At 69.1% G+C, this 47566-nt stretch carries 46 protein-coding genes and 1 pseudogene; 15 read left to right on the forward strand and 32 right to left on the reverse strand.

Annotation, left to right across the window (positions count from 1 at the left end; genetic code table 11):
- Window positions 1-78: 78 nt before the first annotated feature.
- From ACE5C1_RS00140 to ACE5C1_RS00230, 19 genes are all read right to left on the reverse strand, one after another.
- Window positions 79-501 carry a 23S rRNA (pseudouridine(1915)-N(3))-methyltransferase RlmH gene (locus ACE5C1_RS00140; RefSeq protein WP_374942036.1) on the reverse strand — a complete coding sequence of 141 codons (423 nt, stop codon included), beginning with the start codon at window positions 499-501 and terminating at the stop codon, window positions 79-81.
- Between the two features lie 12 nt (window positions 502-513).
- Entirely contained in the window at window positions 514-843 is a 330-nt protein-coding gene (gene rsfS, locus ACE5C1_RS00145) for a ribosome silencing factor (RefSeq protein ID WP_374942080.1), read from the reverse strand.
- 70 nt (window positions 844-913) lie between these two features.
- The gene (locus tag ACE5C1_RS00150; protein WP_374942081.1) at window positions 914-1531 is read right to left on the reverse strand and encodes a nicotinate-nucleotide adenylyltransferase; all 618 of its coding nucleotides are present in this window, start codon (window positions 1529-1531) and stop codon (window positions 914-916) included.
- On the reverse strand, window positions 1531-1821 hold the full coding sequence (locus tag ACE5C1_RS00155; RefSeq protein WP_374942037.1) for a type II toxin-antitoxin system RelE/ParE family toxin: 291 nt from the start codon (window positions 1819-1821) through the stop codon (window positions 1531-1533). The genes ACE5C1_RS00150 and ACE5C1_RS00155 overlap by 1 nt, the downstream gene beginning before the upstream one ends.
- Window positions 1818-2072, reverse strand: coding sequence for a CopG family ribbon-helix-helix protein (locus ACE5C1_RS00160; protein ID WP_374942038.1), 255 nt, complete (start codon window positions 2070-2072; stop codon window positions 1818-1820). Before ACE5C1_RS00160 ends, ACE5C1_RS00155 begins: the two co-directional genes overlap by 4 nt.
- A gap of 31 nt (window positions 2073-2103) precedes the next feature.
- Entirely contained in the window at window positions 2104-3360 is a 1257-nt protein-coding gene (locus ACE5C1_RS00165) for a glutamate-5-semialdehyde dehydrogenase (RefSeq protein WP_374942039.1), read from the reverse strand.
- Between the two features lie 74 nt (window positions 3361-3434).
- Window positions 3435-3809 carry a hypothetical protein gene (locus ACE5C1_RS00170; RefSeq protein WP_374942040.1) on the reverse strand — a complete coding sequence of 125 codons (375 nt, stop codon included), beginning with the start codon at window positions 3807-3809 and terminating at the stop codon, window positions 3435-3437.
- Window positions 3810-3870: 61 nt separating this feature from the next.
- The gene (gene ftsH, locus ACE5C1_RS00175) at window positions 3871-5838 is read right to left on the reverse strand and encodes an ATP-dependent zinc metalloprotease FtsH (protein ID WP_374942041.1); all 1968 of its coding nucleotides are present in this window, start codon (window positions 5836-5838) and stop codon (window positions 3871-3873) included.
- A 109-nt stretch (window positions 5839-5947) separates the two neighbouring features.
- Window positions 5948-6916 carry a tRNA lysidine(34) synthetase TilS gene (tilS, locus tag ACE5C1_RS00180; RefSeq protein ID WP_374942042.1) on the reverse strand — a complete coding sequence of 323 codons (969 nt, stop codon included), beginning with the start codon at window positions 6914-6916 and terminating at the stop codon, window positions 5948-5950.
- A 102-nt stretch (window positions 6917-7018) separates the two neighbouring features.
- Window positions 7019-7957 carry a hypothetical protein gene (locus ACE5C1_RS00185; RefSeq protein WP_374942043.1) on the reverse strand — a complete coding sequence of 313 codons (939 nt, stop codon included), beginning with the start codon at window positions 7955-7957 and terminating at the stop codon, window positions 7019-7021.
- A 75-nt stretch (window positions 7958-8032) separates the two neighbouring features.
- Window positions 8033-9010: a helix-turn-helix domain-containing protein gene (locus ACE5C1_RS00190; RefSeq protein WP_374942044.1), complete on the reverse strand. Its 978-nt coding sequence runs from the start codon at window positions 9008-9010 to the stop codon at window positions 8033-8035.
- Window positions 9011-9121: 111 nt separating this feature from the next.
- Window positions 9122-11392 (reverse strand): phosphoenolpyruvate--protein phosphotransferase, encoded by a 2271-nt coding sequence (gene ptsP, locus ACE5C1_RS00195; RefSeq protein ID WP_374942045.1) that lies wholly within the window; start codon window positions 11390-11392, stop codon window positions 9122-9124.
- A gap of 54 nt (window positions 11393-11446) precedes the next feature.
- On the reverse strand, window positions 11447-11947 hold the full coding sequence (locus ACE5C1_RS00200; protein ID WP_374942046.1) for a homogentisate 1,2-dioxygenase: 501 nt from the start codon (window positions 11945-11947) through the stop codon (window positions 11447-11449).
- 11 nt (window positions 11948-11958) lie between these two features.
- Window positions 11959-12744, reverse strand: a complete 786-nt coding sequence (locus ACE5C1_RS00205) for a TOBE domain-containing protein (protein WP_374942047.1) — start codon at window positions 12742-12744, stop codon at window positions 11959-11961.
- 13 nt (window positions 12745-12757) lie between these two features.
- A complete protein-coding gene (locus tag ACE5C1_RS00210; protein ID WP_374942048.1) occupies window positions 12758-15142 on the reverse strand; it encodes a TonB-dependent receptor in 2385 nt (794 codons plus the stop codon).
- 54 nt (window positions 15143-15196) lie between these two features.
- A complete protein-coding gene (locus tag ACE5C1_RS00215) occupies window positions 15197-16063 on the reverse strand; it encodes an NAD(P)H-hydrate dehydratase (protein ID WP_374942049.1) in 867 nt (288 codons plus the stop codon).
- A complete protein-coding gene (locus ACE5C1_RS00220) occupies window positions 16060-16821 on the reverse strand; it encodes a histidine phosphatase family protein (RefSeq protein WP_374942050.1) in 762 nt (253 codons plus the stop codon). The genes ACE5C1_RS00215 and ACE5C1_RS00220 overlap by 4 nt, the downstream gene beginning before the upstream one ends.
- 48 nt (window positions 16822-16869) lie before the next feature.
- Window positions 16870-17709, reverse strand: a complete 840-nt coding sequence (locus tag ACE5C1_RS00225) for an HpcH/HpaI aldolase/citrate lyase family protein (protein ID WP_374942051.1) — start codon at window positions 17707-17709, stop codon at window positions 16870-16872.
- Window positions 17706-18836, reverse strand: a complete 1131-nt coding sequence (locus ACE5C1_RS00230; RefSeq protein ID WP_374942052.1) for a CaiB/BaiF CoA transferase family protein — start codon at window positions 18834-18836, stop codon at window positions 17706-17708. The genes ACE5C1_RS00225 and ACE5C1_RS00230 overlap by 4 nt, the downstream gene beginning before the upstream one ends.
- Window positions 18837-18929: 93 nt before the next feature.
- Here ACE5C1_RS00230 and ACE5C1_RS00235 point away from each other — a divergent pair, with 93 nt between their 5' ends.
- The 5 genes from ACE5C1_RS00235 (at window position 18930) to ACE5C1_RS00255 (ending at window position 24489) form a co-directional block, all read left to right on the forward strand.
- On the forward strand, window positions 18930-20111 hold the full coding sequence (locus tag ACE5C1_RS00235) for an acyl-CoA dehydrogenase family protein (RefSeq protein ID WP_374942053.1): 1182 nt from the start codon (window positions 18930-18932) through the stop codon (window positions 20109-20111).
- Window positions 20108-21160 (forward strand): acyl-CoA dehydrogenase family protein, encoded by a 1053-nt coding sequence (locus tag ACE5C1_RS00240; RefSeq protein ID WP_374942054.1) that lies wholly within the window; start codon window positions 20108-20110, stop codon window positions 21158-21160. Before ACE5C1_RS00235 ends, ACE5C1_RS00240 begins: the two co-directional genes overlap by 4 nt.
- 239 nt (window positions 21161-21399) lie before the next feature.
- Window positions 21400-22998: a sodium/solute symporter gene (locus ACE5C1_RS00245; protein ID WP_374942055.1), complete on the forward strand. Its 1599-nt coding sequence runs from the start codon at window positions 21400-21402 to the stop codon at window positions 22996-22998.
- A 4-nt stretch (window positions 22999-23002) separates the two neighbouring features.
- Entirely contained in the window at window positions 23003-23860 is an 858-nt protein-coding gene (locus ACE5C1_RS00250) for a 2-dehydro-3-deoxygalactonokinase (protein WP_374942056.1), read from the forward strand.
- Entirely contained in the window at window positions 23857-24489 is a 633-nt protein-coding gene (locus ACE5C1_RS00255) for a 2-dehydro-3-deoxy-6-phosphogalactonate aldolase (RefSeq protein WP_374942057.1), read from the forward strand. Before ACE5C1_RS00250 ends, ACE5C1_RS00255 begins: the two co-directional genes overlap by 4 nt.
- A 147-nt stretch (window positions 24490-24636) precedes the next feature.
- On the opposite strand, the gene ACE5C1_RS00260 is transcribed toward ACE5C1_RS00255, so the two are convergent.
- The gene (locus ACE5C1_RS00260) at window positions 24637-25269 is read right to left on the reverse strand and encodes a TetR/AcrR family transcriptional regulator (protein WP_374942058.1); all 633 of its coding nucleotides are present in this window, start codon (window positions 25267-25269) and stop codon (window positions 24637-24639) included.
- A 199-nt stretch (window positions 25270-25468) separates the two neighbouring features.
- Here ACE5C1_RS00260 and ACE5C1_RS00265 point away from each other — a divergent pair, with 199 nt between their 5' ends.
- The 6 genes from ACE5C1_RS00265 to ACE5C1_RS00290 are packed head-to-tail and all read left to right on the forward strand — an operon-like array spanning window position 25469 to window position 34056.
- The gene (locus tag ACE5C1_RS00265; RefSeq protein ID WP_374942059.1) at window positions 25469-28039 is read left to right on the forward strand and encodes a TonB-dependent receptor; all 2571 of its coding nucleotides are present in this window, start codon (window positions 25469-25471) and stop codon (window positions 28037-28039) included.
- An 8-nt stretch (window positions 28040-28047) separates the two neighbouring features.
- Window positions 28048-29532: an MFS transporter gene (locus tag ACE5C1_RS00270; protein ID WP_374942060.1), complete on the forward strand. Its 1485-nt coding sequence runs from the start codon at window positions 28048-28050 to the stop codon at window positions 29530-29532.
- Complete coding sequence (locus ACE5C1_RS00275; protein WP_374942061.1) at window positions 29529-31340, forward strand: flavin-containing monooxygenase; 1812 nt, start codon at window positions 29529-29531, stop codon at window positions 31338-31340. The genes ACE5C1_RS00270 and ACE5C1_RS00275 overlap by 4 nt, the downstream gene beginning before the upstream one ends.
- Complete coding sequence (locus ACE5C1_RS00280; protein ID WP_374942062.1) at window positions 31337-32134, forward strand: SDR family oxidoreductase; 798 nt, start codon at window positions 31337-31339, stop codon at window positions 32132-32134. The genes ACE5C1_RS00275 and ACE5C1_RS00280 overlap by 4 nt, the downstream gene beginning before the upstream one ends.
- A gap of 11 nt (window positions 32135-32145) precedes the next feature.
- Entirely contained in the window at window positions 32146-33603 is a 1458-nt protein-coding gene (locus ACE5C1_RS00285; RefSeq protein ID WP_374942063.1) for an aldehyde dehydrogenase family protein, read from the forward strand.
- 60 nt (window positions 33604-33663) lie between these two features.
- Window positions 33664-34056 (forward strand): hypothetical protein, encoded by a 393-nt coding sequence (locus ACE5C1_RS00290; RefSeq protein ID WP_374942064.1) that lies wholly within the window; start codon window positions 33664-33666, stop codon window positions 34054-34056.
- A gap of 199 nt (window positions 34057-34255) precedes the next feature.
- Here ACE5C1_RS00290 and ACE5C1_RS00295 read toward each other — a convergent pair whose 3' ends face one another.
- The 5 genes from ACE5C1_RS00295 to ACE5C1_RS00315 form a co-directional block, all read right to left on the reverse strand.
- On the reverse strand, window positions 34256-36589 hold the full coding sequence (locus ACE5C1_RS00295) for a xanthine dehydrogenase family protein molybdopterin-binding subunit (protein ID WP_374942065.1): 2334 nt from the start codon (window positions 36587-36589) through the stop codon (window positions 34256-34258).
- On the reverse strand, window positions 36586-37569 hold the full coding sequence (locus ACE5C1_RS00300) for an FAD binding domain-containing protein (protein WP_374942066.1): 984 nt from the start codon (window positions 37567-37569) through the stop codon (window positions 36586-36588). Before ACE5C1_RS00300 ends, ACE5C1_RS00295 begins: the two co-directional genes overlap by 4 nt.
- On the reverse strand, window positions 37566-38087 hold the full coding sequence (locus tag ACE5C1_RS00305; protein ID WP_374942067.1) for a 2Fe-2S iron-sulfur cluster-binding protein: 522 nt from the start codon (window positions 38085-38087) through the stop codon (window positions 37566-37568). Before ACE5C1_RS00305 ends, ACE5C1_RS00300 begins: the two co-directional genes overlap by 4 nt.
- Before the next feature lie 104 nt (window positions 38088-38191).
- Window positions 38192-39118 (reverse strand): cation diffusion facilitator family transporter, encoded by a 927-nt coding sequence (locus ACE5C1_RS00310; protein ID WP_374942068.1) that lies wholly within the window; start codon window positions 39116-39118, stop codon window positions 38192-38194.
- 22 nt (window positions 39119-39140) lie between these two features.
- Window positions 39141-39449 (reverse strand): hypothetical protein, encoded by a 309-nt coding sequence (locus tag ACE5C1_RS00315; RefSeq protein WP_374942069.1) that lies wholly within the window; start codon window positions 39447-39449, stop codon window positions 39141-39143.
- Window positions 39450-39600: 151 nt separating this feature from the next.
- On the opposite strand from ACE5C1_RS00315, the gene ACE5C1_RS00320 reads away from it, so the two are divergent.
- Window positions 39601-40404: a ferredoxin--NADP reductase gene (locus ACE5C1_RS00320; protein ID WP_374942070.1), complete on the forward strand. Its 804-nt coding sequence runs from the start codon at window positions 39601-39603 to the stop codon at window positions 40402-40404.
- A gap of 158 nt (window positions 40405-40562) precedes the next feature.
- Here ACE5C1_RS00320 and ACE5C1_RS00325 read toward each other — a convergent pair whose 3' ends face one another.
- Together ACE5C1_RS00325 and ACE5C1_RS00330 are read right to left on the reverse strand one after the other, a co-directional pair.
- Window positions 40563-41222, reverse strand: a complete 660-nt coding sequence (locus ACE5C1_RS00325) for a thymidylate kinase (RefSeq protein WP_374942071.1) — start codon at window positions 41220-41222, stop codon at window positions 40563-40565.
- Entirely contained in the window at window positions 41219-41509 is a 291-nt protein-coding gene (locus tag ACE5C1_RS00330; protein WP_374942072.1) for a chorismate mutase, read from the reverse strand. Before ACE5C1_RS00330 ends, ACE5C1_RS00325 begins: the two co-directional genes overlap by 4 nt.
- Window positions 41510-41613: 104 nt before the next feature.
- Between ACE5C1_RS00330 and ACE5C1_RS00335 the strand changes: the two genes are divergently transcribed.
- Window positions 41614-42627 carry a polyprenyl synthetase family protein gene (locus tag ACE5C1_RS00335; RefSeq protein WP_374942073.1) on the forward strand — a complete coding sequence of 338 codons (1014 nt, stop codon included), beginning with the start codon at window positions 41614-41616 and terminating at the stop codon, window positions 42625-42627.
- A 94-nt stretch (window positions 42628-42721) separates the two neighbouring features.
- On the opposite strand, the gene egtD is transcribed toward ACE5C1_RS00335, so the two are convergent.
- The 5 genes from egtD to gluQRS are packed head-to-tail and all read right to left on the reverse strand — an operon-like array spanning window position 42722 to window position 46712.
- Window positions 42722-43699, reverse strand: a complete 978-nt coding sequence (egtD, locus tag ACE5C1_RS00340) for an L-histidine N(alpha)-methyltransferase (RefSeq protein WP_374942074.1) — start codon at window positions 43697-43699, stop codon at window positions 42722-42724.
- Window positions 43699-44997, reverse strand: coding sequence for an ergothioneine biosynthesis protein EgtB (gene egtB, locus ACE5C1_RS00345; RefSeq protein WP_374942075.1), 1299 nt, complete (start codon window positions 44995-44997; stop codon window positions 43699-43701). The genes egtD and egtB overlap by 1 nt, the downstream gene beginning before the upstream one ends.
- A 21-nt stretch (window positions 44998-45018) precedes the next feature.
- A complete protein-coding gene (locus tag ACE5C1_RS00350; protein WP_374942076.1) occupies window positions 45019-45585 on the reverse strand; it encodes a cob(I)yrinic acid a,c-diamide adenosyltransferase in 567 nt (188 codons plus the stop codon).
- Window positions 45586-45602: 17 nt separating this feature from the next.
- Window positions 45603-45833, reverse strand: a complete 231-nt coding sequence (locus ACE5C1_RS00355) for a twin transmembrane helix small protein (protein ID WP_374942077.1) — start codon at window positions 45831-45833, stop codon at window positions 45603-45605.
- Window positions 45834-45842: 9 nt separating this feature from the next.
- Window positions 45843-46712 (reverse strand): tRNA glutamyl-Q(34) synthetase GluQRS, encoded by an 870-nt coding sequence (gluQRS, locus tag ACE5C1_RS00360; protein ID WP_374942078.1) that lies wholly within the window; start codon window positions 46710-46712, stop codon window positions 45843-45845.
- A gap of 62 nt (window positions 46713-46774) precedes the next feature.
- On the opposite strand from gluQRS, the gene ACE5C1_RS00365 reads away from it, so the two are divergent.
- Both ACE5C1_RS00365 and ACE5C1_RS00370 read left to right on the forward strand, forming a co-directional pair.
- Complete coding sequence (locus tag ACE5C1_RS00365) at window positions 46775-47341, forward strand: HNH endonuclease (protein ID WP_374942079.1); 567 nt, start codon at window positions 46775-46777, stop codon at window positions 47339-47341.
- A gap of 26 nt (window positions 47342-47367) precedes the next feature.
- Window positions 47368-47566, forward strand: a pseudogene (locus tag ACE5C1_RS00370) (hypothetical protein); the annotation flags it as partial.

The raw sequence follows: 47566 nt of genomic DNA on the forward strand, positions 1-47566 counted from the left end.
CGATCGGCGAGCGCTGGGCGGTACCGGGAGCCGTGAGCAGCATGCAGGCGGCGAGCGCCGCGACGCCCCGGGCGCGCATCATCCCTCCCGGTGATACGGATGGTTGGCGAGGATGCTGACCGCGCGGAAGAGCTGTTCGGCGAGCATCGCGCGTGCCAGCAGGTGCGGCCAGGTGGCGCGGCCGAAGGACAGCAGCAGGTCCGCGCCTGCGCGCTCCGCGGCGGCGAAACCGTCCGCCGCACCGATCTCGAACCGCGCCTCGCGCACCCCGTCGTCGCGCCAGCGCGCGAGCGTTTGCGCGAACGCCATCGACGACAGCATCTCGCCCGTCTCGTCGAGCAGCACGCGGCGCGATTGCGCGGGGAGGTCTGGTATCTTGCCGCCCGCGTCGGGGAGTTCGCTGACCCGCGTCGGCCAGGTGATCCGCTTCAGATAGCGGTCGAGCAGTTCCGCTTCCGGAGACCGGCCGATCCGCCCGCGCGCGACGATGTGGAGCAACACGCGGGTGGGCGCTCAGGCGTCGCCCGGCATCGCAGGAGGAGCGGGCGCATCGCCGAACGACCACATGCGTTCGAGGTTGTAGAAGCTGCGGACCTCGGGGCGGAACAGGTGAACGATCACGTCGCCCGCGTCGATCAGCACCCAGTCGGCGGTCGGCAGCCCCTCGATCCGGGTCGGACGGCCGGTCTCGGCCTTGATCCGCTCGGCAAGCTTGGCCGCCATCGATGCGACCTGCCGGGTCGAACGGCCGCTGGCGATCACCATATGATCGGCGATCGACGATTTGCCCGCCAGGGGAATCGAGATCGCGTCGACCGCTTGGTCGTCGTCGAGGCTGGCCATCACGAGCGCACGCAGCGCCTCCACTTCCTGCGGGTCCGATGGGCGGGGGGCGATCTTCGGGATGGCCAATTCAGCTCCTTGGTTGGTGTGCCGACAGGCGCACGTGCCAGTCGGGATCGGCCGCGCGGACGGCGGTGGCGGATGTCGGATCGGGCCGGAACGTCAAGCGCACGAGCGCCGGCAAACTCCACGTCGTCCAGGCCTTCGCCCCGGTCATCCCAGCGCCCGCCCGCCGTTCGTAGCGCCGCAGCCACGCCATCGCGCGACCCGTGACGGCGGCGCCATCATATCCCGGACGCGCGATCACCGCAATCGGCATCGCGCGGGCGATCTCGCGCCAATCCTTCCACCGGTGGAATTGCCCCAGATTGTCGGCGCCCATCAGCCAGATGAAACGGATCTTCGGATGGCGCCGCCGGAGCTTGGCGATCGTATCGACGGTGTAGCGCGTGCCGAGCCGCGTCTCGATCGCGGTGGCGCGGATCGGCGCCCGCCTCGCCATCGCGCGCGCCGATGCCAGCCGCGCGGCGAGCGGCGCCATGTCGCGCGCCGCGGCTTTCAGCGGATTGCCGGGCGAGACCAGCCACCAGACCTCGTCCAGCGCCAGCGCGCGGATCGCGTTCAGGGTGACGCGGCGGTGGCCGCGGTGCGCGGGGTTGAAGCTGCCGCCGAAGAGGCCGATGCGGATCAATCCGGGACAAGCCGCCAGTTGCTTCGATCATGTCGAAGGCGGCCAATCTCGATGCCGGTCTCGATCGGTCGGTAGATCACCAAATAGCGGGTGCGCTTGATGCGCCACTTGCGCCAACCTGCGGCACCTAGTCGTTCGCCTGCCCCCGGCACTTCAAGCAAAAAACGCCCCGATGCGATCGCGCGCACGACGAGATCGCGTCCGATGCTGGGGTGATATTTTGACAATTCGGCCGCGGCGTTGGTCAGATCACGATCGGCCGCCCTCGACCAACGAACCTGCTTCATGCCGCGTGTCGATCATCCCGGCTCACGCCAAACCGCTCCTCGATCTGCTCCTGCGTATAGAAGCGCCCCGCAGCCAGATCCGCTTCTCCTTCGGCAATCGAATCGAGCAAGTCGACCTCTTCAGCTAGATATCTCTCGAGCGCGCGAACTATGACCCATGCCTTGGGCCGATCGTAATCTGTCGCGACCCTATCCAGCTGGCTGCCAAGCTCCGCGGGAATGCGAGCGGTTACGACGACGGTCTCGACCATGTCACAACTGTATACAAGGCTCTCGCAACCATCAACCCCGCACCTGCCCAGCGCCCTTCCCCACCCATTTGTACGTCGTCAGCCCCTCCAGCGCGACCGGGCCGCGGGCGTGGAGGCGGCCGGTGGCGATGCCGATCTCGGCGCCCAGGCCGAATTCGCCGCCATCGGCGAATTGGGTCGAGGCGTTCCACAGGACGATGGCGGAATCAACTTCGGCCAGGAAGCGTTCGGCGACGCCCGCATCCTCGGCGACGATCGCGTCGGTGTGGTGCGAGCCGTGGCGCGCGATATGCGCGATCGCGCCGGCGACCCCGCCCACGAGCGCGACCGAGGCGATGGCGTCGAGATATTCGGTGTCCCAGTCGGCTTCGGTTGCGGGAAGGATGGCGGGGTCGAGCGCGAGGACGGCAGCGTCGCCGCGGACTTCGCAACCGGTCGCGCGCAACGCCGCTACCAATGCGCGCGCGGCCGGGTAGGCGCGGTCGATCAGCAACGTCTCCATCGCGCCGCACACCCCGGTGCGGCGCATCTTGGCGTCGCGCACGATGGCGGCGGCCATCGCCGGCTCCGCCGAGGCATCGACGTAGACGTGGTTGATCCCGTCGAGGTGCGCCAGCACCGGGATGCGTGCCTCCGCCTGCACCCGCGCGACCAGCCCCTTGCCGCCGCGCGGGATCACCAGGTCGATCACCCCTTCCGCGCTCAGCATCGCGCCGACCGCAGCGCGGTCGGTGGTGGCGACGAGCTGCACCGAGTCGTGCGGCAATCCTCCGGCGGCGAGCCCGGCGGCGAGGCCAGCGTGGATCGCGGCGTTGCTGCGGCGGGCTTCGGAGCCGCCGCGCAGGATGGCGGCGTTGCCGCTGCCGATGCACAGCGCCGCGGCGTCGGCGGTGACGTTGGGGCGGCTTTCGTAGACGATGCCGATCACCCCGATCGGCACGCGCACCCGCGCGAGCGCCAGGCCGTTGGGACGAACGGTCTCGTCGATGATCGCGCCGACCGGATCGGCGAGCCCTGCGACCGCCGCCACCCCGTCCGCCATTGCCGCGATTCGCGAAGGATCGAGCCGAAGGCGATCGAGCATCGCCGGGGACAGGCCCGCGGCGGTCGCCTGCGCCATATCCGCGGCATTCGCTTCGAGAATCGCGGGTTGCGCCACCCGCAACGCTTCGGCGGCCTCGGCTATCGCATGCTGCTTGACGGCCGTCGGCGTGGCCGCGAGCACGCGCGCGGCGGCGCGCGCGCGCGCGCCCATCGCTGCGATCATTGCGTCAGGGGTGCCGTCCATGGCGCGGCGCTACCATGAGCGCGCGCGCGATCAAACTCCGGCGTCGGGCGAAATCGCGTTCGATGGCAAGCGGCTCAGCGGCAGGGGTACATTCGCGCCATGACGCGGACGATGCCGTCCTTCAGCGACAGGGTGCTTTGCTGACGTTCGGGAATGTCGTTCAGGCCGTCGACCATGTCCTCGACCGACGGATCGGGCTCGTCGGCGGACTTGCAGTAGAGCGGCGATCGTCGCGCGGCGCGGCGCGCATCTTCGTCGGCGTGCATCTGCCGGATCGCGGCCTTCGCCTGTGCGCGCAACTCGGGCACGTCGGGGGACAGCATGCCGAGCACGCCCTGGTCGCGGATCGGGTTGGCGCGGTCGAGGAAAGCGGCGACGGTCGGGCCCGCAGCCGCTGCGGGCACGGCGGCAAAGGTCACCATCATCGCGCATAGAAGGGTAGAACGCATGGGCCGTCCTTTACGAAGTTTGGCGGCCCATGCCCTTGTTTTCATTGCGCTTTGCTGAACGTCAGGCCCCGACGGGCGTCGGTGAGCCGAACGGGCCGGGTCCGCGCCGCGTCTTGGGGATCGAGGTGCCCGCACGCGGCACCGACGGCGACTTCGGCCCCGAATCGCGGCCGATCTCGTCGCCCGCGATCAGCGCCTTGATCTCGTCGCCCGACAGCGTCTCGTATTCGAGCAGCGCGCCGGCCAGCAGGTGGAGCTGGTCGACATGGTCGGTCAGCAATTGCTTGGCGCGATCGAGTCCGCCCTGGACGATGCCCTTGATCTCGTCGTCGATCAGCTGCGCGGTCGCGTTGGACATGCGGACCGGCTGCGACGACGAATAGCCGAGGAACGATTCGCCCTCGGGCTGCGCATATTCCACGGGCCCGACCTTGTCCGACATGCCCCATTTGGTGACCATGTCGCGCGCGAGGCCGGTCGCGTACTGGATGTCCGAAGACGCGCCCGACGAGACCTTGTCGTAGCCGAAGATCACTTCCTCGGCGACGCGTCCGCCCATCGCCACCGCCAAATTCGCGTACATCTTGTCGCGGTGATAGCTGTACGAGTCGCGCTCGGGCAGCCGCATGACCATGCCCAGCGCACGCCCGCGCGGGATGATCGTCGCCTTGTGGATCGGATCGCTCGCCGCTTCGTGGATCGATACGATCGCGTGGCCCGCCTCGTGATAGGCGGTCATCCGCTTCTCGTCCTCGGTCATGACCATCGAACGCCGTTCGGCGCCCATCATGACCTTGTCCTTGGCCTCCTCGAACTCGGCCATCGCGACCAGGCGCTTGCCCTTGCGCGCCGCGGTCAGCGCCGCCTCGTTGACGAGATTCGCCAGGTCCGCGCCCGAGAAGCCCGGCGTGCCGCGCGCGATCACCCGCGCATCGACGTCGGGGGCGAGCGGTGTCTTCTTCATGTGGACTTCGAGGATCTTGATCCGGCCCTCGATATCCGGGCGCGGCACGACGACCTGGCGGTCGAAGCGGCCCGGGCGCAGCAACGCCGGGTCGAGCACGTCGGGACGGTTGGTCGCGGCGACGATGATGATGCCCTCGTTCGCCTCGAACCCGTCCATCTCGACCAGCAGCTGGTTGAGCGTCTGCTCGCGCTCGTCGTTGCCATTGCCGAGGCCTGCGCCGCGGTGACGGCCGACTGCGTCGATCTCGTCGATAAAGACGATGCACGGCGCCGACTTCTTGGCCTGTTCGAACATGTCGCGCACGCGGCTGGCGCCGACGCCGACGAACATCTCGACGAAATCGGAGCCCGAGATGGTGAAGAAGGGCACCCCCGCTTCGCCCGCGATCGCGCGTGCGAGCAGCGTCTTGCCGGTGCCGGGCGAGCCGACGAGCAATGCACCCTTGGGGATCTTGCCGCCGAGGCGCGCGAATTTGGTCGGGTCTTTCAAGAACTCGACGATTTCGACCAGTTCCTCGCGCGCCTCATCGATGCCGGCGACGTCGTCGAAGGTGACCTTGCCTTCCTTCTGCGTCAGGATCTTCGCGCGGCTCTTGCCGAAGCCCATCGCGCCCGAGCCCGAATTCTTCTGCATCTGGCGCAGCACGAAGAAGGCGATGCCCATCAGCAGCAGGAACGGCAGCGACTGAACGAGGATATACTGCCAGATCGACGGGCCGTCGTCGGCGCGCGCCTTGAACACGACGCCCTTCTCGCGCAGCTTCGGGATGAGCTGGGTATCGGGAACCGGCATCGTCTTGAACGACTCGCCCGAGGTGAAGGTGCCGGTGATCTGGTCGCGGCTGATGACCACGTCCTTCACCGTGCCCTCGTCGACCTTGTCGAGGAAGGTCGAATATTCGACCGCGCTGCCACCGGCCGCGGACGTGCGCCCGTCGACCATGGTCACGAACAAGGCGAGCGCGAGGAGGATGCCGACCCAGATCAGCAGGCTCTTCATCCAGGGATTGGGACCACCGCCGCTGTTGTCGCCGGAGCCGGGCTGCTTGTCGTTGTCGTTCATGCGGTCAAGATAAGCGCAGCCACGTTAATGGCAATGGAACAGTGCAGCCGTTTGTCGCGGGTGTGAGGGGGTTGATCTCCCTTGTCCTCCCGAGCCTGGTCGGGGAGGATCAACCGGTCCGCCGCGCGGGTGCGGGACGGAAGCGCCACACGCCGCGGCGCAGGCCCGCGACCACCCCGGCCTGGGTGGCGCGGCGGCCCTGCGCCAGCGCGTCGAGCAGGGGTTCGACGTTGGCCGATTCGGACCAGTCCGGCGTCGCGATGCCCGCCTGTTCGCGGACCGCGCCGATCGCGCGGCGGGCGAGGATGCGGAGCAGGCCGCGGGGAAGGCCTTCGATCGCCAGCGTCACCACCGCGCCATCGCCGCAAGCAGCGCGCGCGGCCCAGACCCAATCGGCGACCGCACGCAGATCGGCGTCGGCCTCCGCCAGCGCCGCCGCCGCGCGCGCGAGGCGGGGCGGATCGAGCCATTCGTTGGCATCGAGCAGGCGGCGGAAGCGGGTGCGGTCGTGGCGGTCGTCGGCATTGGCGGGATCGTCGACGAACGGCATTTCGGCACGCCGGGCGATCGCGCGCAGCTCGGCGCGGCGCCAGTCGAGCAGCGGCCGGACGACCGTCGCCCCTTCGATCACGACGCGGGTGCGGATTCCCGCCAGCCCGGACAGCCCGGAACCCCGCGCGGCGCGCATGAGAAAGGTCTCGGCCTGGTCATCCGCATGGTGCGCGGTGGCGATCGCCTGCGCGGCCGTAGCGCGCGCGTGGGCGGCGAGGAGGGCGTAGCGGACGTCGCGCGCCTGTGCCTGGAGGCTGGCGCCGCCGCCGGACATCGCGCCGGTCAGGGTGGCGTGGGGCACGCCGAGGCTTGCGCAGCAGCCGGCAACCATGGCCGCTTCGGCGGCGGCCTCCGGACGGAGGCCGTGGTCGACGGTGGCGGCCGCGATGCCGCCGGGCAGCGCGGCGGCGGCAAGCGCGAGCATCGCCATGCTGTCGGGGCCGCCCGAGACCGCGAGGAGCAGCGGCGCGGGGGTGGTCCCGGCGACGCGGGCGAGGTCGGCGAGGAAGCGGGCGGGTTCGGTCATGGGCGGGCTGCGCGTGAGATCGGTGCGCTCATGATCCTCCCCGGAACGGGGAGGAATAGCGCGGTCATTCGCACGAACGTCGGACTACGTTCTCTAGTCGGGCTACTGGCACTTCGCCGCCGCGCGCCCGCGGGCGATGTCGGCCTTCATCGACGCGCCGATCTTGGCGGCATAGACGTCGCCGAGCTCGCCATAGACCTTGCACGCATCGGCGGGTTTCTTGAGGGTCACCAGCGCCTGCGCCAGGTAATACAGGCTCTCGGGCGCGCGTTCGCCGTCGGGGAGGGTCTTGTAATTGTCGTAGAAGGTCATCGACGCCAGGCTCGGCTTGCCGTCGTCGAGATAGGCGCGGCCGAGCAGGTTCTTGGCATAGCTGGCGCGGCGATGCCTGGGATAGTCGGCGGCGACCTTCTTCAGCTGCGCCTCGGCCTCGGGATAGAGCTTGGCCGCCCACAAGCGGTAGCCATAAAGGTATTCGTCTTCGGGCGTATCGCCGCTTGCGGGCCGCTCGACCGCCGCGACCTGCGTCGCGCGGGCCGGGTCGCTCCTGACCGGCGCAGTGGCAGGACGCGTCGATGCCGTCGGCGGACGGGCGCCGGCGCGCGGCGGCGGGGACGTGTCGTCGGCCGCGGCGTCCGGCGCGTCGCGGACCGCAGCGCCGGGCGCCTCGACCGCCTTGACCCGCGCATCGTTGGTGCGGCGATAGGCGTCGAACGCGTCCTGCAATTGGCGGACGCGGTTCTGGTTCTCCTCGATCTGGCCGGTCAGCGACGCCATCTGGCTTTCGAGCGAGGTGACGCGCGACGTGAGGTCGACGATCGCGCTCGACGCAGGCGTGCCCGGGCCGGGACCGACCGGGGTTTCGGGCGCGGTCACGTCGGGCTGGATGTACTGGCCGGCGCCGCCCGGAAACACCTTGCGCTGGACCGCACGCATCTCGCTTTCGAGCTTGCCGACGCGGCCCTCGACGTTGGACTGCGCGAACGCCGCTGCGGGAATGGCGGCGGTGGCGAACAGGACGGGAATCAGCAGCTTACGCATCGGTTACGGCCCCCCCAGGGATGTACTCGGGATCGCTATAGCGGGTTTGCGGACGCTGTCGCCAGCCCTGCGCGGTCAGCGCGGTCGCGGGCGAGCCAGGTTGCGCGCGGCCTCCAGGTTCGCGCGCTGCGTTTCGGTCAGGACCCGGCGACGTGGCCGTGAACGCTCGCGACGGACAGTGCGCCGGGGCGCGGCAGCCGGCTCGGGCGATGCGGCCGCAGTGGCGCTTGGCACCGCTACGGGCTGGGGTACGGGCGTTCCCGCCAGCCGCGCGGCGAGCGCCGCGGGGCCGATGTGGACGTCCTTGATCGGGCGTTCGCCGGTGCCCAGCGGCGGCACCGCGGCGCCGTTCAGCGTCACTGCCAGCTTGTCGGGGCGGCCGACGTTGATCTGGGGGTCGGTCGCGGTCGCGGGGACGACGTAGCGCTCGCCGGGCTGCATCGTGCCGATCTTCAGCGTCGTGTCCGCGGCATCGTAGACGCGCAGCCACACCTCGTCGGTGGCGGTCAGCACCACCTCGCCCGAGCCGGCGGCGGCGGTCGGCGTGGGTGCGGGCACCGCGCGGGTCGCCACGACCGGGGCGGCATCCGGCAGCGACGGCGCGGACGATCGCTGCAGCCAGTCGCCGCCGAAATACAGCGCCACGAGCACCAGCAGGCCCAAAGCCAGGCCGGCCGCGACGATCGCGACCGCGCGCGACGGGACCCGTGCCGGATCGGTGACTTCATAGGGCTCGTATTCGGGCTGGCGCCGGCCGAGCCGGTCGACCTCGATCCGCGCCGCTTTGGCGGTCGCGACCTCGTCCGCGCCGATCGCGCGGGCATAGGCGCGCGCGAAGCCGACCGCGTAGGTCGGTGCGGGCAGCGCGGCGTAGTCGGCGGCCTCGATCGCTTCGAGGTGGCGCAGCGGCACGCGAGTACGCGCGCCGACCTCCGCCAGGCTCAGGCCCTGCGCCTCGCGCAAGGCGCGCAGCGTTGCGCCGAGCGACTGCGGTGCCGCACCCGGCTGGGGCGCTGTCGGAGCCCCCGTCGGACCGGCGTCGACTTCGTCCATCAACTTCTCCGATCCCGGCGAACACCGCCCGCCGCACCCGCGTGCGCCGGCCACCGTCTTCCAGAGCGAGTCTCGCCTGTCAACGCGCCAGCCGGGGCGTCCGTCGCCCGGTCACGCCAATTCGACGCCGGCCTCGGCCGCCCACGCCGTCAGCACATCGCGCAGGTCGCGCGGCGGGTGTGCGAGCCACGCCGTCATCGCGGTGCGCAGCGCACCCGCGTCGAGCGAGCGGACCATCGCTTTCAGCGGTCCGACCGCCGCCGGGGTGATCGACAGCCGGTCGATGCCGAGCCCGATCAGCGCCATCGCCTCGAGAGGCCGGCCGCCCATCTCGCCGCAGACGCCGAGGTCCACGCCGGCCGCGCGCGCTGGCGCGACGAGGCGCGCGAGAAAGCGCAGGATCGACGGGCTGAGCCAGTCGTAGCGTTCGGCGAGCTTCGGGTTGGCGCGGTCGGCGGCAAACAGGAACTGGGTCAGGTCGTTGGTGCCGACCGAAAGGAACTGGATCTTGGGCAGCAGGATGTCGAGCTGTTCGGCAAGCGCGGGGACCTCCAGCATCGCGCCGTAGCGGATCTCGGTCGGCAGCCGCTTGCCGCGCGCGCCGATCCACGCGCGCTGCGCCTCGAACAACGCCTTGGCCTCGTCGAACTCCCACGGCTCGCTGACCATCGGGAACATGACATTGAGGGTGCGTCCCGCCGCCGCATCGATCAGCGCGCGCGCCTGCGCCTTCATCAGCCCGTCGCGTTCGAGCGCGAGGCGCAGCGCGCGCCAGCCCATCGCCGGGTTCTCCTCGTCGGCCGAGGCGGTGACCAGATAGGGCAGCGCCTTGTCGCCGCCGATGTCAACGGTGCGGAACACCACCGGACGGTCCCCCGCGGCGTCGAGCACCTCCTTGTACAGCCGCTGCTGGCGCTCGCGCTGGGGGAGCGAGGACGAAACGAGGAACTGGAATTCGGTGCGGAACAGGCCGATGCCGTCGGCGCCGGTGAGGTCGAGCGCCGCCGCATCGTCGCGCAGCCCGGCGTTGACCATCAGGGTGATGCGCTCGCCGTCCTTCGTCACCGGCGGCACGTCGCGCAAGCGTGCATAGGCGGCCTTGCGCTTCTGGCGCACCGCCAGCTTCGATTCGAACGCCTCCTCCATCGCCGCGGACGGCCGCACGAAGACGTTGGATTCGGTCGAATCGAGGAGCAGCAAGTCGCCCTCCGCGATCGTCCGGCGCAAGCCAGCGACGCGCCCGAGCACCGGCACCCCCATCGCGCGCGCGACAATGGTGACGTGCGCGGTGAGCGAGCCTTCGCCGAGCACCACGCCCTTCAACCGGCGCTTGTCGTATTCGAGCAGCTCGGCGGGGCCCAGGTTGCGCGCGATCAGGATCGTGTCGCGCCGCAGCCCGAATTGCGCGGCGGTGCCCATCTGGCCCGAGACGATCCTGAGCAGCCGGTTGGAGAGGTCCTCCAGGTCGTGCATCCGGTCGGCGAGCAGCGGATCGTCGATCTGGCGCATCCGCTGGCGGGTGCGCTGCTGCACCCGCTCGATCGCGGCCTCGGCGGTCAGGCCGCTGTCGATCGCCTCGTTGATCCGCCGCGACCAGCCCTCGTCGTAGGCGAACATCTTGTAGGTCGCGATGACCTCGTCGTGCTCGCCCGCCATGCCGAATTCGGCCTCGCGGGTGATGCGGTCGATCTGCTCGCGCATCTTGTCGAACGCGGCGTAGACGCGGTGGCGTTCGGCGTCGATGTCCTCGGCGACGGTATGCTCGACCGTGATCCGCGGCTGGTGATAGACCGCGCATCCCGCCCCCATGCCCTCGACCAGTTTCAGCCCCGGCAGCCGCACCGATGCGGTCGATTGCGGACGGTCGGCGCCCGTCGTGGCGACATCGACCAGCCCGGCGTTGGCGATCAGTTCGCTCAGCACCATCGCGACGGTCTGCAACGCCTCGATCTCGACATCCTGATAGCGGCGCGGATCGACGTGCTGGACCGCGAGGACACCCACCGCGCGCTCGCGGCGGATGATCGGCACGCCGGCAAAGCTGTGGAAGCGCTCTTCGCCGGTCTCGGGATTATGGACGAAATTCGGATGGCTGGTCGCCTCGTCGAGGTTCAGCACCTCGACATCCTCGGCGATCGTGCCGACCAGCCCCTCGCCCAGCGCCAGCTTGGTGACGTGGACGGCTTCCTGCGCCAGGCCCCGCGTCGCGTAGAGCTCGAGCACGCCCTCGCGCAGCAGGTAGATCGAGCACACCTCGCTGCCGATCGCCTCGCCGATGATCTGGACCACCGCGTTGAGCTTGGCCTGCGGCGCGGTGCGCCCCGCCATCACGTCGTGAAGGCGGACAAGGATCTCGCGGGCGGAGGCGGCGGCCGAGGGCATGGCCGCAGGGCTAACAGATGCGCGCGGGCGGTGCCACGCAACTTTCTCTTGTCGCTAGCGCAGCCGCGCGACCATCAGTTCAAGGACCGGGGCCGGGCTGCCCACGATCTGGGCCAGGTAGCGGCCGGGGGTGAGGCGGAAGTCGACGGTCTTGCGCACCGGCGAGCAGTCCGGGCCGTGCGCGTGGGCGGTGGAGGCGAGCGCCTTGCCGCCCTGGACGACGTCGATCCAGGCGCCCGCGCCGAGCGCCACGCGGTAGGTGCCGGCACGCGCGACCTCGAAGGCGAAGACGCCGCCGCTGGTGTTCGCGGCGGCGGGCCTGGCGGGGGCAAGCGGGTAGGTCACCGCGGCGGTGGGGAGCAGGCTCGCGCGGGCAGCCTGCCCGACGCGGATCACCGCGGGCGTGTCACGCGCAGCGACCGGCGTCATCGTGCGCCAGCCGGCGAGTTCGCGCGGGATCGCCGCTGCGGCCGGGCAAACCTGCGGATCGGGGCGCGAAGGCGCGGGCATCGCGGCATGTGCCTGGGCGAGCAGCGTGAGGGCGAGAGCGAGCATGGGGATTTCCGTCAGTCGACCGCCAGCAGGACGTGGCTGGCCTTGATGAGCGCGAGCGCGGGGGTGCCGACGGTGAGGCCCAGCGCGTCGGCGCTTGCACGGGTGAGCGTGGCGACCAGCGTCTTGCCAAGTTGGAGCTCGAGGGTCACCTCGCTGCCAACCTCGCCATCCTCGCGCGCGACGACGGTCCCGGCCAGGCAGTTGCGCGCCGAAGTGCGCAGGCCCGGCTCGCCGCGCGCCAGGATGACGAAGCTCGACTTGATCAGCGCGGTCGCCACCGAACCCGGCGCGAGCCCGAGCGCCGCGACGCTGGCGCGGGTGATCGTCGCGACGATCTCGACCCCTTGCGCGATCCCCAGCACCACTTCGGCGTCGACCGTCCCCTCGACGATATGCGACACGGTGCCGCGGAGCGCGTTGCGGGCGCTGGTCTTCATGGCAATTCCCATCAGCAAGGGCCGGAGCGGCGAATTGGACAGCCCCTCTTCGAGCCGCGCGATGGCGGACGCAAGCTCGATCTCGACCGCATCGAAGGCGGCGATCACCTGCACGCCCTCCGCGCTCACCACGCTGGCGCCCCCCGTCAAGCCGCCCGCGGACGGCAGGACGAGCGGCCGGGCGAACAGGTTGTTCATCACCTGCACCGCGTCCCACGCCGCCTTGTAGCTCAGGCCCACCGCCTTTGCCCCCGCCGCAATCGATCCGCTGGCACCGATCGCGCGGAGAAGCGCGATGCGGTCCGCCCCGACGCGCCCCGCCGCACGGTTCAGGACGACGCTGGCGTGGACCGATCCCATCCGCGCATCATAGTCACTGCCGGACGCGCAAGGTAACCCCGATCACGCGCGGGTCGCTCGGCGTCGCCAGGATCAGGCCCGAATTGCCCGCCTGGATCGTCACGTTCTGGATATAGTCCTTGTCGAACAGGTTGCGCGAGAACAGCGCCAGCTCCCAGCCTTCGCGGGCGCGAAAGCCGATGCTGGCGTTGACGATCGTATAGCCCTCGATGACCGTGAACGCCGATCCCGACGGATCGCCGAACTGCCGCGTGCGGGTGTTCGAATCGGCGTGCACGAACGCGCTGCCGCCGTCGCCCAGCGGCTGCACATAGTCGCCGCCCAGGGTGTAGGACCAGCGCGGCAGGCTCGGCAGCCGCTGGCCCGACAGATCGCAGACCGAGGCGGTGTTGCCGATCCGCTCGATCGGGCACGGCGCCGCAGGGTAGGAATCGAACGTCCCATCGGCGTAGGCGACACTGCCGCGCAGCGACAGATTGCGCGTGACCGCGGCGACCGCATCCGCCTCGAAGCCCTTGACGGTCACCCTGGGGATGTTGGCGAGATAGGTGCGCAGCGCGGCGGCGGCGCGGGTGTCGGTGACATTCGCCTGGAAATCGGTGACTCGCGAATAGAAGCCGTCGACGTTCAGGACCAGCCGCCGGTCGAACAGCCGGGTTTTCAGCCCCACCTCGTAATTGATGTTCTTCTCGGGCCGCACCACCGCGGTGCCGAGCGCGGGGCTGTTGCGGTCGTCGAGCGGCAGGCCCGACATGTTGATCCCGCCCGATTTCTCGCCGCGCGCATAGCTGGCATAGCCAAGGACATCGTCGCTCGCCTGAAACGCGATGTTGCCGCGCCCGGTCAGCGCGCCGTCCTTGACGCCGGCCGCATAGCTCTGGCCGCGCAGGATCGACAGCTTGGCGGCGTTGAGCGCGGCGTTCGCGGTCTGCAACCCGCCGAAGACGAAGGTGTCGTACGTCCCCTCCTTCTCCTCATAGGTATAGCGCAGGCCGCCGGTCAGCGTGACGCGCTCGACCGGGCGCCAGTTGACCTCGCCGAACGCGGCATAGCTGTCCGAGCGGAAATCGGTGCGGCCGTCGGTGCCGTAGCCGTCGAGCAGGTTGCCCGGGACCGCCACCGCCGCGGCGCCGGTACCGGTGGTCGTGCCGATCAGGTAGCGCGCCGCGGCGGGGCCGTAGATCGAGATCGGGCGGCCGATGACCCGCTGGCGAAACACGTACACGCCGCCGACATAGCTGAAGGCGCGATCGCCGTTGGAGGCGAGGCGCAGTTCCTGGCTGTACTGATCCTGGCGGGAGGGGATGTGCTGTTCGATCTGGACCGGGATGCCGGTATAGTCGCGGTCGTTCGCGGCATCCCAGTTCCAGAAGCGCCACGCGCTGACCGAGGTGAGCGTCGCGCCCCCGAGCGTCCAGTCGGCGATCACCCCCACCCCGCCTTCGTTGGTGTCGACCCCGAGCGCCGCGTCGATATCGGTCACGCGGTCGTAGGGATTGGTGCTGGGCGGCGCATAGCCGAACTGCGCGGCCAGGCCGGTGGGGCCGGCGAACTGGCGGGTGGCGGTGCGGAACGTCGTCGCGCGGGTGGCCAAATTGTAATAGACCTGGGTGCAGCAGTTGCTCTGGAAATTGGTGAAGTCGGCGCCGATCTTCACCGACACGTCGGCGGACGGCAGGTAGAGCAATTGCGCGCGGATCGCCTGATTGCCGACCGTGTTCTGCGCACGGCCGGTGACGACATTGTCGATCACCCCGTCGCGCCGCGTGCTGACGACAGACAGGCGCCCGGCCAGTACGTCGCCGATCAGCGCGCCCGACACCGCCGCCTTGGCCTGGACGAAATCGAAGCTGCCATAGCTGATCTCGGCCTCGCCTTCGCTGGTGAACGTCGGCGCGCGGGTAGTGAGCAGAATCGCCCCTGCGGTGGCGTTCTTGCCGAACAGCGTGCCCTGCGGCCCGCGCAGCACCTCGACCCGCTCGATATCGCTGAAGTCGAACGCCGCGGTGGCGGGGCGGGCGTGATAGACCTGGTCGACGTAGAAGCCGACGCCCGGCTCCAGCCCGTCATTGGCCTGGCTGACCGCGACGACGCTGCTGCCGAGCCCGCGGACCGTGAAGGCGGTGTTGCGCGGATTGGCCGAACTGTAGTTCAGCGCGGGCGCCAGCTGCGAGAGCTGCTGGGTGTTGACGGTATAGGATCGGTCGAGCAGCGCGCCGTCGACCACCGACAGCGATCCGGGCACCCGCTGCGCATCCTCCGCCCGGCGGCGCGCGGTGACGATGACGGTGGGCACGCCGTGATCGGCGTCCGCAGCTTGCGCAGCCGGGGCGTCCTGCGCAGCCACAGGCGCAGCCGTCACTCCCAACGCAGCCGCCGTGATCCAGATTGTCTTCATGCCTAACCACGTTATGTAGCTTGGCTACATAACGGGGGCAGCGGGTTTGAACAGCTACTGCGGCAGCAACCGCGGAAATTCGCCCGGCAGTTCGCGCGCCAGAAAGCCGATCGGCCCGCGCCGGGTGGCGACCCGCCTGCCGCCATGGCCGTGGAGCCATACGCCCCAGCCCGCCGCGACCAGCGGGGTGGCGCCGCGCGACAGCAGCCCGGCGACCGCACCCGCCAGCACGTCGCCCGACCCCGCGGTAGCCAGCCCGATGCCGCCGCCGATGTAATGCAGGACGGTGCCGTCGGGCGCGGCGATCACCGTGTCGTCGGCCTTCAGCACCACGGTGATGCCGTATTCGCGCGCGACCGCCAGCGCCGCGCGTTCGGGGTCGGCGGCGATCGCATCCGCGCTGTCGCCGGTCAGCGCCGCCATCTCGCCGTGGTGCGGGGTAATGACGATTCTGTCCGCGCACGCCTCGGCGCGCGCACGGCAGCCTTTCAGCTCGGGGATCGCGGTCGCGTCGATCACGATGCCGGTATCGTCGCCGACCGCGGCTAGGACGTGCGCGAGCAAGCGCCCGGCGGCGGCGGGTTCGCCCATGCCGGGCCCGACGACGAGCGCGTCGCACGCGGCCAGCGGCTTTGTCAGCCGGTCGCCGCAGTCGCCGATCTCACCGTCCTCCTCGGGCAGAGCGATCACCCCGGCTTCGGGCACCGCGACCCCGAGCAGCAGCGCCGCCGAGGCGATCGTCGCGATCTGCAGCTTGCCGGCGCCCGCGCGCAACGCCGCTTCGCCGGTCAGCCTGAGCGCGCCGGGGACGCTCGCCGCGCCGCCGATCGCGAGCACCCGGCCGCGGCTGTTCTTGGTCGTCCCCGATCCGTGAACGGGCGCGGGGTTGGCGGCGATCCAGGCGCTGTCGAGCCGCGTCATCCGCTGGCGCCGATGCTGCGCGAGAGCTCGGTGGTGACGGTCGCCTGCTCCGCCACCGGCGCGGTCGCGTTGTAGCGGACCAGTGCCATGGCGCCGTCCCCCGCGGCGGCGGCATCGAAGCGATATTCGGTGACCGAGCAATTGGCCACGTCGCCCTCGCGGTCGATCTCCAGGATCTGCGCCTCGCTCATTCCCTCGATCACGTAGCGCAGGCACAGCACGACGACCTGGTGCGCGACGATCATCACCGGCTTGCCCGCATAATGGAGCGCGATCGTGTCCATCACGCTGCGCAGCCGGAAGATGACGTCGCACCAGCTCTCGCCGCCGGGCGGGCGGTGATAGAATTTACCGAGCAGGCGGCGAAATTCGGCCTGCTCGGGTTGCAGTTCGACGATGCCGCCGGTGGTCAGCCCGTCGAGGATGCCGAATTCCTTTTCGCGCAGCCGTTCGTCGATACACGGCACGCCATCCCCCGCCATGCCGCCGCTTTCGGCGAACAGCCGTGCGGTCGCCTGCGCGCGCGCATAGGGGGAGGCGAGCAGCACCTCAGGACGCTCACCGGGATTGCCCGCGAACCAGCGGCCGAGCGCGCGCGCCTGGTCCTCGCCGCGCGGGGACAGCGGCACGTCGACGTCGCGCATGTCGATCGCGATGCGGGTGGCGCCGCTCGCCTGCGCAGCATCGCGCGCGACATTGCCCGCGCTCTCGCCGTGACGGACGATCCACAGCCGGCTCGGCCAGCGTGCGTTGCTCAAGTCAAATGGTCCATGCGCATCTCCCGCGCGGATAATCGCTGGCGAAGCCTAGCGTTCCGCCAGCGCGAGCGTGAGGCGCGCCTGGTCGAGGTGGAGCCGCTCGGCCATCGCGCCGTTCACCCGCACTGCGCCCCTGTCGCGGTTCGCGGGCAAGTCGAAGGCGGCGACGATCGCGCGGGCCTGCGCGATCTCGGCCTCGTTCGGCGAGAAGGCGGCATTGCAGGCGGCGATCTGCGACGGGTGGATCAGCGTACGCCCGTCGCAGCCGTATTCGACGCTTTGCGCGCACGCTGCCGCAAAGCCGGCCGCATCGTCGATCGCGTTGTACACGCCGTCGAGGACGGCCAGCCCGTGGATGCGCGCGGCGGCGACCGCGTGGGCGAGGAAGGGCAGGAAGGGCGCGCGTTCTGGCGTCAGCCGTGCGCGCATCGCCTTGGCGAGATCGTTGGTGCCGAGCACGAAGGTGGTGAGCGCCATGTCCTGCGCGCAGGCGGCGAGCGGTTCGAGCGCGAACACGCTGCGGCACGTCTCGATCATGATCCACAGGTCGCAGCGACCGCCGAGCAGCGCGGCATAGGCGTGGACGTCGTCGGGACCGTCGACCTTGGGCGCGAGCACCGCGTCGAACCCGGCGCCTGCCACCGCGCTGATATCGTCGGCGCCCCATTCGGTGTCGAGCGCGTTGACCCGGACGACCAGCGTGCGCTCGCCGAACCCGCCCTCTCGCGCCGCCTGCACCGCGGCTTCGCGCGCGCGGGGCTTCTCGTCGGGCGCGACCGCATCCTCCAGGTCGAGGATCACCGCGTCGCACGGGAGGTCTCGCGCCTTGTCGATGGCGCGCGCGTTGCTCGCGGGCATGTAGAGCGCGCTGCGGATCGGGCGGATCATGCGCCGATGACCTTGTCCGCGGCGAGCGCGGCGATGCGCGCGTCGTCGTAGCCGATGCTGCGGAGGAGCTCCGCCGCATCGCCGCCGGGCGGACGCGGCGTCTCGGGCGCGCGTGCGGGCGTGGCGGAGAACAGCGGTGCGGGCGCGGGTTGGACGACCCCGCCGGGCGCCGCAAAACTGCCGCGCGCGACCGCGTGGGGGTGCACGGGTGCCTCGGCAAAGGTCAGGACCGGGGCGAAGCACAGATCCGCATCGGCGAACGTATCCTCCCATGCGGCGCGCGTGCGGGTGGCGAACAGCGCCGCGAGCTTCGCCTTCAGCGCAGGCCAGCCACCGCGGTCGAACTGCGCATCGAACGCCGGATCTTCGGCAAGCCCCAGCTTGGCGCGCAGGGCTCCATAGAATTGCGGCTCGATCGATCCGATCGCGACATGGCCGCCGTCCTCGCACGCATAGATCTCGTAGAAGGGCGCGCCGGTATCGAGGATGTTGCCGCCCCGCTCGTCGTGCCAGCGGCCCGAGGCGCGAAAGCCCCAGACCATCGCGGCGAGCAGTGCCGACCCCTCGGTCATCGCACAGTCGATCACCTGACCGGCACCGCCGCCACGCGCGTGGAGGATCGCCGCGGTCATCGCGAACGCCAGCAGCATGCCGCCGCCGCCGAAATCCGCGACCAGGTTCAGCGGCGGCACCGGCGCCTCCCCCGCCCGCCCGATCGCGCCGAGCGTTCCCGAGATCGCGAGATAGTTGATGTCGTGCCCGGCCAACGCGCTCAACGGTCCGGTCTGCCCCCACCCCGTCATGCGACCGTAGGCGAGCCGCGGATTGTCGCCGAGCAGCACGTCGGGCCCCAGCCCCAGCCGCTCCATCACCCCCGGCCGGAACCCCTCGATCAGTCCGTCCGCGCTGCGGGCAAGGTCGCGGACGATCACGATCGACTCGGGCCGCTTCAAATCGAGCGCGATCGACTTGCGTCCACGGCGGAGGACGTCGCTGGGGTCGTCGGGCGCGCCCGGTCGGTCGATGCGGATCACCTCCGCGCCGTGATCGGCCAGCATCATCCCCGCAAACGGTGCCGGGCCGATGCCGGCGAGCTCAACGATCCGAACTCCAGTCAGTGCGCCCACTTCTGCCTTACTCCCACCGTCAAGCCGGATACCGGGGTGACGTACGCTTCGATTATGCGGTATGGCCACCCCCGATCACATCAGGAGTCGGTCATGGACCTGTCGTTCACCCCCCAGGAAGAAGCGTTCCGCGACGAGGTCCGCGCGTTTTTCAAGGAAAAGCTGCCCGAACGCCTCTCCGGCCTGGTCCGTCTGGGCAAACGCCCGCGCAAGGCGGACATGGAGGAATGGCACGCGATCCTTGGCGAACGCGGCTGGCTGGCGAACCATTGGCCGCAGCGGTATGGCGGCCCCGGCTGGAGCGTCGTCGAGCGCTCGATCTTCGAAAACGAGGCAGCCCTCGCGCACGCACCCCGCGTCGTGCCCTTCGGCGTGAACATGCTCGGCCCCGTGCTCATCAAATACGGGTCGGAGGAGCAGAAGGCCCAGATCCTGCCGCGCATTCTGTCGGGCGAGGATTGGTGGTGCCAGGGCTATTCGGAGCCGGGCGCCGGATCCGACCTCGCGGGCCTCAAGACGACCGCGATCAGGGACGGCGACCATTATGTCGTCAACGGCCAGAAGACGTGGACGACGCTGGGCCAGTTCGCCAACAAGATCTTCTGCCTCGTTCGCACCGACATGGCTGCCAAGAAGCAGGAGGGCATTTCCTTCCTGCTGATCGACATGGACACGCCGGGGATCGACGTGCGCCCGATCGTCCTGCTCGACGGCGAGGCCGAGGTGAACGAGGTGTTCTTCACCGACGTCCGCGTGCCGGTGGCGAACCTGGTCGGCGAGGAGAACGCCGGGTGGACCTACGCCAAATACCTGCTGACCTATGAGCGCACCAACATCGCCGGGGTCGGCGCGTCGATCGCCGCCTTCAAGCGATTGAAGGAGGTCGCGATCGACCAGCGCAAGATCGACGATCCGCTGTTCGCCGCGCGCATGGCGCGCGTCGAGATCGAGCTCGCCAACATGCAGACCACCGACATGCGCGTCATCGCCGCGGTCGCGGGCGGCGGCGCGCCGGGCGCCGAAAGCTCGATGCTCAAGATCAAGGGCACCGTGATCCGCCAGGAGATCACCGCGCTGACCCGCCGCGCCTACGGCCCCTATGCCGCGCCCTACATCCCGGAGGCGCTGGAGGCGGGCTGGAACGGCGAGCCCGTCGGCCCGGCGGACGCCCAGACCGCGGCGCCGGGCTATTTCAACAACCGGAAGCTGTCGATCTTCGGCGGCTCCAACGAAATCCAGAAGAACATCATTTCCAAGGCGATCCTGGAGCTATGAATTTCGAGCAGTCCGACGACCGCCGCATGCTGGCCGACACGCTCAGCCGCGCGCTTGGCGACACCTATTCGATCGAGACGCGCAACCACGCGGCGTACGGCGAGACCGGCTACGACGCCGCCGCCTGGGCGCAACTGAGCGAACTCGGTATCGTCGGCGCCTTGTTCGACGAGGCCTCGGGCGGGTTCGGCGGCAGCGGCTTCGACATCATGGTGGTGTTCGAGGCACTCGGCCGCGCGCTCGCGGTCGAGCCCGTCCTCGGCGCGCTGATGGCGGGCCGCGCGCTCACCGCCGCGGGCGGGCAGCACGAGACGCTGGCGCGCATCGTCGCGGGCGAGACGATCGCTGCCTTTGCGCATGACGATGCGGCGGACCCGGTGGCGGCGGCGCAGGACGGCGACGCGTGGACGCTGTCGGGCACCAAGGCGGTGGTGCCGCAGGCGGGTGCGGCGCAGGTGTTCGTCGTGACCGCCGGCGATGCGGTGTTCCTCGTCCCCGCCGATGCCGCAGGCGTGTCGGTGCGCAGCTACAACCTCATCGACGGTGGCGCCGCTGGCGAGGTCACCTTCGCCAGCACGCCTGCCACCCGCATCGGCGGTACGGACGTGCGTGAGGCCGCGATCGAGGCCGGGCTGCTCGCGCTGGCCGCCGAAAGCCTCGGCGCGATGGAGTTCGTCAAGGAGGCGACGCTCGGCTATCTGCGCGATCGCAAGCAGTTCGGCGTCCCGATCGGCAAGTTCCAGGCACTCCAGCACCGCATGGCCGACGTCCTGCTCGAAATCGAACAGGCACGCTCGTCGGTCATCAACGCCGCCTACGCCTTCGACGGCACCGACGCGAAGGCCCGCGCGCGGGCGCTGGCTGCGGTCAAATATACGGTCGGCCGCACCGGGCAGATGGTGGCCGAGGAATCGGTGCAGATGCACGGCGGCATCGGCATGACGTGGGAATATGCGGTCTCGCATTATGCCAAGCGGCTGGTGATGATCGACCACCAGCTCGGCGACGAGGATTTTCACCTGCAGCGGTTTATCGAACTGGGGCGGTAGTGTCTGGCGTTCGAGTTGCAGCTGAACGGCATCCTTCCCCGCCAGGGGGAGGTGGCACGCGTAGCGTGACGGAGGGGGAGGATTCCCGAACCGGCGTTTGGACTTCCCCCCCTCCGACGCCTTCGGCGCCACTTCCCCGTGGCAGGGGAGGATTGCACACCCCCCAAGCAATTATCGGATAAAATCTTGGCGCCCGCCGCCACCTACGCTATCCCTCCCGCAAAAGAGGGGGATGCGCCGTGGGCTTGTCGACGATCGATATCGTGGTGGTGGTGGCCTATGCCATCTTCATCTTCGTGCTGGCGCAATATGTCAGCCGCGACAAGGCCGGGCATACCAAGGATTCGTCCGACTATTTTCTCGCCTCCAAATCGCTCCCCTGGTGGGCGATCGGCGCGTCGCTGATCGCGGCCAACATCTCCGCCGAACAGATCGTCGGCATGGCCGGATCGGGCTACGCCATCGGCCTGGCGATCGCCTCCTACGAATGGATGGCTGCGCTGACGCTGCTGATCGTCGGCAAGTTCTTCCTGCCGATCTTCCTGCGCAACGAAATCTACACGATGCCGCAGTTCCTGGAGCAACGGTACGGCCCCTCGATCCGCACGATCATGGCGCTGTTCTGGCTCGCGCTCTACGTCTTCGTGAACCTGACCAGCATCATCTGGCTGGGCTCGATCGCGGTCAACCAGGTCGCGGGCGTCGACCAGAACATCGCGCTGTTCGCACTCGGCGCCTTCGCGCTGCTCTACCAGATCCGCGGCGGCTTGAAGGCGGTGGCGCTGACCGACATCGTCCAGGTGACCCTGCTGGTCGCGGGCGGCCTGCTGGTCTCGGCATTGACGCTGGGCAAGATCGGCGGCGACGCAGGGATCGTCGGCGGCTTCGCCGAGCTGACGCGACGCGTTCCCGACCATTTCGACATGATCCTGTCGCCCGACAACCCGCACTACAAGGAGCTGCCCGGCCTCGCGGTCCTGATCGGCGGAATGTGGATCGCCAACCTCAGCTACTGGGGGTTCAACCAGTACATCATCCAGCGCGCGCTCGCCGCCAAGAACCTGGGCGAAGCACAGAAGGGTGTCGTCTTCGCCGCCTTCCTGAAACTGCTGATGCCGCTGGTCATCGTCGTCCCCGGCATCGCCGCGGTCGTCCTCGCGCCCAATCTCGCGCGCCCCGACCAGGCCTATCCGACGATGCTCCAGTTGCTCCCCCCCGGGCTGCTCGGCCTCGTCTTCGCCGCGCTGATCGCCGCGATCATCGCGTCGACCGCATCGAAGATCAATTCGATTGCGACGATCTTCACCCTCGATCTCTACGCCAAGTTCCGCAAGCTGCCGACCCGCGCCGAGGACGAAGTGGAGCTGCGCGCGGGCGACGAGCGCAAGCTGGTCCTGGTCGGCCGCATTACCGCCTGCGTCGCCATCCTGATCGCGATGCTCACCGCGCGGCCGCTGATCGGCCAGTCGGACCAGGCGTTCCAGTTCATCCAGGAATTCTCCGGCTTCTTCACGCCGGGCATCACCGTCATCTTCCTGCTCGGGCTGTTCTGGAAGCGCGCCAACGAAGCCGGCGCGATCGCCGCCGCGGTCGCTTCGGTCGTCGTGTCGTTCCTGTTCTACAAGTTCCTGCCCGACTTTCCGTTCATGAACCGGATGAGTGTCGTCTTCCTGATCTCGCTCGCGCTCGCGGTCGTCCTGTCGCTGGTCGTCAACGCGCGCGCGAACAGCAACCGGATCACGATGCAGGGCGTGGCGTTCCGCACCACCGCGGGGTTCAATGCAGGCGGGGTCGCAGTAATCCTGATCCTGATCGCGATCTACGCGACGTGGTGGTGAAGCCATGAACCGGTTCATCGCGGTCGACTGGGGCACCACCAACCGCCGCGCCTTCGTGATCGAGGACGGCCGGGTCGTTGCCACCGAGCGTGACGATCACGGCGCCGCGATGGTCCCGCGCAACGATTACCCGGCCGAGGTGGCGGGCATCCGAGAACGGCTCGGCGATCTGCCGATGCTGCTGGCGGGGATGGTCGGATCGACGATCGGCTGGCGCGAAGTCCCGTATGTCGCCGCCCCCGCGGGGTTCGAGGAGGTCGCCGCCGGGCTCGACCGGGTCGATGCGCGCACCGCGATCGTCCCCGGCCTGTCGTACCGCGACGGCACCCGCGCGGACGTGATGCGCGGGGAAGAGGTGCAGCTGCTCGGCGCGGTCGCCGCCGGCAGCGTCCCCGCCGACGCCTTGCTCGCGCAGCCCGGCACGCATTGCAAATGGGCGCGGATCGAAGGGGGCCGGATCGCGAGCTTCACCACCGCGATGACGGGCGAATTGTTCTCGCTGCTCCGCGCGCACAGCATCCTGCGCCACCAGATCGACCGCGACGCGACGCCCGGTGACGCCTTCCTCGCAGGCGTCGCGGAGGGCGCCCGCCACGACCTCGCCGCCAGCCTCTTCGCCATCCGCGCGCGTGCCGTCCTCGGCGTCGAGCAGGACGCCGCCTCCTTGGCCAGCGGCCTGCTGATCGGCGCCGACGTCTCCACCCGCATCGCAGCGGGTGAGGCCGTCCACATCCTCGCCGATCCGGCGCTCGGCGCGCTCTACTCGGTCGCCGTGACCGCGCTCGGCGGTACCCCCCACCTCGTCGACAGCCACGCCGCCTTCGTGGCGGGCATCACCCGCATCCGGGAACTGACAGCATGACCCACGCGCAAGCCTTCGACGCCGCCTTTGCCCGCTGCCCGCTCGTCGCGATCCTGCGCGGCGTGAAGCCCGACGAGGTCGAACCCATGGGCGACGCGCTGGTCGCGGCAGGCTTCACGATCATCGAAGTGCCGATGAACTCGCCGCAACCGCTCGACAGCATCGCCCGCCTCGCCAAACGGCTGGCAGGCCGCGCCATCATAGGCGCGGGCACCGTGCTGCGCGTCGAGGACGTCGACGCGGTCGGCGCCGCGGGCGGCACCGTCATCATCGCCCCCAATGCGAACGTGAAGGTGATCGCGGCGGCAGCGGAGCGCGGCTACGTCGCCATGCCCGGCATCGCCACCCCCACCGAAGCCTTCGCCGCCCTCGAAGCCGGCGCCGCCGCGCTGAAGCTGTTCCCGGCCGAGGCGGCGAGCCCCGCCGTGCTGAAAGCGATGCGCGCGATCCTGCCCAAGGACACGCGCGTCCTGCCGGTCGGCGGCATCGTGCCGGAGGTGCTGCCAGAGTGGACCAAGGCCGGCGCGGCGGGTTTCGGGCTAGGCTCGGCGCTGTATGCACCGGGCATGAGTGCGGAAGAAGTGGGTGCGCGCGCGGCGAAGTTCGTGGCTGCGTTGGCGGTGGTTTGAGCGAACGCCCCGCTCGCCACGGCGCGCGTCTCGCGCCTCTGCGCGCAGCATCCCGCCTTCGCCCCCGCGGGGCTATGCGACCGCTTGCCGTGGCTCTGGACCCTGGCCGCTATCGTCGCACAAGCCCGGCACGGCCAAACATCAGGCCTATTCGCGGCTCTCGAGACCATGGATGCTGAACGCGCCGATCGCGGCGAGCAGGCGTTTGGCGGTGATATCCTCGACGCCCGGCACCCATTTGGCCAGCCAGATCAGCATGCCGAGCAGCAGCTGCACGACCAGCTTCGTTTCGCACCGCACGATCGAGCCGTCCGCGATGCCGACCTCGAGAAAGCGTTCGAGCTTGAGCGTCAGCCGGTCGGCCCACGCGGCGATCGCGTCGCGATGCTCGGGTTCGAGATGGAAATAGTCGCCGAAATAGAGGAGCGACCCGTTCCGCGCCGAATCGGTGACCAGCAGCGTCAGGAAGCGTTCGAGCTTGGCCGCGCCCGTCGCGCCCTCCTTGTCCGCTGCGACCAGAAAGCCCTCGAAGCGCCCGATCGAGCGCACATGGCAGGCGTAGAACAGCGCCTGCTTGCTCGGGAAATAGTAATATAGGGTGGCGTCGCGCAGGTCGAGCGCGGCCGCGATCTCGGTCATCGTGGCGAGTGCGTAGGTACGCGCGTTCAGGATGCGGGTGGCCGCGGCCATGATCGCATCGCGCTTCTTGGCGGATTTGCGGCTGCGTGAAAGCGGACGCGGGAGGTCCGCCGCGACCGCAGCGACCGTTACCTCGTCCATCCGCACCGGCCATCCATAAGGCCCTATCTACGGGTTGACACCGCAACCGCAAGCATACCCAACCGCGCGTCACGCTTTCTGTGTTGCGCTAGAAAATCTAGTGTGAGATAGAATGCTTCGTGCGACGGTCCGGGATCACATCGGACGGCGGCGATGGGAGATGACGATGCGGAACGGTTTGGGATGCGGGATTTCGTTGTTGGCGCTGGCGATCGCCGGGCCTGCCTGGGCGCAGAGCGCGGCGCCGGCGGCCGGGGCAGCGACGGACCGGACCGGCAATCCCGCGACGACCTCTCCCGCCGCTGCCGAGCCCCCCGCCGGCGCGCGTGACCTGGAGAACGCGCAGCCGGGCGACATCATCGTCACCGCCAGCAAGCGGGCGCGGACGCTGCAGGACACGCCCATCGCGGTGTCGGTCACCAGCGCAGCGACGATCGAGCAGGCGCAGATCCGCGACCTGATCGACCTGCAGACCGTCGTGCCCAGCTTGCGCGTGTCGCAGAACCAGAATTCGGGTCAGACCAACTTCTTCATTCGCGGCTTCGGCAACGGCGCCAACAACCCCGGCATCGAGCCATCGGTCGGCGTGTTCATCGATGGCGTGTACCGCTCGCGCTCGGCGGCGCAGATCACCGATCTGCCCAACATCGAGCGGGTCGAGGTGCTGCGCGGGCCGCAATCGACCCTGTTCGGCAAGAATGCGAGCGCCGGGGTGATCAGCGTCGTGACGCAAAAGCCGCAATTCGCATTCGGCGGGTCGGTGTCGGCCACCTACGGAAATTACGACCAATATGTCGTCAAGGGCGACATCACCGGACCGATCGTCGCCGATCTGCTCGCGTTCAGCCTGTCCGGCAATTACAACAAGCGCGACGGCTACGTTCGCGTCGAAAACCTGGACAAGCGGATCAACGACCGCGACCGGTACGACATCCGCGGACAGCTGCTGTTCTCGCCGGGCAGCGACCTGGAGATTCGTCTCATCGGCGACTACAGCAATCTCGACGAGCTGTGCTGCGCCGCGCGCAACGTGCTGGCGGGTGCGACCGTCCCGGCGCTCGACGCGGTGATCGGCGGCCAGCCGTCGGTCAACCGCAACAGCCCCAATCCCGATCGCATCCGGCTGAGCCGCTTGCCGCAGAACCGCATCGAGAATTACGGCATCTCCGGCCAGATCGATTACGCGCTCGGCGATCTCGCGCTGACCTCGATCACGTCGTATCGCCAATTGCGCAGCAAGGTGGTCGACGACGCGGACTTCACCGCGGCCGACATCATCACCAACCGGATCAACACCGCGATCGACACGACCACGCAGGAATTCCGGGTGGCGTCGAACTTCGCCGGGCCGCTCAACTTCCTGCTCGGCGGCTTCTACTTCAACGAGAAGATCGACTACACCAACGCGCTCGATTTCGGCAAGGACGCCGGGCTGTACCTCGACATCCTGGCAGGAGGCGGCAATCCGGCGGCGAGCGGCATCACTTCGGTCGAGCGCATCCTCGGCCTGCCCGTCGGCACCTTTCAGCAGCCCGGCCGCGCGATCACCGACAATTTCGGCTACAAGGACGAATCCTATTCGGCGTTCGGCACCGTCGATCTGAAGGTCACCGACAAGCTGACGCTGACCGGCGGCTTCAACTATACCAACGACAAGAAGCGGGTACGTTCGAACGTGGTGTCGAACGACGCCTTCTCGGCGATCGACCTGGTCGCGCTCGGCGCCCGGCTCGGCGTGCCGCCCACACTTGCGAACACCGCGGCCAATCCGCTGCTGGGCTTGCAGGCGCTCCAGTTCCTGCCGCCGTTCCTCAACTTCCCCAATGCGGTGGAGAACGGCCGCACGCACGACGACAATTGGTCGTACACGGCGCGTGCCGCCTACAAGTTCGACCGCCACTGGAACGCGTATGCGACCTACGCGACCGGGTTCAAGGCAAGCTCGTACAATCTGTCGCGCGACAGCCGGCCGTTCGCGTCGGACTTCATTGCGGGCTCGCCCGCGCAGTCGCCGGCGCCCGCCGCCTCGCCGATCCGTACCGCAGGGCTCGCGTTGCCCAACCTGACCAGCGGCACGCGCTTCGCTGGGCCCGAGACGGCGCGCGTGATCGAGGCGGGGCTGAAGGCGAGCTTCCCGCGCGTGAACTTCAACATCGCGGTGTTCGATCAGACCATCAAGGGGTTCCAGGAGAACACCTTCACCGGCACCGGCTTCGCGCTCACCAACGCCGGCAAGCAGCGTTCGCGCGGGTTCGAGTTCGACGGCAGCGTCACGCCGGTCGATCCGCTGACCTTGTTCCTGGCGGTGACGTACCTCCACGCCCAGTACATCAGCTATCCGGGCAGCCCGCTGGGCGACCTGTCGGGCCAGACGGTGGAGTCGGTCCCGCCGATCACCATGTCGATCGGCGGCGCCTATACCAAGACGTTCGCAGGCGGCACCAGGTTCATCCTGCGCGGCGATTACCAATATGCCAGCCAGACGCAGGTGGTGCAGGGCTTGCCGGCTTTCGTGCGCACGGTGAACGGGGTGCGCGATTCCTCCGCCGCGCTCGCGATCGGACGGCAGTTCACGCGTGAGGTGGACGAGGCGAACCTGTCGGCGACGGTGCAGCTCACCAACGGGCTCGAGTTCTCCGCCTATGTCCGCAACCTGCTCGACGACCGCTATCTGACCGCGATCTTCGACGGCGTGGCGCAGCAGGGCAGCGTCTACGGCTATTACAACCAGCCACGCACCTATGGCGGCAGCGTCCGGTTCAAGTTCTGAGCCCCGGAGTGACCGCCGCCACCGCCGCCGCCGCCGCGCCGCCGCCGTCGACCTTGATTAAAGGCGCGTTCGGCTTCGGCGCGGTCGCGACCGGCGTCATCGAAACCGGATTCAACTACTTTCTGCTGATCTTCTACTCGCAGGTGATCGGGCTAGACGCGCGGCTGGTCGGTCTGGCGATCACCATCTCGCTCGTCATCGACGTGCTCACCGATCCCGCGCTCGGGTTCTGGTCCGACAACCTGCGTTCGCGATGGGGCCGGCGACATCCGTTCCTTTACGCCTCCGCGGTGCCGGTCGCGGTCGGCTACGCACTGCTCTGGATGCCGCCCGAAGGCGCGAGCCAGCAGACCTTGTTCTGGTACCTCCTGGCGGTCAGCATCGTGACGCGCATCGCGCTGTCGGCGTACGAGACGCCGAGCAGCGCGCTCAATCCCGAGCTCACCTCGGACTATGACGAGCGCGCGTCGCTCCAGGGCCTGCGCTATTTCTTCGGCTGGTCGGGCGGCAACGTCATGACCGTGGCGATGTTCGGCGTCGTGTTCCCGCTGTTCGTGACGGCGGCGATCGGCAACGGGCAGTTCAATCGCGAGGCCTATGTGGTCTACGGCTATCTCGCGGGCGGCATCGCCCTGCTCGCGATCCTGGTGTGCGCGGTCGGCACGCACGCGCGCATCCCGCTGATGGCCCCGCCGCCGCCGAGCCGGCGCCATACGTTGGCGAGCGTCTTCCGCGAAATGTACGAGACGCTCGCCGACCGGTCTTTCCTCGCGCTGTTCGTGGCGGCCGGGCTGGGCGCGATCGCGACGGGGCTGTCGGCGTCGCTGACCTTCTACTTCACCACCTTCTTCTGGGGTTTCAGCTCAGGGCAAGTGGCGGTGCTGACTGTCGGGATATTCGCGTCGGCGGCGCTGGGCGCCGTGCTCGCGCCGATCGCTTCGCGTCGGCTGGGCAAGAAACGCGGCGCCATGATCATCGGCCTCGTTGCTTTCCTGGGGGCGCCGCTGCCCATCCTTCTGCGGCTCGCGGGGATGTTACCCGGCAACGACGACCCCTCGATCTTCTGGCTGGTGCTCCTCACCAACACGCTGGACTACGGCCTCATCATCGCGTTCCAGATCCTCACCTCGGCAATGATCGCGGACTTGGTCGAGAAGGCGGAGCTGCGGACCGGACGCCGTTCGGAAGGCGTGTTCTTCGCCGCGATCTTCGGGATCAGGAAAGCCGTGCCCGCGCTCGGCATCCTCGCCTCCTCCTTCATTCTCGCGACGGCCGCCTTCCCCAAGGGCGCGAAGGCGGGAGAGGTCTCGGCCGACACCCTGTGGTGGCTGGGCGCGATCTATGCGCCCGTGATCCTGGCGTTGTGGCTGTCGATGATGGCCGTGCTCAGCGGCTATCGCCTCGGGCGTGACGATCACGAGAACAATCTCCGCAAACTCGCGGAGGCGCGCGCCGCCGCCGACCTTCGCCCCATCACTGAGGACGGACGATGACCGATCAGCTCGACCTTGACGCGCTCCGTCGGCGCTACGCCGAGGAGCGCGACCGCCGGGTCGCGCTCGACCCGAGCGAGCGCCAGTATCGCGACCCCGAACAGGGCTTCGCGCACCTCCTCGACGATCCGTACGGCGCAGCCCCGCCCCGCGAGGCCGTCATCGAGGACGTCGACGTGTTCGTCGTCGGCGGCGGCTTCGGCGGGCTGCTGACCAGCGCGCGGCTCCGCCAGGCGGGCGTGGACACGATCCGCATCGCCGACGCCGGCAGCGATTTCGGCGGCACCTGGTACTGGAACCGGTACCCGGGCGCGGCGTGCGATATCGAATCGTACATCTATTTCCCGCTGCTCGAGGAAACCGGCTACATGCCGGTCGAGCGCTATTCCAAGGCCGCCGAGATCCGCGCGCACTGCCGCCGCATCGCCGAACGCTACGATCTCTACCGCCAGGCGCTGTTCTCGACCCAGGTGACCGGGCTCGACTGGGACGGCGCGGCGGCGCGCTGGACGGTCAGGACCGACAAGGGCGACGTCGTCCGCGCGCGTTTCGTGGTGCTGACCACCGGCCCGCTCAACCGCCCCAAGCTGCCCGACATTCCCGGTATCGAGACTTTTGCCGGCCACAGCTTCCACACCAGCCGCTGGGATTACGCGTACACCGGCGGCAGCGCGACCGAGCCGCTGGCGGGACTGGCGGACAAGCGCGTCGGCATCATCGGCACCGGCGCGACCGCGATCCAGTGCGTCCCGCCGCTGGCGCGCGACGCGAAGCACCTCACGATATTCCAGCGCACCCCGTCGTCGGTCGACGCGCGCGACAACAGCGCGACCGACCCAGCCTGGTGGGCCAGCCTGCCCCCCGGCTGGCAGGCGGAGCGGATGGCGAACTTCTCCGCGCAATTCACCCAGGCGCTGCCGCCCGACGATCTGGTTCACGACGGTTGGACGGTGCTCGCGCGGGCGGTGAAGCGTGCCTTCGCAGCCAACCCGGGCAGCGACCCGATGGCGCTGCTCGAACAGGCCGATTTCGCGAAGATGGCCGAGATCCGCGACCGGATCGACGCCATCGTCGCGGATCCGGCGACCGCCGAGGCGCTCAAGCCCTGGTTCAGCCTGTATTGCAAACGCCCCTGCTTCTCGGATCAGTATCTTCAAAGCTTCAACCTGCCCAACGTTACGCTGGTCGAGACCGGGCGTCGCGGGGTGGAGGCGATCACGCCGCCCGGCGCCGTGGTCGAGGGCAAAGAATATCCGCTCGACTGCCTCATCTTTGCCACCGGCTTCGACACGGCGTCGACCTATGCCAAGCGCTCGGGGCTCTCGATCAACGGCGTCGGCGGCGTGTCGCTCAACGCCAAATGGGCGAACGGGCTGTCGACGCTCCACGGCATGCACACCCGCGGCTTCCCGAACTGTTTCGTCATCAGCCAGGCACAATCGGGCATGTCGCCGAATTTCCCGCACATGCTGAGCGAGCAGACGACCCACATCGCGCACATTGTCGAGCAATGCCTCGGCAACGGCGTCGGCACCGTCGAGCCGACCGAGGCGGCGGAAGCCGGCTGGGTCGAGACCATCGTCCGCATGGGGGAGGGCCGCGCCAAGTTCATCGAGGAGTGCACGCCCGGCTATTACAACAACGAAGGCCGCGCCTCGGCTGCCGCGGCGCGCAGCGGGGTGTTCGGCGCCGGGCCGATCGCCTTCGCCGATCTGCTCCGCCGCTGGCGCGAGCAGGGGGATTTTGCCGGGCTGGAGCTCGACGGCGAGCACGCCCGCACAACGACGGACAGGGAGACGGCATCGTGAGCGGCGCGGACGGACGGAAATCGATCTTCATCACCGGCGCGGCGTCGGGCATCGGCCGCGAAACCGCGTTGCTGTTCGCCAAGCGGGGCTGGTTCGTCGGCGGCTACGACGTGAACGCGGACGGGCTCCAGGCGCTGGAGCGCGAGATCGGCGCGGACGGCGGCCGCTTCGAAACGCTCGATGTCACCGACCCGCAGGCGTTCGCGCAGGCGATGGGAGGCTTCGCTGAGGCGACGGGCGGCACGCTCGACTGCCTGTTCAACAACGCCGGGATCGCGGGCGGCGGCCTGCTCGACGAGCAGCCGTGGGAGGATGTGCTGCGCGTCGTCGGCGTCAATTTCCTTGCCGTGATGATCGGCGCGCGCGCCGCGACCCCGCTGCTCGCCGCGACGCCGGGCTCGCTCTGCCTGACGACGTCGTCGTCGTCGGCGATCTTCGGCACCGCAGGCATCAGCGTCTATTCGGCGACCAAGCATGCGGTGCGCGGGCTGACCGAGGCGCTGTCGATCGAGCTCAAGCGTTTCGGCGTGCGCGCTGCCGATCTGCTGCCCGGGCTGATCGACACGCCGCTGATGTCGGACGCGATGCGCGCGATGGCGCCGCCCGATGGCATGTGGCGGCTGGTCGCGCCGCGCGAGGTCGCCGAGACCGCGTGGCGGGCGTATCACGAGGACAAGCTCCACTGGTACGTGCCCGAGGAGCTCCGCGATTTCCACCGCGAGGTCGTCGACCGGCCCGAAGCGGTGCGCGAGGAGCGGACCGCGCTGCTCGCGATGATGGCCGCGGGCGAGTGAAAGGACGGACTGTGTCGGTACTGGACAATGTGGCGGTCGCTCCCGCCGAAGACGATGCCGCGGGTATCGCGGCGCTGGCCGCCGCCTTTGCGGCACAGCGGCGCGCGTTCGCCGCCGACCGCGCGCCGCCGATCGGGACGCGGCGCGAGCGGCTCGGCGCGCTGATCGGCATGATGACCGCCAACCGCGTACGCATCGCCGCTGCGGTCGCGGACGATTTCGGCGCGCACCCCGCGCCCGCCTCCGACCTGATCGAGGTGCTCGGCGTCGTCGGCCGTGCGGCTCACGTGCTCGAGCATCTGGACGCATGGATGCAGCCCAGCGCGCGCCACATCGACCCCGCGCTGTTCGGCACCGCATCCGCCCGCGTCGAATATCAGCCCAAGGGCGTGATCGGCAACATGGTGCCGTGGAACTTCCCGTTCGACCTGTCGGTCGGGCCGATGGTCGACATGCTCGCCGCGGGCAACCGGGTGATCGTCAAGCCCTCCGAATACACCCCGGCCTGCGCCGCGCTGCTCGCCGAGATGGTCGCCGCCACCTTCGACGCCGATCTGGTGACGGTCGCGATCGGTGGGCTCGACCTTGCGCGCGCCTTTTCCGCGACGCCGTGGGACCATCTGCTCTACACCGGCAGCCCGAACGTCGGGCGTCAGGTGATGGCCGCGGCGGCGGCGAACCTCACCCCGGTGACGCTGGAGCTCGGCGGCAAATGCCCGGCGCTGCTGACGCCCGGTGCGGTGACCCCGCGCAACGTCGAATCGGTGATCGGCACCAAGATCATCAAGAGCGGGCAGATGTGCGTCTCGGTCGATTACGCGCTGGTCGCGCGCGGCGAGGTGGAGACCTTTGTCGAGCAGGCGCGCGCGTTCATGGCCAGGGCCGCGCCCGATTACTCGCGCTCGGGCGAATCGACCGGCATGATCTCGCCCCGCCACCTCGCACGCATCGAGGACATGCTGGGCGAGGCGCGCGACCGCCAGGCGCGGATCGTCGAGCTGGAGGACGGCGGCGCCGTCGACCCCGCAACCCGGCGGATGCCGATGTCGCTGGTGATCGATCCGCCCGCGGACCTGCGCGTGATGCAGGAGGAGATCTTCGGCCCGGTTTTGCCGGTCGTTCCCTACGACGATCTCGACGAAGCGATCGCGCGCATCGCCGCGGGTGAGCGGCCGCTGGGGCTCTACGTTTTCGGCGGCGACCCCGCGGTGAACGCGCGCGTGCTGGCGAGCACCCATTCGGGCGGCGCGGCGATCAACACCTGCGCGGTGCAGAGTGCGCTGCCCTCGATGGGGTTCGGCGGCTCGGGGATGAGCGGCATGGGGCGCCACCACGGCGTCGAGGGCTTTCGCGAATTCTCCAACGCGCGCGGCATCGTCGTTCGCGGCGACGGCGACATGATCGACGCCTTCTACGCGCCTTATGCAAAGGCGGCCGCGCTGGTCGATGCGGCGCTGTCGCCGGGTTGAGCATCCGGCAACCTTTGCCTGCTAACCGGCAGGCACCGGGAGTCGCCCGGGCCGGAGGCAATGGTAAACGCTGACAAGTTCGAGATAACGCCGGACCCCGCGGCGAGCCTGTTGCGGATCACCATGCGCGGCCACTGGGATCTTGCCACGGTGACGCTCTACCGCGAGGCACTGGTGCGCGCCGTCGCGGCGATGCGGGCGGCGGGGTGCAAACCCGGCACGGTTTGCGCGTTGGTCGATGCGCGCGACGGCGGCGCGCAGTCGCAGGAGGTCGTCGCCTCCTTCCGCGACAATCTGCGCGGCGGCGATCTTGCGCCCCGCCGGCTGGCGACGCTGGTGTCCAGCGCGCTGTTCAGGCGCCAGATCGAACGCATCGCGATTCCGAACCAGCGCCTGTTCACCGACGAACACGATGCGCTCGCCTGGCTGCTGTCCCCCGAACCGGCGATCTGAACCAACCGCCACCGATGGGCGACACCGGTACGCCGCCGCGATCCAATTGCAGCGCCGCCCGAATCTGCCGAAACTTTCGTTCCAGGCAAAGGTTGTTTCGGCCTGAACGGGACCGACCCTCAAGGTCGGGTCGACATTCAGCGCATCAGTCGCAAACTCCTCCCCCTGAAGGGGGAGGATTATTCAATGTCGATCCGATCTATAGCAGCTTGTCCAGCGTGATCGGCAGTTCGCGCACCCGCTTGCCGCAGGCGTTGTAGACCGCGTTGGCCACCGCCGCGGCGACTCCGGTGATGCCGATCTCGCCGATGCCGTGCGCGCCCATCGGGGTGTGCGGATCGGGGATGTCGGTCCACATCACGTCGATCTCGGGCACGTCCATGTGCACCGGTACATGATATTCGGCCAGACTGGGGTTCATGATCCGGCCGTTGCGCTCGTCGAACTGCGTCTCCTCCATCAGCGCCATGCCCAGCCCCATGATGATGCCGCCGCGGAACTGGCTGCGCGCGGTCTTGGGGTTGAGGATGCGGCCGCAGTCGAACGAGCCCAGGAAGCGCGTGACCCGCGTCTCGCCGGTGATCGCGTTGACCCGTACTTCGCAGAACATCGCGCCATGCGAGTGCATCGACCAGTGCATCAGCTCGAGCGGTTGCGAGCCCTCCGCCTCCACCTTCACCTCGTCGCGTTGCGCGCGGCTCAGGATGGAGGCGTAGCTCTCGCACCGCGCCGGTTCGTCGAGCTTGCACAACCCGCCGTCCTGCCCGCCGACCTCGTCCGGCTTGAGCCCGGCGAGCGGCGAATCGTTGCCCGCCAGCTTCAGCAACTCGGCGACCAGCGTGTTGTGCGCGGCGATGACCGCGCCGCCGATCGCAGCGGTCTGCTGCGATCCGCCCGCCAGGATCGCGCCGGGGATGATCGAATCGCCGTAGCCGACCTCGACCGAGTCGAGCGGCAGGCCGAGCCGTTCGGCGGCGACCATCGCGGTCGTGGTGGCGGTGCCCATCCCCATCTCGTGCGCCGCGACCTCGACCTTGGCGTGCCCGTCACGGGTGAGCGTGATCCGCGCTGCGCCGCCGGGCATGCGGTAATAGGGGTAGGTCGCGGTGGCGACGCCGGTGCCGATCAGCCACTCGCCTTCGCGCCGCGCGCCCGGCGTGGCGCTCCGGTCGCTCCAGCCGAAGCGCTCGGCGCCGGCCCGATACGCCTCGACGATGTCGCGCGACGAGAAGGGCAGGCCGGAGGTCGGGTCCTTGTCCGGCTCGTTGCGAACGCGCAGGTCTATGGGGTCCATGCCGAGCTCGACCGCCAGCTCGTCGATCGCGGATTCGAGCGCAAAGGTGCCGACCGACTCACCGGGCGCGCGCATGAACGTGTTGGCGAGCATGTTCATCGTCGCCACCTCGACCGACAGCTTGATGCTGCCGGCGGCATAGCCCGCGCGGGTGCCCAGGATGAACGGCTCGGGCATGTTGTTGTGCGGCGTCATCGCCACGGTGCCGGTGTGGACGATCGCGTCGAACCCGCCATCCGCCTGCGCACCGATCGCGACGCGCTGCTCGGTCAGCGTACGCCCGCCGACGGTGCGGTACACGCCCTCGCGCGACAGGGCGATACGCACCGGGCGCCCTGCCAGCTTCGCTGCGGCGGCGCCCAGGATCTGGTGATCCCACAGGCATTTGCCGCCGAAACCGCCGCCGACATAGGGCGAGGTGACGCGGACCTGCTCAGGGCTAAGGTCGAACACGTCCGCGATCGTCGCCGCTTCGGCGGTGACGAGCTGGCTGGCGTCGTGGATCACCAGACCGTCACCCTCCCACGCGAGGGTCGTAGCGTGGAGCTCGATCGCATTGTGGTTGTGCCGCGGGGTGCGATAGACGTGATCGACCTTGTGCGGCGCGGCGGCCAGCGCGGCGTCGGCATCGCCGATTTCGTTCAGCAGCGCTTGGCCGTTGAAGACTCCCGGCTTGACGCCCTTCGCCTTTGCCCGCTCGAACCCGGTGACGCCCGGTTCGACGTCATAGGTCGCGCGGATCAGCGACGTGGCGTGGTCCGCCTGCTCCTGCGTCTCGGCGAGGACGACCGCGATCGGCTGGCCGTTCCAGTGGATCGACGGATCCTGCATGATGGCCAGATCGCTCGGCCCCGCGGCGGTGGGCGAGGAGCCGAACACCGCCGGCCTGTTCATCCGCGGCGCGTTCAGGTGGGTCATCACCAGCACCACGCCGGGCGCGGCCTCCGCCGCCGCGGTGTCGAGCGTCGCGATGTTGCCCTTGGGGATCGTGCTGTAGGCGAGCGCGGCATAGACCAAGCCCGCCATCGGCACTTCCGCCGCAAAGCGCGCCGCGCCCTGGACCTTGAGCGGCCCGTCGCGGCGCGACACCGGGGTGCCGATCAGGCCGTGCTGGTGGCGGATCAGCGGATCGGGGGTGCCGCCGGGTATCCAGCTGTCGGGCGCGAGCGGCACCGCCTTCACCATGATCGTCTGGATCGCGGTCTGCGCCGCAACCTTGGCTTCTTCGACGATGTTCATGCCGTGGCTCCTGCCAGTTCGCCCAGTGTGGCGGCGATCGTCCGCTTCGCCAGCTCGATCTTGAACCCATTGTCGCGCAAGCCGCGCGCATCGGCCAGTTCGGCCTCGGCCGCGGCGCGGAACGCCGCCCGGGTCGCGGGTTGGCCGCGCAGCGCGTCCTCGGCCTTCGCCGCGCGCCACGGCTTGTGCGCGACCCCGCCCAGTGCGATCCGCACGTCCTTGACCGTGCCACCCTCGACTTCCAGCGCCGCCGCGACCGACACCAGCGCAAAGGCGTAGCTCGCCCGATCGCGCACCTTGCGATAGGTCGACTGCGCGGAGAATGGCAACGCGGGCAGCTCGACCGCGACGATCAGCTCGCCCGGCTCGAGCATCGTCTCGACATCGGGCAAGTCGCCCGGCAGCCGGTGGAGATCGGCCAGCGGCATCGTCCGCTCGCTACTGCTTCCGCGCAGATGCACCACTGCGTCGAGCGCTGCCAACGCCACGCACATGTCCGACGGATGCGTCGCGACACACGCGGAAGATGCCCCGAGGATCGCGTGGATGCGGTTGAACCCGTCGATCGCATCGCACCCGCTGCCGGGTGCTCGCTTGTTGCAGCGCGAACCCTCGACGTCGTAGAAGTACATGCAGCGCGTCCGCTGGAGGATGTTGCCCCCCACGGTGGCCATGTTGCGGATCTGCGCGCTCGCGCCGAGCAGGATCGCGCGCGCCAGCACCGGGTAGCGCGCGCGGATCGCCGGATGCGCGGCGACCGCGGTGTTCTTCGCCGCCGCGCCGATGAGCACGCCGCCGTCTCCGCGCTCTTCGATGTCCGCGGGCAAGGCGGTGACGTCGACCAGCGTGCCCGGATTCTCGACGCCTTCGCGCATCAGGTCGATCAGGTTGGTGCCGCCGCCGAGATATTTCGCGTTCGCGCCGGTGAGGTGCAGCGCGTTCGCGGGGTCGGTTGCGCGGGCGTAGGTGAAGGGGGTCATGCCGCCTGCTCCGCGAGTGTCTCTTGGGCAAAGGTCTCGGCGATCGCCTCGACGATGCCGTTGTACGCGCCGCAGCGGCACAGATTGCCGCTCATCCGTTCGCGCAGCTCGTCGTGGGTCAGCGCGATCCGCTCCGCGGTCAGGTCGCCGGTCACCGCACTCGGCACCCCGCGCGCGATCTCGTCCGCCATCGCGATTGCGGAACACAACTGCCCCGGCGTGCAATAGCCGCACTGGAAACCGTCATGCTCGATAAATGCGCGCTGGAGCGGGTGAAGCGTATCGCCATCGGCCAGCCCCTCGACCGTGGTGATCGACCGCCCGGCATATTGCACCGCCAGCGCCAGGCACCCGTTGATCCGCTCGCCGTCGACCAGCATGGTGCACGCGCCGCACGCGCCCTGGTTGCAGCCCTTCTTGGAGCCGGTCAACCCCAGGTGCTCGCGGCACAGGTCGAGCAGCGACACCCGCGGGTCCGCCGGCACATCGACGCCATGTCCGTTGATCGTGATCTGCATCCACGCCTCCGCATTGTCGGGAATTGCGGCCGTGAGCGCAACGCATCGAGCCGGTCCTGGTAAGCATACGCGCCTCATCCCCGGCGGGGATACGGTTCGGGGCCTCAACAGCCGCCGTCGTCGCAGGTTCCGCGTTCGACCTGCAACGTCGCATGACCGATACCGAACCGCTGGCGCAACGTCGCGCGCGCGGCGTCGAGAAACGCGTCGCCCGGTGCCCCGCCGGGCATCACCAGATGCGCAGTCAGCACCGGTTCGGTGGTGCTCATCGGCCAGATGTGGAGATCGTGGACCCGCTCCACCCCCGGCAGCGCGGCCAGCGCACCCGCGACGCCGTCGTAATCGATCCCGCGCGGCACCGCGGCGAGCGACATCTCGACCGTCTCGCGCAGCAGCCCCCACGTCTGCCAGAAGATCAGCGCCGCGATGCCGAGGCTGACCAGCGGATCGATCCAGCCCATGCCGGTCCACCACATCGCCAGCCCCGCGACGACGACGCCCGCCGACACCATCGCGTCGCTCGCCATGTGCAGGTACGCAGCCCGGATATTGACATCGCCGTGGCGCCCGCGCGCGAACAGCCAGGCGGTGGCCGCGTTGACGAAGATGCCGACGCCCGCAACCGCCGAAACGACCAACCCCGGCACGACCGGCGCATCGCCCAGCCGCTGCACCGCCGCCAGCACGATCGCCCCGAGCGCAACGAGCAACAGCAATGCATTGAGCAGCGCGGCCAGGATCGTCGACGCTTTAAACCCATAGGTGAACCGCTTGGTCGGCGCGCGCCGGGCGAGTGCCGCACCGCCCCAGGCGACGACCAGCCCCAGCACGTCCGACAGATTGTGCCCTGCATCGGCCAGCAGCGCGACCGATCCGTTCCACAGCCCGGCGAGCCCCTCCGCCACCACGAAGGCGAGGTTGAGCGCGATCCCGATCGCGAACGCGCGGTCGAACGACGCCGGCGCGTGCGCATGCCCATGATGGTGCGCATGCGCATGCCCATGCCCATGATCGTGCGCGTGTCCGCTCATTCGGCGTGCCGGCCGGCGTGCGTCAGGACTTGCCGAACAGCCCGCCGAGCGACCCGAGCATGCCGCCCGCGCCACCCTGCCCGAGCATCGATCCCAGGCTGCCGAGCGCGCCCTCGCCGCCCAGCTGCGCGACGATCTGCCCCAGCGCGTCCGGGTGCAGCCCCGTCTCGTTCGCCGCGGTCGCCACGGTGTCGCCGGGCGCGGGGTGGGCGCGGGCGAGCGCGGCGACCGCCATCTCGACCTGCGCCGGGGTCAACCCGACCCGTGCCGCCAGACCCGCGACATCGGTATTCCCGGCAAGCTGGCCGATCAGTGCGTCGAGCATTCCCATCGCATGTCTCCTTTGCGGAGCGCCCGTAGCACGGGTGAGCGCACAAGGGCACGCTTTGGCGACATCCCTTGCAGGGATAAATTGTTTGTGCCGTGCGCTAATGCGCTACAGGGCCGCGCCATTGCCGATTCCTGCCGGGACCTTTTCGCCGATGACCATGCTCGCCACACTCGAACCCACCACCGCGCTGTCGGTCGAGACAGTCACCGACGTCCGCCACTGGAACGAGCATCTGTTCAGCTTCTCGATCACGCGCCCGCCGTCGTTCCGTTTCCGGTCGGGCGAGTTCGTGATGATCGGGCTGCCCGGGCCCACGGGCAAGCCGCTGCTGCGCGCCTATTCGATCGCGAGCCCGGCCTATGACGAAAAGCTCGATTTCCTGTCGATCAAGGTCGACGACGGCCCGCTGACGTCCAGGCTCCAGAAGATCGTCGCGGGCGACCGTATCTATCTCGGCAAGAAGCCGACCGGCACGCTCGTTGCCGACGCGCTGCTGCCGGGCAAGCGGCTGTTCATGCTGTCGACCGGTACCGGCCTTGCGCCGTTCCTGTCAGTCGCGCGCGATCCCGACATCTACGACCTGTTCGATGCGGTCGCGGTGGTCCATTCGGTACGCCGGGTGAGCGACCTCGCCTTCCACGACGAGCTGACCGGAAAGCTCGCCGACGATCCGCTGGTCGGCGAGGAGGCCGCGGCCAAGTTCCACTACATCCCCACCGTCACCCGAGAACCGTTCCGCAACGCGCGCCGCATCGACGCGCTGATCGAGGACTGCACCTTGTTTGCCGGGATGCCGGGCGAGCCGCGCTTCGACCCCGAGACCGACCGCGTCATGATGTGCGGCAGCATGGCCATGATCCGCGACTTCGCCGCCCGCTTCGACGCCCTGGGCTTCGTCGAGGGATCGAACTCGCATCCTGGGCAGTACGTCATTGAACGCGCATTTGTAGGATAACGCGAAGGCGGCTCAAATTCTCCGTCAACCCGTATTTGTTCGGGGTCCGGGGTGCCGCAAGCGTGGTGCTCGAAGCCTCTGTCGCGTCAACTGCCGGGCGCTGGACCCCGGAACAAGGCTCTCCTGAGCGAAGTCGAAGGGTCCGGGGTGACGGGCGGTTAGAGCAGAGCGACGACCTCCGCCGCAATGTCCTCCGGCGCGCGCGACACCCCGTCCACCGTCGTCGCCACCGTCGCCCACCGCCCGAGCATCCCCGCCGTCGCCATTGCAGTATAATTCTCGCGCACCCGCGCCTGCAATGCCGCATCCGCCTCGTAAGCGTCGTACGCGTCGTCGGTGTACGACCGCCGCCGCTTCAGCAGGATCAGCGCACGCGCCACATCGGCGGGGGTGTCCAGATACACGCACAGATCGGGCGCAGGAAGCGCGAACTGGCGCAATTCCAGCACCGCAATCCATTCCATCAGCGCTTCGGTCTTCTGCCGCGGCACCTGCGCGGCCTGGTACGCCATGTTCGATGCGATGTAGCGGTCGAACACGATCACGTCGTTCGCGTCCGCGACGGCGAGCAGGTCATCGCGCGATTCGAGCCGGTCGAGCGCGTACAGCACCGCCGCCGCGCGCGGCGACACGTCACGCGGCAACCGCCCCGCGAGGTACTCGCCAAGCACATGCCCCCCCGCCGTCTCGGCGTAGCGCGGAAACGAAACCGCCTCGGCGCGCTGCCCCGCTGCGCGCAATTGCGCGACGATTTCGGCCGACGCCGTCGCCTTGCCGGCGCCGTCCGCACCCTCGATCGCCAGCAGGAACGCGCTCATTCCCCCAGGTCCTCACGGTGCCTCTCATGGTGGCGGATGACCTCGTCGATGATGAAGCGCAGGAATTTCTCGGAAAACTCCGGATCGAGCTGCGCGTCCTCGGCCAGGGCGCGCAGACGCGCGATCTGACGCTCCTCGCGGCCCTCGTCGGCGGGGGGCAGGCCGTGCGCGGCCTTGTGGCGCCCGACCGCTTGCGTCACCTTGAACCGCTCGGCCAGCATGCACACCAGCGCTGCATCGATATTGTCGATCGACTGGCGATAGCCCGTCAGCACGTCGTCCGCCACACACCGCCTCCGCTCCGCCTACCGCTGCGATGCCGGGTTTCGCTGTGCGCCGCAAGCGACAGGCATTGCGAGAGCCGCGCGCGAACCCTAGAGCGCGAAGCCAGATGAGCGCCACGATCCACCGCCTCGACACCGCCAGGCAACCCTCGCTCGACCCGATGGTCGCGCTCGTCACCGGCGACATGAACGCGGTCAACGCGGTCATCCTCGACCGGATGCAGTCGGAAATCCCGCTGATCCCCGAACTCGCCGGGCATCTGATCGCGGGCGGCGGCAAAAGGATGCGGCCGATGCTGACCTTGGCCAGCGCGCGGCTGATCGGCTATTCGGGCACCCGCCACCACCGCCTGGCCGCCGCGGTCGAGTTCATCCACACTGCAACCCTGCTCCACGACGACGTGGTGGATGGATCCGACCTGCGCCGCGGCAAGCGCACCGCCAACCTGATCTGGGGCAATCCCGCCAGCGTGCTGGTCGGCGATTTCCTGTTCAGCCGGTCCTTCGAGCTGATGGTCGAGGACGGCAGCAACAAGGTACTGAAAATCCTTTCCAATGCGTCCGCGGTGATCGCGGAAGGCGAGGTCAATCAGCTCACCGCCGCGCGCCGCGTCGACCTGCACGAGGACCGCTACCTCGACATCATCGGCGCCACGCCCGCGGCGCTGTGCGCCGCCGCCTGCCGCACCGCCGCGGTCGTCGCCGCACGCCCGGAGAGCGAGGAAGCCGCGCTCGACGCCTATGGCCGCAATCTCGGCATCGCCTTCCAGCTCGTCGACGACGCGATCGACTATGTCTCGGACGCGGGCACGATGGGCAAGGACGCAGGCGACGATTTCCGCGAAGGCAAGATGACGCTTCCGGTCATCCTCGCCTACGCCCGCGGCGACGCCGAGGACCGCAAGTTCTGGAAGGACGCGGTCGAGGGCCGCCGCGATTCGGACGAGGATTTCGCGCACGCCATCCACCTCGTCCAGCGCACCCGCGCGGTCGACGACACGCTCGCCCGCGCCCGTCACTACGGCCAGCGCGCGATCGACGCGATCGGCGGCTTTGCGGGCGGCAAGGCCAAGGACGCGATGGTCGAAGCGGTCGAGTTCGCGGTCGCCCGCGCTTATTAGGGCGTGATACCCATGGGTTGCAGCACGCTTAAACCTTCGTCATCCCGGCCTTGAGCCCGGGGCGACAAGGTTTTCGGATGCGATCATTCAGGCTCTAAGGCGCCGGTCGCTCCGCCTGCGCCTCCGCCAGCAGGATCGCGAATAGCCCTGCCGGGTCGGTCCACTCGCCGACCGGAGTCCAGCCGCCGCCGCGCAGCAGGATGCGTGCGTCGCGGGTGCCGTATTTGTGGCTGTTCTCGGTGTGGATCGTCTCACCCTGCGCCATTGCAAAAGTACGGCTGTCGACCGTGAACGCCACGTCGCGCGTCGCTTCGAGGTGCATCTCGACTCGTGCGCGATCGTCGTTCCAGACCGCCTTGTGCCGGAACGCCTCGACCGGAATGGTGCCGTCGAGCTCGCGGTTGATCCGCTCCAGCAGGTTCAGGTTGAACGCCGCGGTGACGCCTGCGGCATCGTCGTAGGCGCGCACCAGCACAGCTGCCTCCTTGATCCGGTCCATCCCGATCACCAGCATCGCGCCCTCACCCAGCGACGTCCGCATCGCGCGGAGCAGGTCGATGGCCATCGCGGGGGTCATGTTGCCGATCGTGGAGCCGGGAAAGAACCCCAGCTTGGGGGTGTTCGCGACTTTCGCCGGCAAGGCGATCGGCCGCATGAAGTCCGCCTCGACCGGGATCACCGCCAGACCCGGATGCGCCGCGGCGAGCGCGCGAGACGAGTCGCGCAGGAAGTCGCCCGAAATGTCGATCGGCACGTAGGCCGACGGCGACACGTGGCCAAGCAGGATCGGCGTCTTGGTCGACGACCCCGATCCGAACTCCACCACCGCGCGACCCGCGCCCGCGTGACCTGCGATCGCGGGACCCGCCTCGCGCAGAATCGCGGTCTCCGTTCGCGTCGGATAATATTCGGGCAATTCGGTAATCGCCTCGAACAGCTCGGAGCCGCGCCGGTCGTAGAACCACCGCGCCGGAATCGCGCGTGGACGCCGCGCCAGCCCCGCCAGCACATCGGCGCGGAATTGCGGATCGGCAAGGCTCGCCTGCCCATCCTCGATCTCGGGCTTGAGCATCAGGCGTCCCTGGCCAGTCGCACGCCGGTGAATTGCCAGCGCTGGTGCGGATAGAAGAAGTTGCGGTAGCTCGCGCGCACGTGGCCGCGCGGGGTGGCGCACGATCCGCCGCGAAGGACGAACTGGCCGCTCATGAACTTGCCATTGTATTCGCCGACCGCTCCCGCAACCGGGCGAAACCCGGGATAGGGGCGGTACGCGCTGCCGGTCCATTCCCAGACGTCGCCGAAAAATCCGCCCGCTCCACCCCGCAAAGTGTTACGTTGTTGGAACCCCAACCAGGGTCTGGGCTCCACCGCCCCCGCGCCGTCCAGCTGATTGCCGCCCGCCGGATCGTGCGCCGCGGCGGCCGCCTCCCATTCGAATTCGGTCGGCAGCCGCGCGCCCGCCCAGGTCGCATAGGCGTCCGCTTCGTACAGGCTGACGTGGGTCACCGGCGCCGCCGGATCTATCGCGCGCCGGCCGTCGAGTCCGAAGCGGGTCCACGCACCCCCGTCGTCATCGGCGCGCTGCTCCCAATACAGCGGCGCTTCCACAGCGTTCGCCTTCACCCAGGCCCAGCCATCGGCCAGCCACAGCCGCGCATCGGCGTAGCCGCCGGCGGCGATGAACGCGGCCCATTCGCCGTTCGTGACGGTACGGTCGGCAAGCGCATGCGGGCTGAGCAGCGCGCGGTGCCGCGGCCCCTCGCAATCGAACGCGAACGTGTCACCGTCATGACCGATGTCGACCAATCCGCCGGCGCGCTCGATCCACACGATCGGCCCCGGCATCGCCACCGGCACCTTGCGCGTAGGCGCGTATAACGCGGGTTCCAGCGGATTTTCGGAAAACAGGTGGAGCACGTCGGTGACCAGCAGTTCCTGGTGCTGTTCCTCGTGATGACACCCCAGCGCCACCAGCGCCTGCGCCTCGGCATCCAGGCCCGGCAGCGCGGCCGCCATCGCCGCATCGACATGCGCGCGGTAGTCGCGCACTTCGTCCAGCGTCGGCCGGGTCACCATGCCGCGCCGGTCCCGCGCATGGCGGCGGCCCTCGGCCTCGTAATAGCTGTTGAACAGGAACGGCCAGCGTTCGTCGTGGAGCCGATAGCCGGGTACGTGGTCGCGCAGCACGAACGTTTCGAAGAACCACGTCGTGTGCGCCAGATGCCATTTGGCGGGCGATGCATCCGCCATCGACTGGACGGTGGCATCGGCATCCGAGAGCGACGCGGCGAGCGCCAGCGACAAATCGCGAACCGCAGCATAACGTTGCCGCAGCGGCAGCGCGTCCGGCGCGAGGGCAGGCTTGGTCATCCGGTCTATCCCCCAGCCTGGCTATACGCCGCGAGTCGCTCCCGGCCACCATAGAACGTCGCCGTCGCCGCTTTGGTTCACCGCGCGCGCGGCGACGAAGAGAAAATCGGACAGGCGATTGAGATAGGCGAGTGCCGCCGGGTTGATGCCGACCCCCACCGCCACCGCGGCGCGCTCGGCCCGACGGACGATCGCACGCGCCAGATGGAGCGACGCCGCCCCCGTGCTGCCGCCAGGCAGAATGAAGCTGGTGAGTGGCGGCATCGCCTCGTTCATCGCATCGATCTCACGCTCCAGCCGCGCGACCTGCTCGGGAACGATACGCAGCACCATCTCGGACGGCGTGAAGTCATCGCCCGGCGTCGCCAGATCGGCGCCGAGATCGAACAGGTCGTTCTGAATGCGCGTCAGTGCCTGTGCCACCGATCCGTCGAGCGCCGCGGCTGCGACCCCGATCGCGCTGTTCGCCTCATCGACATCGCCGATCGCCACCAGCCGGGGCGAGTCCTTGGCCACACGCGATCCGTCGACCAACCCGGTGGTGCCGTCGTCGCCGGTACGCGTGTAGATACGATTGAGCTTGACCACCGCCGGTCAGCGCGCGGTCACGTGCGCCCGGCGGCGAAGAGGATCACGACGACGATCAGGATCGCCAGCGCCTGGAAGAAGATGCGCTGCTGCATCATCCGGTTGGACTTCAGCGACGCCGCGGAGGGGCCGTTGCCGTCGCGCACCTGCGCATGGCTTTCCTGGAGGAACGCGATGATGCCGCGAACGAGCGCCGCCACGGTCGCGATCATCGCGGCCACCAGCAGGATGACGAGAAAGGTTTGCATGGGACGTATCTAGGGCGTGACGGCGTCGATTCCAATGCCCGTGCGCAGCCGGTCGGCAAGCGCACGCCCGTCCTCGCCGCCTTTGCGCATCGTCGCCAGCGCAGGCGACCCGTGGCGCTTGGCCAGCCGCTCGCCATTGGCATCGGTCAGCAGCGGATGGTGGTGGTAGCGCGGCGCCGGCAGGCCGAGCAGCGCCTGGAGCAACCGGTGGACATGCGTCGCCGCGAACAGGTCGACGCCGCGCACGACATCGGTGACGCCTTGCGCGGCATCGTCGACCGTCGCCGCCAGGTGATAGCTCGTGGCCGCATCCTTGCGTGCCAGCACGACGTCGCCTTGGCGCAGCGCGTCGCACGCGACCTCCCCCGCGGTCTCGTCATGCCACGTCAGCGGCCCCGCTGCCGCGGCGGCGGCCGCCATGTCGATCCGCCAGCAATGCGGCGCGGCCATGCGCCCGCGCGCGTCGATGCCGCGACAGGTGCCCGGATAGACCGGCTCGGGCGCATGCGGCGCCGACGCGCTCGCCGCCGCGATCTCCGTGCGCGTGCAGAAGCACGGATAGACCAGGTCCAGCGCCTTGAACCGGTCGAGCGCCGCCGCGTAGAGGCCGAGCCGCCGCGACTGGAACACCACCGGCCCGTTCCATGTCAGCCCGAGCCATTGCAGGTCCGCGAAGATCGTTTCGGCGTGCTCGGCGCGCGAGCGCGTGCGGTCGATGTCTTCGATCCTGAGCAGGAACCGCCCGCCACGCGCCCGCGCGAAATCATGCGCCCGCAGCGCGGAATATGCGTGCCCCAGATGCAATCGCCCTGTAGGCGACGGCGCGAAGCGCGTCGTCACCGGCAGCCGCGAAGGGGTTGACCCCGAGTCGTGCGTCATGCTGTCATACCCGCGTCACGTCCGCCGGGCAGTTCGCCCGGCGCACCACTACGGGAGGGCGCGTGTTTCACCCCGACCTGATCCGCCATCCGGACGGCTGCCCCGCGCTCGTCCTCAATGCCGATTATACGCCCTTGTCCTATTACCCGCTGTCGGTGTGGCCGTGGCAGACCGCGGTCAAGGCGGTGTTCCTCGACCGCGTCGACATCGTCTCGCATTACGAGCGCGAGGTGCGCAGCGCGTCGCTGGCGCTCAAGCTGCCCTCGGTGATCGCGCTCAAGCAGTTCGTGAAACCGTCGCAATTCCCCGCCTTCACCCGCTTCAACCTGTTCCTGCGCGATCGCTTCACCTGCCAATATTGCGGCAGTCCGAAGGACCTGACGTTCGACCATGTCGTGCCGCGCGCACAAGGGGGACGCACGACCTGGGAGAATGTCGTTACAGCCTGCGCGCCCTGCAACCTCAAGAAGGGCGGCCGCACCCCCAAGCAGGCGCGCATGCCGCTGCACCTGGAGCCGATCCGCCCGACCAGCTGGCATCTGCAGGAGCACGGCCGTAGCTTCCCGCCGCATTACCTTCATGACACGTGGCGCGACTGGCTCTACTGGGACATCGAGCTGGAGGCGTGATGCGGGCTTTTGCGATACCATTGCTGGTGCTGGCGAGCGCATGCTCGAACAATGCCGAAAAGGCGGCGGCTGCCGACGCGAACGCGGCCGCCTTCGTGCCGCCGTCCGTGATCACGCGCCTGGATTACGGCAGCCTTCAGGACCGCCGCTTTACCCGCCTCGACCGCGACGGCGACGACGTGCTCACCCGCACCGAATTCCCCCGCGTCAATTCCCGGTTCCTTG

Origin of the sequence: Sphingomonas sp., assembly GCF_964263785.1 — a bacterium.
GTDB lineage: Bacteria > Pseudomonadota > Alphaproteobacteria > Sphingomonadales > Sphingomonadaceae > Sphingomonas.

Coding starts and splice junctions, on each gene's coding strand:
- rsfS (WP_374942080.1), bottom strand. CDS start 843: ATGGCCAGCCTCGACGACGACCAAGCGGTCGACGCGATCTCGATTCCC.
- ACE5C1_RS00155 (WP_374942037.1), bottom strand. CDS start 1,821: ATGAAGCAGGTTCGTTGGTCGAGGGCGGCCGATCGTGATCTGACCAAC.
- ACE5C1_RS00160 (WP_374942038.1), bottom strand. CDS start 2,072: ATGGTCGAGACCGTCGTCGTAACCGCTCGCATTCCCGCGGAGCTTGGC.
- ACE5C1_RS00165 (WP_374942039.1), bottom strand. CDS start 3,360: ATGGACGGCACCCCTGACGCAATGATCGCAGCGATGGGCGCGCGCGCG.
- ACE5C1_RS00170 (WP_374942040.1), bottom strand. CDS start 3,809: ATGCGTTCTACCCTTCTATGCGCGATGATGGTGACCTTTGCCGCCGTG.
- ftsH (WP_374942041.1), bottom strand. CDS start 5,838: ATGAACGACAACGACAAGCAGCCCGGCTCCGGCGACAACAGCGGCGGT.
- tilS (WP_374942042.1), bottom strand. CDS start 6,916: ATGACCGAACCCGCCCGCTTCCTCGCCGACCTCGCCCGCGTCGCCGGG.
- ACE5C1_RS00185 (WP_374942043.1), bottom strand. CDS start 7,957: ATGCGTAAGCTGCTGATTCCCGTCCTGTTCGCCACCGCCGCCATTCCC.
- ACE5C1_RS00190 (WP_374942044.1), bottom strand. CDS start 9,010: ATGGACGAAGTCGACGCCGGTCCGACGGGGGCTCCGACAGCGCCCCAG.
- ptsP (WP_374942045.1), bottom strand. CDS start 11,392: ATGCCCTCGGCCGCCGCCTCCGCCCGCGAGATCCTTGTCCGCCTTCAC.
- ACE5C1_RS00200 (WP_374942046.1), bottom strand. CDS start 11,947: ATGCTCGCTCTCGCCCTCACGCTGCTCGCCCAGGCACATGCCGCGATG.
- ACE5C1_RS00205 (WP_374942047.1), bottom strand. CDS start 12,744: ATGGGATCGGTCCACGCCAGCGTCGTCCTGAACCGTGCGGCGGGGCGC.
- ACE5C1_RS00210 (WP_374942048.1), bottom strand. CDS start 15,142: ATGAAGACAATCTGGATCACGGCGGCTGCGTTGGGAGTGACGGCTGCG.
- ACE5C1_RS00215 (WP_374942049.1), bottom strand. CDS start 16,063: ATGACGCGGCTCGACAGCGCCTGGATCGCCGCCAACCCCGCGCCCGTT.
- ACE5C1_RS00225 (WP_374942051.1), bottom strand. CDS start 17,709: ATGATCCGCCCGATCCGCAGCGCGCTCTACATGCCCGCGAGCAACGCG.
- ACE5C1_RS00235 (WP_374942053.1), top strand. CDS start 18,930: ATGGACCTGTCGTTCACCCCCCAGGAAGAAGCGTTCCGCGACGAGGTC.
- ACE5C1_RS00240 (WP_374942054.1), top strand. CDS start 20,108: ATGAATTTCGAGCAGTCCGACGACCGCCGCATGCTGGCCGACACGCTC.
- ACE5C1_RS00250 (WP_374942056.1), top strand. CDS start 23,003: ATGAACCGGTTCATCGCGGTCGACTGGGGCACCACCAACCGCCGCGCC.
- ACE5C1_RS00255 (WP_374942057.1), top strand. CDS start 23,857: ATGACCCACGCGCAAGCCTTCGACGCCGCCTTTGCCCGCTGCCCGCTC.
- ACE5C1_RS00260 (WP_374942058.1), bottom strand. CDS start 25,269: ATGGACGAGGTAACGGTCGCTGCGGTCGCGGCGGACCTCCCGCGTCCG.
- ACE5C1_RS00275 (WP_374942061.1), top strand. CDS start 29,529: ATGACCGATCAGCTCGACCTTGACGCGCTCCGTCGGCGCTACGCCGAG.
- ACE5C1_RS00290 (WP_374942064.1), top strand. CDS start 33,664: ATGGTAAACGCTGACAAGTTCGAGATAACGCCGGACCCCGCGGCGAGC.
- ACE5C1_RS00295 (WP_374942065.1), bottom strand. CDS start 36,589: ATGAACATCGTCGAAGAAGCCAAGGTTGCGGCGCAGACCGCGATCCAG.
- ACE5C1_RS00300 (WP_374942066.1), bottom strand. CDS start 37,569: ATGACCCCCTTCACCTACGCCCGCGCAACCGACCCCGCGAACGCGCTG.
- ACE5C1_RS00305 (WP_374942067.1), bottom strand. CDS start 38,087: ATGCAGATCACGATCAACGGACATGGCGTCGATGTGCCGGCGGACCCG.
- ACE5C1_RS00310 (WP_374942068.1), bottom strand. CDS start 39,118: ATGAGCGGACACGCGCACGATCATGGGCATGGGCATGCGCATGCGCAC.
- ACE5C1_RS00315 (WP_374942069.1), bottom strand. CDS start 39,449: ATGGGAATGCTCGACGCACTGATCGGCCAGCTTGCCGGGAATACCGAT.
- ACE5C1_RS00320 (WP_374942070.1), top strand. CDS start 39,601: ATGACCATGCTCGCCACACTCGAACCCACCACCGCGCTGTCGGTCGAG.
- ACE5C1_RS00325 (WP_374942071.1), bottom strand. CDS start 41,222: ATGAGCGCGTTCCTGCTGGCGATCGAGGGTGCGGACGGCGCCGGCAAG.
- ACE5C1_RS00335 (WP_374942073.1), top strand. CDS start 41,614: ATGAGCGCCACGATCCACCGCCTCGACACCGCCAGGCAACCCTCGCTC.
- egtD (WP_374942074.1), bottom strand. CDS start 43,699: ATGCTCAAGCCCGAGATCGAGGATGGGCAGGCGAGCCTTGCCGATCCG.
- egtB (WP_374942075.1), bottom strand. CDS start 44,997: ATGACCAAGCCTGCCCTCGCGCCGGACGCGCTGCCGCTGCGGCAACGT.
- ACE5C1_RS00355 (WP_374942077.1), bottom strand. CDS start 45,833: ATGCAAACCTTTCTCGTCATCCTGCTGGTGGCCGCGATGATCGCGACC.
- gluQRS (WP_374942078.1), bottom strand. CDS start 46,712: ATGACGCACGACTCGGGGTCAACCCCTTCGCGGCTGCCGGTGACGACG.